The sequence below is a fragment of the Kosakonia sp. S57 genome, assembly GCF_016516575.1.
GTDB classification, from domain to species: Bacteria; Pseudomonadota; Gammaproteobacteria; order Enterobacterales; family Enterobacteriaceae; genus Kosakonia; species Kosakonia cowanii.
The window spans coordinates 1-56123 of record NZ_JACVUL010000021.1; the positions used below are offsets into that span (position 1 = coordinate 1).

A 56123-nucleotide genomic window follows, 5' to 3' on the forward strand; every position below is an offset into this window, starting at 1 on the left:
TGGTAGTGTGGGGTCTCCCCATGCGAGAGTAGGGAACTGCCAGGCATCAAATAAGAAGAACCCCAGCCTCACGGCTGGGGTTTTTTGCTTTCTGCGCGAAAAAAACACCCAATAAAATGGCAAGTAGCGCTTAAACAGCCTTTTTCTGCGCTAACCACTGCAAGACAAACTCCGCAACTTTCTCAATATCATTAAGATCCAGCACCGGTACAGACAGCGCCAGCTCAACATCGCTCGCAACCGCGATCGTATGTTCATCTATCGTTAACTCATCAATGTCATGCCCACAATCTGCGCGCCAGAGCAGGATCTTAGGCACCGGTTCATGCTTAAAGCCTTCGACAAGCACCAGATCCAGCTTTGTCGCATCCATCCTGCTGACCAGCCAGTTAAGATCCAGCTCAGTTTCATCAGGGGTTTCCGTCATTAATGCCCATCGTTGGCTGCTGGCGACCAGCGTCTGTGCTGCGCCTGCCTTACGTAACTCATAACTATCCTTGCCCGGCGTATCAACATCCATATCATGATGAGTATGCTTGATTAAGCCGGGACGAATGCCTCGTGCGCACAGCGCCGGAATCAGCTTTTTCAACAGTGTCGTCTTACCCGTTCCGCTCCAGGCCGCCACCGCAAGTAATGGTATCATCATCTCTCCTGCCAACGCGCCAGATCGTCAGGCGTATTCACATTGGCGAATGCCGCGCGCCGATCGCTGAAATCTATCGCATGCCCGCCTGCTTCACGCATAAACATCATTACCCTGCGTTCACCTTGTGCCAGCCACGCTTCCAGCTGCGATGAAAGGTCCTGATGAAGCAGAGCAATCACTGGGTGGTCGCGTTCGCCATCATGTACCCACACTGCCGGAGCCTGACCGCGGCCGGCCAGTAAACGCGATAAGAGATCGTCCGGAATATAGGGCGTATCACAGGGACAAAAGAGGAACCATTCGGCTTCGCACTGTTGCAAAGCAGCCAACATCCCTGCAAGCGGGCCCGGGAAGTCACGTAGAGTGTCCTCAATGACCGGCAGGCCGCTGAGGCGATAGGTATCAAGATTGCGATTGGCGCTGATTGCCACGCTCTTAACCTGGGATGCTAATCGCCCGGCGACATGTTGCCAGAGCGGTTTACCGTTGAGCTCCAGCAACCCTTTGTCTTTGCCCGCCATACGTGACGCTTTGCCGCCAGCCAGCACGACGCCGAGTACTGCACTGCTATCCTTCACCAGTAACGCCTCTTTTATTGTGGGATTGACCCTGCTAACGTGTCGGAACACAAAATAAGGAGCAGATACATGAAATGTAAACGCCTCAACGAAGTTATCGAACTTCTCCAGCCAGCCTGGCAGAAAGAGCCAGAACTCAATTTAATGCAATTTTTACAGAAACTGGCGCAAGAGTCAGGTTATGAGGGCGAACTGGCCGATTTAAGTGATGACATCCTGATCTATCATCTGAAAATGCGCGACTCGGCAAAAGACGCAGCAATCCCTGGCATTCAAAAAGATTACGAAGAGGATTTCAAAACCGCGTTACTGCGCGCCCGCGGCGTGATTAAAGAGTAAAACCTTGTAAGAGGAGCCACCGAAAACGGCCCAAAATGATATCCTGAATCATTCGTCGTATTTTCGGATCCCAGGATGACCTGTAACGCTTTTACTTTCCAGACGCTTCACCCGGATACCATCATGGATGCGCTTTTCGCGCAGGGGATCCGGGTCGATTCCGGCCTCACTCCGCTTAATAGCTACGAAAACCGTGTTTATCAGTTTCAGGACGAAGATCGCCGCCGCTATGTCGTGAAGTTCTACCGCCCGCAGCGCTGGTCAGCGGAACAGATACGCGAAGAGCATCAGTTTGCGCTCGACCTGCAAGAGAATGATGTGCCGGTCGCTGCACCACTCGCGTTTAATAATGAAACCTTACTCACCCACCAGGATTTCCTCTTTGCCGTTTTCCCGAGCGTTGGTGGCCGCCAGTTTGAAGCGGACAATCTCGATCAGATGGAGTGGGTTGGCCGCTACCTTGGTCGTCTGCACCAGACCGGCCGTCAAAAGCGTTTTACCCATCGTCCTGACATGGGCGTTAACGAATATTTGCGCGAGCCGCGCCAGCTTTTTGAGACCACCTCGCTAATCCCGGCAAGCTTAAAAGAGGCGTTTTTGAGCGCAGTTGATAAGCTTATCGATGCCGTTATGGCGCAGTGGCATAATCGCGCCAACGTGCTGCGTCTGCATGGGGATTGTCATGCCGGGAATATTCTCTGGCGAGATGGCCCAATGTTTGTCGACTTAGACGATGCGCGTAATGGCCCGGCGGTACAAGATTTATGGATGTTGTTGCACGGTGATAAAGCCGAGCAGCGCATGCAGCTGGAGATGATCGTCGAAGCCTACGAAGAGTTTTGTGAGTTTGATACCGCGGAGCTTGCCCTGATTGAACCGCTGCGCGCCATGCGTCTGGTCTACTATCTGGCGTGGCTTATCCGCCGCTGGGACGATCCCGCGTTTCCCAAAAATTTCCCCTGGTTGAACAGCGAAGATCACTGGCGCAATCAGACGCACATTTTTCTTGAACAGGTGAAGGTTCTGCAAGAACCCCCTTTAGCATTAACCCCCATGTATTAAACGGAGAGAGTTGACCATGAAGAAGATTTGGCTGGCGCTGGCAGGAATGATTCTGGCATTTAGCGCTTCGGCAGCAGATATTACCGAAGGTAAGCAGTACAACACGCTGGATAAGCCGGTCGCCGGTGAACCGCAGGTGCTGGAGTTCTTCTCATTCTATTGCCCGCACTGCTACGACTTTGAGCAGGTCTGGCACGTCTCCGAAGCGGTGAAAAAGAAACTGCCGCAGGGGACAAAAATGACCAAATACCACGTCGAGTTCCTGGGGCCGTTGGGCAAAGAGATGACGCAGGCCTGGGCGGTAGCGATGGCGCTGGGCGTGGAAGATAAAATCAGCTCTCCGATGTTCGAAGCGGTACAAAAAACGCAGACTGTTCAAACCGTTGCTGACATTCGTGACGTATTTATCAAAGCCGGCGTGAAGGGCGAAGAGTATGATGCTGCCTGGAACAGCTTCGTGGTGAAATCACTGGTTGCCCAGCAAGAGAAAGCTGCGGCCGATCTGCAGTTGCAGGGTGTACCCGCAATGTTCGTCAACGGTAAATACCAGATCGATCAACGCGGTATGGACGGCAGCAGCCTTGATGCGTTTGTGAAAAGCTACGCTGATACGGTGAAGTTCCTGGTTGAGAAGAAGTAAAGATAACGCCGGTCACTGACCGGCGTTTTTACAGGTGGCTTTGATGGCGTCTATACGTTCATCTTTAGCGAGCCATAACCCATTCAGCCATTGCTGAAAGCTGCGCTTAAAATTCTTGTCATTAATATAATCGCCATGCAACCCATCGTGAACCGCCAGCAAATCAATACGCACCACGATACGCGTCAATTTGCCGCTGAGCATATCGAAAAAGGGCGTGCGATCGTTCTCCGGGTAGCAAAGCGTCACATCCAGCATTTTGTCGAACTGTTTACCCAGAACGTTTAACGCCATCGCGATACCCGCCGCTTTTGGCGGCAACAGATGCTTAAACGAAGAGCGTGTCTGACGCCGTTTCTCTTCTGTAAAACGCGATCCTTCAACAAAATTCACCATTGTCGTCGGATGCAGGCGAAACTTCTCACATGAACGGCGCGTTGTCTCAACATCCTTGCCCCGTCTTTCAGGATGCCTCAACAGATAACTTCGTGAGTAGCGGCGCATAAAAGGCATATCCAGCGCCCAGCACGCCAGGCCGATAAAGGGCACCCAGGCGAGTTGCTGCTTCAGGAAGTACTTGTTCATCGGGATCTGTTTGCGGAACAGGACACACAGCACCACGATATCTGCCCAGCTGTGGTGGTTACAAATAAGCAGATACCAGTTTCTTTTATTCAATCCCTCCAGCCCCTGAATATCCCATTCCAGCCGGGGATTGAGGCGTAGCAGCCAGTAGAGGCCTTCGCACCAGCAAGCCATCATCACATTACAGAATGCAGAGATCGCCCGCCAAAAACGCGGGATCGGAATAAGCAGTTTTATCAGGCCGGCGATAATAATCGGCACGGAGCAAACAACAGTAAGCAGGATGGTTAACAGAACGCTAAAAAAGAGCGTAATAACCGCGGGTAGTCTCGACATGATTAAATATTTCAAAAAGTTAGCAGCAAAATGCTCGCTAAAAGGTGTGCAAGGCGCAGATTTTATCAGAAAAGCGAGAGCGGCAATGGGGAAACCTTATTCAGCGCTTTTGATAGATAGTAAAGAAGAATGCAATGCCCTTTTTCTTCTATCCACACAGAGCAGATTATCGCCAAAAAGCAACATCGATCCTTTTTATCTTCTCAATATATTGATTTTAATGGGTTTGTATATTTTTACGATCCACGAAAAGCCACAAAAATCCAGCCAATTAAAAACTGTGCACAAACTTATCCACAGGATGTTTCTGCGAGGGATCCCGACGATCGCGAAATCTTTTCCGCCATTTACCGGGAAAAACTCATGTTTTCATCCTGTCTGTGGCATCCTTTAGCGTAAATTGAAAAAACAGGCATGGATATCATGGTTCAGATCCCCGAAAACCCACTCATTCTTGTTGACGGCTCCTCTTACCTCTATCGCGCGTATCATGCGTTTCCACCTCTGACCAACAGCGTTGGGGAACCCACCGGCGCAATGTACGGCGTGTTGAATATGCTGCGCAGCCTGTTGCTGCAGTATCAGCCGACGCATGTCGCAGTGGTGTTTGATGCGAAGGGTAAGACGTTCCGTGATGAGCTGTTCGAACATTACAAATCCCACCGCCCGCCGATGCCGGACGATCTGCGTGCGCAGATTGAGCCGCTGCATGCAATGGTGAAAGCGATGGGTCTGCCGCTGCTGGCGGTGTCGGGTGTTGAAGCGGATGACGTTATCGGCACGCTGGCATGTGAAGCAGACAAAAAAGGGCGTCCGGTGCTGATCAGTACCGGCGACAAAGATATGGCGCAGCTGGTGACGCCGAACGTCACGCTGATCAACACCATGTCCAACACCATTTTGGGGCCGGAAGAGGTCGTTACCAAATATGGCGTGCCGCCAGAGCTGATTATCGACTTCCTCGCGCTGATGGGCGACTCCTCCGATAACATCCCAGGTGTACCGGGCGTGGGTGAAAAAACCGCGCAGGCGCTGTTACAAGGGCTGGGCGGTCTCGACTCGCTCTATGCCGCGCCGGAAAAAATTGCCGAACTGAGCTTCCGTGGTGCGAAAACCATGGCGGCGAAGCTGGAGCAGAATAAAGAGGTTGCCTACCTCTCCTACCAGCTGGCGACCATCAAAACCGATGTTCCGCTGGAGCTGACGAGCGAACAGCTTGAAGTTCAGCAACCGGCCACCGAAGAGCTGGTGGAGCTCTTTAAGCGTTACGAATTTAAGCGCTGGACGGCGGATGTCGAAGCCGGAAAATGGCTGCAGGCGAGAGGAAGCAAGCCAGCCGCGAAGCCGCAGGAGACGATTGTGGTAGAAGCGGAGCCCGATATCCCGACGGCTATCCTCTCCGCTGAAAACTACGTCACCATCCTTGATGAAGAGACGTTGCAGAGCTGGATTGGCAAACTGAAAAGCGCGGCGCTGTTTGCCTTCGATACCGAAACGGACAGCCTGGATAACATCAGTGCCAATCTGGTCGGCATCTCCTTTGCTATCGAACCGGGCGTGGCGGCCTATGTACCGGTTGCCCATGACTACCTTGATGCGCCGGATCAGATCCCGCGCGACCGCGCGCTGGAACTGCTGAAACCGCTGCTGGAAGATGAAAAGCTTCTTAAAGTGGGCCAGAACCTGAAATACGATCGCGGCGTGCTGGAAAATTACGGCATCGAACTGCGCGGTATCGCCTTCGACACCATGCTTGAGTCCTACATCCTCAATAGCGTTGTTGGCCGTCACGATATGGACAGCCTCTCTCAGCGCTGGCTGAAGCACAAAACTGTGACCTTCGAAGAGATTGCCGGGAAAGGTAAAAATCAGCTGACCTTCAACCAGATTGCGCTGGAAGAGGCCGGGCATTACGCGGCGGAAGATGCTGATGTCACGCTGCAACTCCATCTGGCGATGTGGCCAGAGCTACAACAGCACGCCGGCCCGCTGAATGTCTTCCAGAATATTGAAATGCCGCTGGTGCCGGTCATTTCGCGCATCGAACGCAACGGCGTCAATATCGATCCGGCTGTGCTGCACAAGCACTCTGAGGAGCTGACCCTGCGCCTGGCGGAGCTGGAGCAAAAAGCACATGAGATCGCGGGCGAAGCGTTTAATCTCTCGTCGACTAAGCAGCTGCAAACTATTCTGTTTGAAAAACAGGGCATTAAACCGCTGAAGAAAACTCCGGGCGGCGCGCCGTCAACCTCAGAAGAGGTGCTGGAAGAGCTGGCGCTGGATTACCCGCTGCCAAAAGTGATCCTGCAATATCGCGGTCTGGCGAAGCTTAAATCGACCTACACCGATAAGCTGCCGCTGATGATCAACCCAAAAACCGGGCGCGTACATACCTCTTACCACCAGGCAGTGACCGCGACCGGGCGCTTGTCCTCTACCGATCCCAACTTGCAAAACATTCCTGTGCGTAATGAAGAGGGACGTCGTATTCGTCAGGCCTTTATCGCGCCGAAAGATTACGTCATCGTCTCTGCCGACTACTCGCAGATCGAACTGCGCATCATGGCGCACCTCTCACGGGATAAGGGCTTGCTGAAAGCGTTTTCTGAAGGTCAGGATATTCACCGCGCAACGGCGGCGGAAGTGTTTGGCCTGCCGCTGGATAGCGTAAGCAATGAACAGCGCCGCAGCGCGAAAGCGATCAACTTTGGTCTGATCTACGGCATGAGCGCCTTTGGTCTCTCGCGCCAGCTCAATATTCCGCGCAAAGAGTCGCAGAAGTATATGGATCTCTACTTCGAGCGCTATCCTGGCGTGCTGGAGTATATGGAGCGTACCCGCGCGCAGGCGAAAGAGAACGGCTATGTTGAAACGCTCGATGGTCGCCGCCTCTATCTGCCGGACATCAAAGCGAGCAACGCTGCCCGCCGTGCGGGTGCCGAGCGCGCGGCGATCAACGCCCCGATGCAGGGCACCGCAGCAGATATCATCAAACGTGCGATGATCGCCGTCGATGCGTGGTTACAGCAAGAGAAGCCGCGCGTGCGGATGATCATGCAGGTACACGATGAACTGGTGTTCGAGGTGCATAAAGAGGATATCGAGGCGGTCACGAAGAAGATCCATGAACTAATGGAGAGCAGTACCCAACTCGATGTGCCGCTGCTGGTGGAAGTGGGAAGCGGGCCAAACTGGGATCAAGCGCACTAAGCGTGCGGCAGGAAAGGGACTTTTCTGTAACTAAGCAACATAACACGGCGTTTTTGTGACAATCATTAGAATTCCGTATGTAAAAGTTGAAAAGAAATTACAAAAAGTCCTTTTTCCAGATCCAAAAAGGGAGTAGAGTTATTCGCGTAGGGTACAGAGGTAAGATGTTCTATCTTTCAGACCTTTTACTTCACGTAATCGGATTTGGCTGAATATTTAGCCGCCCCAGTCAGTAATGACTGGGGCGTTTTTTATTGCGCGAAAGAGAGCAATAAAGCGCAGCGGACGCCGCGCCAGAAGGGTTATTCGCCGGCGTCTTCTGTTGCTGGCGCAATGGATGAGAACCAGCTATCCAGCTTCTCGCGCAGTTTATCCACGCCCTGTTTTTTCAGCGACGAAAACGCTTCAACCTGCACATCGCCGTTAAAGGCAATTGCCGCTTCCCGCACCATCGTAACCTGCGCTTTACGCGCGCCGCTGGCGAGCTTGTCCGCTTTGGTCAGCAGCACCAGCACAGGGATCTCGCTTGCTACCGCCCAGTGGATCATCTGCTGGTCGAGATCTTTTAACGGATGGCGGATATCCATCAGTACGACCAGCCCCTTCAGGCACTGACGTTTCTCCAGATATTCACCCAGCGCGCGCTGCCATTTGATTTTCATCTCTTCCGGCACTTCGGCATAACCGTAGCCGGGCAGGTCGACAAGGCGTTTGCCTTCTACGACTTCGAACAGGTTGATTAGCTGGGTACGGCCCGGCGTTTTAGAGGTGCGCGCCAGGCTCTTTTGATTGGTTAGCGTATTGAGTGCGCTCGATTTTCCGGCGTTGGAGCGGCCAGCGAATGCCACTTCAATGCCGGTATCGGCGGGTAAGTGGCGAATATCAGGCGCACTGGTGACAAAGTGCGTCTGTTGGTAATTCAGGTTAGTCAAAACGGTCGTCTCCATCGTTAAAGCATGCGGGGATTATACCTGAACCCACGTAAAAGACTGTTTTTCTCGCATCATTCCTCTTTGTAGGTGATTGCCGCGCGCTTTGTAGGATATTTGCCCTTTATACGTTGCGAACTTTCGGAGTAGTTGCAGGTTTAAAAATAGTCAATAATAATTAAATCAATGATTTAGTTTTGTGGAATTCTCTTAATTTATCGTTTGTAAGGGTATTCATACTTGTCTCTTTCTCTGAGACAGGTAAAGTAACGCCCCGTAGCAGGACGCTTTACAGGAAAGGATAACTCACGGATTGAGGGGTCGGGAGCGCCAGGAGGCGAAGACCAGAGGAAAACGTCAGGAGACGTTCACAAGGAGAGGGACCGCAACACGGAGTGTTGATGCTAATGGAAAAACAGGGCACGTTGACAGCAAACAGGGAACGTAGAGCCCTTTACGGGTCAGGGTCAAGAAAAAAGGCGACAGTTTACACTGCCGCCTTTTTTCTTTGCTTGCTTTCTGCTAGATTCCGCCGCAATTCTATACTGATGAAAAACCACCTAAGACCCCTATGATGAAAAAACCGTCTACCCAACCGCGCGGCAAAGTGCGCCGTAAAACCCGTGAAGAGTTGAACCAGGAAGGCCGCGAACGTAAGCGTGATAAACGGCATCGCGGCAACGCTTCAGGCAGCCGCGCGAACGGTGGCGATAACGCTTCAGGCTCCGGCAAGGGCAAAGCGCAGAAAGATCCGCGTATTGGCAGTAAAACACCGATTCCGCTGGGTGTTACCGACACGCCAGTCACTAAGCAGCACAAACCGAAGAGTGAGAAACCTATGCTTTCACCGCAGGCTGAATTAGAGATGCTGGAAACGGATGAGCGCCTGGATGCGCTACTTGAACGTCTTGAAGAGGGTGAAACCCTGAGCGCCGACGAGCAGAAATGGGTTGATGCCAAACTGGATCGTATTGATGAGCTGATGCAGAAGCTCGGCCTCTCCTACGATGATGACGAAGAAGAAGAGGAAGAGGAGCGTAAGGAAGATATGATGCGTCTGCTCAAGGGCGGCAACTAATCCTTTCTTATGGGGCTTCCCGTCCTGCTTATAACCCTTCCGGTTATATGTTATCTGGTGTGGTTATTCGTTAAACTACAGCGGTTGTCGCGGCGCAAACAGTGGCTGCGCAACCGGCTGATACCCCAAAAAGGGATCGGCCCAGGCCGCCGGTATCGCCAGCGGCGTCATCGGAAGGAGTAAGCAATGTCTGAGCACGTCATCGACTGGGATCTGGCCCTGATCCAGAAATATAACTATTCCGGGCCGCGTTATACGTCCTATCCCACCGCGCTTGAGTTTTCTGACGCCTTCGGCGAAGCGGATTTTCACCGCGCCGTGGCGCGTTATCCTGAACGTCCGCTTTCGCTCTACGTTCATATCCCGTTTTGCCACAAGCTCTGCTACTTCTGCGGCTGCAATAAAATTGTTACCCGCCAGCAGCATAAAGCCGATCAATACCTCGATGCGCTGGAGCAGGAGATTATCCACCGCGCGCCGCTGTTTAAAGGCCGTCACGTCAGCCAGCTGCACTGGGGCGGCGGTACGCCAACCTATCTCAACAAAGCACAGATCAGCCGCCTGATGGCGCTGCTGCGCGGCAACTTCGCCTTTGATGCCGAGGCGGAGATCTCCATCGAGGTCGACCCGCGCGAAATTGAACTGGATGTGCTCGACCATCTGCGCGGGGAAGGGTTTAACCGCCTTAGCATGGGCGTGCAGGATTTTAATAAAGAGGTGCAGCGGCTGGTTAACCGTGAACAGGATGAATCGTTTATCTTTGCTCTGCTTAACCACGCGCGCGATATCGGCTTTACCTCGACCAATATCGACCTGATCTACGGCCTGCCCAAACAGACGCCGGAGAGTTTTGCCTATACGCTGCAACGCGTCGCTGAACTCAGCCCCGATCGCTTAAGCGTCTTCAACTATGCGCATCTGCCGACGCTCTTTGCTGCCCAGCGTAAAATTAAAGATGCGGATCTGCCTTCGGCGCAGCAGAAGCTCGATATCCTGCAGCAGACCATCTCCTCGCTGACCGCATCCGGATATCAGTTTATCGGCATGGATCACTTTGCCCGTCCGGATGATGAGCTGGCGATTGCCCAGCGCAACGGCGTGCTGCACCGCAACTTCCAGGGTTACACCACTCAGGGCGACAGCGACCTGCTGGGCCTTGGCGTCTCTGCCATCAGCATGATTGGCGACAGCTATGCGCAAAACCAGAAAGAGCTCAAACACTACTATCAGCAGGTTGATGAGCAGGGAAATGCGCTGTGGCGCGGCATTGCGCTGACCCGCGATGACTGCATTCGCCGGGATGTGATCAAGGGGCTTATCTGTAATTTCCGTCTCTCATTCAGCGATATTGAGCGCGCCTGGGATCTCGATTTCAGCGACTACTTTGCAGAGGATTTGCAGCTGTTAGCGCCACTGATTAAAGATGGGCTGGTGGAGAGGGATGAGCAGGGGCTTCAGGTAACGGCGAAAGGGCGTCTGTTGATTCGCAACATCTGCATGTGCTTCGATGTCTATCTGCGCCAGAAAGCGCGGCTACAGCAGTTCTCGCGGGTGATTTAACAGGCCTGCAAAAGCACCAGGCCTGTTAAACCGCTAGCTAAACAGCCCGACCAGCGTTGCACAAAGCAGCGCTGCGACAGCCGTTTGTGGCGTATGGCTGGCAGAGGCGCCAGCCGTAACCAGATGAATGAACGATTCCAGCATGATAACCCCCCCTGAACGCGCAAGATCATACTGCACTGCGACGAACAGTAAAGCACAAAATAGCAGCACTTTTCGCGGGCGGATCGCGCTTTACGTTTACTCCATTCCCAGCTCTTTTAACTTACGCGTAAGGGTATTGCGCCCCCAGCCGAGCAGGCGTGCTGCTTCCTGCTTATGCCCCTGAGTGTGGCGCAGTGCGGTGGTCAGCAGGGTACGCTCCATCTCCGGTTGCGCTTCAGAGAGCAGGTTTTGATGACCGGAACGCAGCGCGCGATCGGCCCACTGCGCGAGCAGCGTCGCCCAGCTGTCCGGCAAACTCTGCGACGGGCTGTCCGGCACCGTGGCTTCAAACAGCTCACTGGGCAGATCCTGAATCAGCACTTCCTGTCCTGCCGCCATTACCGTTAACCAGCGGCAGGTGTTCTCCAGCTGGCGCACGTTGCCTGGCCATGCCAGACGGGTCAATGCCGCTTCGGTTTCCGGATGCAGCAGCTTCGCTTCCACACCCAGTTCACGGGCAGCGTCCTGTAAGAAGTGGCGCGCCAGACGCGGAATATCTTCCCGGCGTTCGCGCAGCGGCGGCAGATGCACACGGATAACATTCAGGCGGTGGAACAGATCCTCCCTGAATTTCCCCTCCTGCACGCGCAGCTCCAGGTTCTGATGCGTCGCCGCAATAATACGCACATCGACTTTCACCGGCGCGTAGCCGCCCACGCGGTAAAACTGCCCATCGGCGAGCACGCGCAGCAAACGCGTCTGCACATCGAGCGGCATATCGCCAATCTCATCAAGAAAAAGCGTGCCGCCGTCGGCCTGCTCAAAACGCCCCTGACGAATGGTGTTAGCGCCGGTAAAGGCCCCTTTCTCGTGGCCAAACAGCTCCGATTCAATCAAATCTTTCGGGATCGCCGCCATATTGAGCGCGATAAACGGCGCTTTGACGCGCGGGCTGTGGCGATGCAGCGCATGGGCAACCAGCTCTTTCCCGGTGCCGGACTCGCCGTTAATCAATACGCTGATCGATGAGCGCGACAGACGGCCAATAATGCGAAACACATCCTGCATCGCCGGCGCTTCGCCGATGATATCGGTGGTCGGGCCGAGAGCCTGCACATTGCGCGGCTGCTGCTGCTCCTGGTAGTGGCTGATAGCGCGCTCAACCAGCGCCACCGCTTCATCAATATCGAACGGTTTAGGCAGGTAGTCGAATGCCCCCTGCTGATAAGCGCTTACCGCCGCATCCAGATCCGAGTGCGCAGTCATAATGATGACCGGAAGCATCGGATGGCGCTGCTTAATCTGTTTTAACAGTGCCAGCCCGTCCATACCGGGCATACGAATATCCGAAAGCAGAACATCCGGCGTTTTGGTGGTCAGCGCATCAAGCACTTCATTGGCACTTTCAAACGTTGTACAACTCAAGCCTGCCCCGGTGAGCGCGCGTTCAAGCACCCAACGGATGGAGCTATCGTCATCCACGATCCAGACTATCCCTCGTTGCATAAACACCTCTACTTCCGAATAGGCAGGAATACCGAGAACTCGGTATGGCCTGGCCAACTGGTAAATTCAATTTTGCCTGAGTGTTGATCAATCAGGCTGCGTGCAATCGATAAGCCAAGCCCGGTGCCACCTTCGCGGCCGCTGACCATCGGGTAAAACAGCGTGTCCTGCAGATGCTGCGGTATACCCGGGCCGTTATCCTGCACATCGATTCTTGCTGCCAGGCGATAACGTACGCCGTGCAGCGTTAACTGGAACGCGGTGCGGGTGCGCAGAATAATTTCGCCGCCCTCCGGCCCTAATGCCTGAAGCGCATTGCGCACGATATTCAGTAAAACTTGCTCGATCTGGTCAGGATCGTGCGCCAGCTCCGGCAAACTGGGATCGTAATCGCGAATTAGCGTGACGTTAGCCGGCAGCTCCATCGACACCAGATTGACCACGCGCTCGGCCACTTTATGGATGCTTTCAGTAACGTGCATACCCGGTTGCTGCGGCCCTAACAGGCGATCGACCAGATTGCGCAGGCGGTCGGCCTGCTCAATGATCACTTTGGTATATTCCAGCAGCGACGGGTCGGGCAGGGCTTTGCTTAATAGCTGTGCCGCGCCGCGCAGGCCGCCAAGAGGGTTTTTGATCTCATGAGCCAGGCCGCGCACCAGATCGCGCGCCGCCACCTGTTGAGCATGCTGAAGCTGCTCCTGGCTTAAACGACGCTGGTTATCCATCGGCGCCATTTCCAGCAGCACCAGCCCGTCCGGCAGGCGTTGCGCCGTCAGGGAGAGAATATGCGAGCGCCCGTCGATAACCAGCGTCACTTCGTTATCGGTAAAGCCCTGGCCTGCATGCAAACTTTCACGCATCAGGTCGATATTGAGGGAGAAGTAGCTCAGCAGTTCCGGCAGCGGGGTGCCGAACAGTTTGCGCGAGCTTTGCGCCAGCAGCTGTTGTGCTGCGGGGTTGGCGTAGTGTACCGCCAGGTCGTCATCAACCAGCAGGATGCTGTTGATCAAAGAGTTGAGGATCTGCCCAGCATCGGGCAGCGCGCCGCTTGCCATGTAGCAGTCTCCCGGAGATATGCACCAATTTTGTGCAGTATAGCGTTATAGAAAGAAAAAGCGCGTGAGATCAGGTTGTTGTCGGCGAAAAAAGCCCATCGTGTGATGGGCTAAAGTTTCCACGGCAACTAAAAATTCTCTGGCTGATTTCTCGCCGCCAACTGACTGTGACGAGAAATCGGCCGAGTATTAATAACGTAATTAAACGCTGTAATAGAGTTCGAACTCTACCGGGTGCGGCGTCATGCGAACGCGGTCGTTTTCTTCAATGCGCAGCGCGATATAAGCATCGATAGCGTCGTCGGTGAATACGCCGCCGGCGGTCAGGAACTCGCGGTCAGCGTCCAGCGCGTTAAGCGCTTCTTCCAGGGAGCCTGCAACCTGCGGGATCTCTTTCGCCTCTTCCGGCGGCAGATCGTACAGGTTTTTGTCCATTGCTTCGCCCGGGTGGATTTTGTTCTTAATACCATCCAGACCTGCCATCAGCAGCGCGGCAAAGCACAGGTACGGGTTCGCAGCCGGATCCGGGAAGCGCACTTCGATACGACGCGCTTTCGGAGACGCAACAACCGGAATACGGATAGAGGCAGAACGGTTACGGGCGGAGTAGGCCAGCATAACCGGTGCTTCGTAACCCGGGACCAGACGCTTGTAGGAGTTGGTAGTCGGGTTAGAGAGGGCGTTGATCGCTTTAGCGTGTTTGATTACGCCGCCGATGTAGTACAGCGCCATCTCAGACAGGCCAGCGTATTTGTCGCCAGAGAACAGGTTGGTGCCGTTCTTGGAGAGAGACATGTGGCAGTGCATACCGGAACCGTTATCACCGAACATTGGTTTCGGCATAAAGGTCGCGGTTTTACCGAAGCGGTGCGCAACGTTATGTACCACATATTTGTAAATCTGAATTTCGTCCGCTTTTTTGGTCATGGTGTTGAAGCGGGTTGCCACTTCGTTCTGACCCGCAGTCGCCACTTCATGGTGATGCGCTTCGACGACCAGGCCCATCTCTTCCATCACCAGACACATGGTGGAACGCAGATCCTGAGAGGAGTCTACCGGCGGAACCGGGAAGTAACCGCCTTTCACAGCCGGACGGTGACCTTTGTTACCACCTTCATATTTGGTGGTGGTGTTCCATGCGCCTTCGATATCGTCGATAGCAACGCTGGAACCGGAGATGGAGCTGCCGAAACGCACGTCGTCAAACAGGAAGAATTCCGGCTCTGGCCCGAACAGTACGGTGTCTGCCAGACCGGTGGAGCGCAGGTACTCTTCAGCGCGTTTGGCGATGGAGCGCGGGTCGCGATCGTAGCCCTGCATGGTGCCTGGCTCGAGGATATCGCAGCGAATAATCAGCGTAGACTCTTCGTAGAACGGGTCAATGACAGCGGTAGTGGCGTCCGGCATCAGCACCATGTCGGATTCGTTGATGCCTTTCCAGCCACCAATCGAAGAACCATCAAACATTTTGCCTTCTTCGAAGAAGTCAGCGTTTACCTGATGGGCTGGGATCGTGACGTGCTGTTCTTTACCTTTGGTATCTGTGAAGCGCAGATCGACAAACTTCACTTCGTGCTCATTCAGCATCGTCAAAACGTGTTCAGCGGACATACTTAAACTCTCCCGGGATTGTCATTGTCGTCGTGGTAACGAGGTCTTCTAATTACTACGTAAATCTGGCGTAGTTGCCGTACAATGGATAAGCGAAATCTATGCCAACTTTTAAATCACCCTAAAAAGGCGTTATCATGCTCGGCATAGTGCAAAAGGGCTGCACCATGATGGTTACCTTGCACCAATATAGTGCTTTTATGGAAACATAGGGCACCATATTGGTGCAATTTTCGTTATTTGCCCCTTTTAACGCTCCGTGAAAGCGATCACAAAGCAACTCTGCAATACTTGTTTGCAGGGTATGTTTGTGATCCTGTTTAGTCCTTCGATTAATACGTGTACAATAACGCGCTATTTCTAATGCCTGAGGCAAAGTTGTGATCGAAAATCTGCGTAACATCGCCATCATTGCTCACGTTGACCATGGTAAAACGACCCTGGTTGACAAGCTGCTGCAGCAATCCGGTACGTTCGACGAACGTGCTGAAACTCAAGAGCGTGTGATGGACTCCAACGATTTGGAGAAAGAGCGTGGGATTACCATCCTCGCTAAAAACACCGCTATCAAATGGAATGATTATCGTATCAACATCGTTGATACCCCAGGGCACGCCGACTTCGGTGGTGAAGTTGAGCGTGTAATGTCCATGGTCGATTCCGTGCTGCTGGTGGTTGACGCATTTGACGGCCCGATGCCGCAAACGCGCTTCGTGACCAAAAAAGCATTTGCCCATGGTCTGAAACCTATCGTGGTAATCAACAAAGTTGACCGTCCTGGCGCGCGTCCGGACTGGGTTGTTGATCAGGTCTTCGACCTGTTCGTTAACCTTGACGCGACCGACGAACAGCTGGACTTCCCGATCGTTTACGCTTCTGCGCTGAACGGTATCGCGGGTCTGGACCACGAAAACATGGCTGAAGACATGACCCCGCTGTACCAGGCGATTGTTGAACATGTACCGGCACCGAACGTCGATCTCGACGGCACGCTGCAGATGCAGGTTTCCCAGCTCGATTACAACAACTACGTTGGCGTAATCGGCATCGGCCGTATCAAACGCGGTAAAGTGAAGCCGAACCAGCAGGTCACTATCATCGATAGCGAAGGCAAAACCCGTAACGGTAAAGTTGGCAAAGTGCTGACTCACCTGGGGCTGGAGCGTATTGAGAGTGACGTGGCAGAAGCGGGCGACATCATTGCAATCACCGGTCTGGGCGAGCTGAACATCTCCGACACCATCTGCGATCCGCAGAGTGTTGAAGCGCTGCCGGCGCTCTCCGTTGATGAGCCGACCGTCACCATGTTCTTCAACGTCAACACCTCTCCGTTCTGTGGCAAAGAGGGTAAATACGTTACCTCTCGTCAGATCCTTGACCGCCTGAACAAAGAGCTGGTGCACAACGTTGCGCTGCGCGTTGAAGAGACTCAGGATGCGGATGCGTTCCGTGTTTCTGGTCGTGGTGAGCTGCACCTCTCTGTTCTGATCGAGAACATGCGTCGTGAAGGTTTCGAAATGGCGGTTTCCCGTCCGAAAGTAATCTTCCGCGAAATCGACGGCCGCAAACAAGAGCCGTTCGAGAACGTAACGCTGGACGTTGAAGAGCAGCACCAGGGTTCTGTTATGCAGGCACTGGGCGAGCGTAAAGGCGATCTGAAAAACATGAATCCGGACGGCAAAGGCCGCGTACGTCTCGACTACGTGATCCCAAGCCGCGGTCTGATCGGCTTCCGTTCAGAGTTCATGACCATGACCTCCGGTACCGGTCTGCTGTACTCCACCTTCAGCCACTACGACGATATTCGTCCGGGCGAAGTAGGCCAGCGTAACAACGGCGTGCTGATCTCCAACGGTCAGGGTAAAGCGGTTGCGTTTGCGCTGTTCGGTCTGCAGGATCGCGGTAAGCTGTTCCTCGGTCACGGTGCGGAAGTGTATGAAGGCCAGATCATCGGTATTCACAGCCGCTCTAACGACCTGACGGTAAACTGCCTGACCGGTAAGAAACTGACCAACATGCGTGCGTCCGGTACGGACGAAGCAACGGTTCTGGTTCCGCCGATCAAGATGACCCTGGAGCAGGCGCTCGAGTTCATCGATGATGACGAACTGGTAGAGGTAACACCTCAGTCCATTCGTATCCGTAAACGTCATCTGACCGAGAACGACCGTAAACGCGCCATGCGCGGTGCAAAAGAAGAGTAATTCTCCTCTTTTAGCCCAACAAAAGCCGCTGATTATCAGCGGCTTTTTTTTATCCCGCGATCGCGGGCGTGAAAGGGCCCGCTATTCAAGCGGAAACTTTCCCGCTACAGTTAACTCTCCATGGCAGGCAAGGAGAGGCAAATGCTCTATATCTTTGATTTAGGTAATGTGATTGTCGATATCGACTTCAACCGGGTGCTCGGAGCCTGGAGCGATTTCAGCCGCGTACCACTGGCAACCCTGAAGCAGAACTTTGTCATGGGGGAGGCCTTCCACCGTCATGAACGCGGGGAGATCAGCGATGAGGAGTTCGCCAAAGCCCTGTGTGAAGAGATGGCGCTGCCGTTAAGTTATGAGCAATTCTCCACCGGCTGGCAGGCGGTGTTCGTCGCGCTACGCCCGGACGTTATCGATATCATGCATAAACTGCGCGCGAAAGGAGATCGTGTGGTGGTGCTGTCCAACACCAACCGTCTGCACACGACCTTCTGGCCGGAGCAGTATCCGGAGATCCGCGCCGCCGCCGATCATATCTATCTCTCGCAAGAGATGGGGATGCGTAAACCCGAATCCAGAATTTATCAGCAGGTTCTGACTCTAGAAGGTTTTTCTGCCGAAGATGCCGTCTTTTTCGACGACAATGCTGAAAATATCGCTGGCGCTGAGCGCGTAGGGATTACGTCGATCCTGGTCGCTAACAAGGCCACCATTCCGGACTATTTTTCAAAGCTGCTATGAAAGAAGCCGTAAAACAGCGCGCGAAGAGGAGTGCGCAGTCGCTGCAGGCCTGGTCAAAACTGCTGTGGCGACATATCAATGATGACAATATGACGACGCTGGCGGGGAATCTCGCCTACGTCTCACTGCTGTCGCTGGTGCCGCTGATTGCGGTGATCTTCGCGCTGTTCGCTGTTTTCCCGATGTTTTCCGACATCAGCATCCAGCTGCGTCACTTTATTTTTGCCAATTTCATTCCCACAACCGGCGACGTTATCCAGAACTACATTGAGCAGTTCGTCGCTAACTCAACGAAGATGACCGCGGTAGGGGCCTGCGGGCTGGTGGTCACTTCGCTCTTACTGATGTACTCCATCGACAGCGCGCTGAATACCATCTGGCGCAGCACCCGCGTGCGCCCGCATGTCTACTCATTTGCCGTCTACTGGATGATCCTGACCCTCGGCCCGCTGCTGGCCGGGGCGAGCCTTGCGATCAGCTCCTATCTGCTGTCGCTGCGCTGGGCGAGTGAACTCAATAGCGTGATTGATGATGTGCTGCGAATTTTTCCGCTGATCCTCTCCTGGCTCTCGTTCTGGCTGCTCTACAGCATTGTTCCGACTACGCGCGTACCAAACCGCGATGCGGTGCTGGGGGCGTTTGTTGCGGCGGTGCTGTTTGAACTGGGCAAGAAAGGTTTTGGCTTATATATCACCATGTTCCCCTCCTACCAGCTGATTTATGGCGTGCTGGCCGTTATTCCGATCATGTTTCTCTGGGTCTACTGGACCTGGTGTATCGTCTTGCTTGGGGCTGAAATTACTGTCACTCTCGGGGAATACCGCGAACTTAAAAAAGCAGCACAACGAGAAGAAGCAGACCAACCATGATTGCATTAATTCAACGCGTTTCCCGTGCGAGCGTTAGCGTGGCGGGAGAGGTGACGGGTGAAATTGGCCCGGGTCTTCTGGTATTACTGGGCGTCGAGAGGGAAGACGACGAGCAGAAAGCAAACCGCCTGTGTGAAAGAGTGCTGGGATACCGCATCTTTAGCGATGCCGACGGGAAAATGAACCTCAATGTCCAGCAGGCCGGCGGCAGCGTGCTGGTGGTATCGCAGTTTACGCTGGCAGCCGATACGGAGCGCGGCATGCGTCCGGGCTTTTCGCGCGGCGCGGCGCCGGAAAAAGCCGAGGCGCTCTATAACCACTTTGTTGCACACTGCGGTCAGCAAATCGCCACGCAAACCGGGCGTTTCGCTGCCGATATGCAGGTGTCGCTGGTCAATGATGGTCCCGTCACATTCTGGCTACAGATATGAGCCAGCTTGCGGCGCGGCCCCGGGTCACAAGAGAGAATGCAGCTATGTATCATCTTCGCGTACCGCAAACTGAAGAAGAGTTAGAACGTTACTACCAGTTCCGCTGGGAAATGTTACGTAAGCCGTTGCACCAGCCGCAGGGCTCCGAGCGCGACGCCTGGGACGCCATGGCGCATCACCAGATGGTGGTTGATGAAGAGGGTAATATCGTTGCCTCTGGTCGGCTCTATATCAATGCCGATAACGAAGGCTCGATTCGCTTTATGGCGGTGCACCCCTCCGTACAGGATAAAGGCCTCGGCACGCTGATGGCGATGACCCTGGAATCCGTCGCCCGCCAGGAGGGCGTTAAGCGCGTCACCTGTAGCGCCCGCGAAGATGCGGTACCCTTTTTCGCCAAGCTTGGGTTTATCAACGAAGGCGAAATCACCGCGCCGCAAACTACCCCCATCCGCCATTTTCTGATGATCAAACCCATCGCCTCGCTGGATGATATTCTTCATCGCGGCGACTGGTGCGGTCAGCTGCAACAGGCCTGGTATCAGCATATTCCGCTCAGCGAAAAGATGGGCGTGCGCATCCAGCAGTACACCGGGCAGAAATTTATTACCACCATGCCGGAGATCGGCAATCAAAACCCGCACCACACGCTGTTTGCCGGGAGCCTCTTCTCGCTGGCGACGCTGACCGGCTGGGGTCTTATCTGGCTGATGCTGCGCGAACGCCATCTCGGCGGCACAATTATTCTCGCCGACGCCCATATCCGCTACAGCTCGCCCATCAGCGGTAAACCGAGCGCGATTGCCGATCTTGGCTCGCTAAGCGGCGATCTCGACCGCCTGGCGCGCGGGAAAAAAGCGCGCGTGCAGATGCAGGTAGAGCTGTTTGGCGATGATAAGCAGGGCGCGATTTTTGAAGGCATCTATATCGTTCTGCCCGCAAAACCGTTCGGCTCGTTCGAAGAGGGCGGCAACGAAGAGGAGTAGGCGCTGGGCCTGCCGATAGCGCGCGCGAAAGGCGCGCTTTCCCGTATAGCCGGTTACACCCTGGCGATGCGCGACGCCACATCGTGGATTACATCCACTGCCGTGCGGCTGATGCCGGCAAGCTGGAAGAAACCGTGTATCACACCGAGATAACGCGAACAGGAGCAGGCCACGCCCTGTTCGGTCATTCGCTGATAGAGCGACTCACCTTCATCGCACAGCGGGTCAAACTCCGCTGTCACAATATGCGTCGGCGGCAGGCCGTTGAAATCAGTGCGCCACAGCGGGCTGACATCCGGCAGCAGGCGATCGGTCTCGCCAAGATAGTGCGTATAGCCGGAGAGCAGCGCCTCGCGGGTGATCACATAATCTGCGCCATTAAGGGTATAGCTGTCGAACCAGGCGGTTGCATCAAGCATCGGGTAGATGAGGATCAGCTGAGCAGGCTGCCACTCACCTGCGGCTTTTAAGCGCAACGCCGTGACCAGCGCCAGATGTCCGCCTGCGCTATCGCCCGCCAGCGTGATGCGCTGAGGATCGATGCCAAGCTGCTGCGCGTTTTGCCGGATAAGTTCTGCACCCCGCCGGGCATCATCATGTGCCGCTGGCCAGCGGTGTTCCGGCGCAAGCCGGTACTGCACGGCGATAACCCGGCAGCTGCTGTAAAAGGCAAGCTGGCGCAGCTGTTTATCATGGGTATCAAAGCCGCCGCTGACAAAACAGCCGCCGTGATAGTAAATAAGCGCGGGCAGATTATCGGTGGCATTTTGCGGCGAGTAGCAGCGAAAGCGAATGCTCTCCAGCGTGAATTCTCTCACCTCCACACGGGTTTCCGTCTCGCCTGCCAGCGTCGTGCTGGCGAGATACCCCGCGCGCCGGTCATCAATACTCTGCTCGCAGACGGAGGGCCGTCCTGCAGCAATAAAGTCGCTTACCAGTTGGCTAATACCCTGTTCCAGTGCCATTTCGCATTCCTTTGTCTGTATAAATACCCAGGTTTTATAGCCTGGTTTTTGCGAAATGGAAACGGGGTTTTTGGGCTGAAAATGAAAAGTGGAACCCAGCTCGAAAGAACGTTTTTTTTCTCAAAATGACACTTGCCCAGCAAAAATGGCAGCGTATCGTGTGGCTGGAAAATAAACGCATACGATATACTGAGGTGATATATGGATGTTCTCTCTGGAGTGATTATGGGGCGTATTTTGTTGGATTTATCAGATGATGTTATACGCAGGCTCGATAGCTTAAAGCAGCAGCGTAACCTTCCTCGTGCTGAATTATTACGAGAAGCGGTTGAGCAGTATCTTGAAAAGCAGAACACGACAAGCGCTCGCAATGCTTTAGGTCTATGGGGAGGTGAGGGCGAAGATGGTCTTGAATTTGAGAGAAAACTGCGCGAGGAGTGGTGACTATGAGCAACCTTGCGTTATTTGATACCAATATCTTGATTGATCTGTTTAATGGCCGGGAAGAGGCTGCTAACACTTTTGAAGATTACAATGGCAGGATCGCCATCAGCCTGATTAGCTGGATTGAAGTGCTGGTTGGCGCTAAAAAAGTAGGGCAGGAAAATGCGACACGCGCTTTTCTTGATTCGCTTGAGGTCATAGAGATTTCCCATCCCATAGCAGAACGAAGCATTGAGCTGCGCCAGGCGTATCGCATGAAGCTGCCCGATGCCATTATTCTTGCAACAGCTCAGATACATAGCCGTTGCCTCGTTACGCGCAATATCAAAGATTTTGCGTCTGTAACAGGGGTTTTCACCCCATATCAGTAACAGGCCGGGCAAAAATTTACCGCGACCTGCTGATTTTACTCCCCTTCGCCGGGGAATAAGAACGGGTTGATGGAGCTACGGGCGAACCCTTCCTGCTCCATGCGGGCATCGAGGATCAGCGACGCAAGATCGTCGGCTACCGCTTCGACATTCTGGTCTTTTTCCTGATAAAGGATCTTCAGGTAAGTGCCGCAGTCGCCGCAGCTTTCCGCTTTGATTGCCGCCTGCTCGTTATCCAGCGACCAGTAGTGCAGATCGCGGGTTTGCTCGCAGTTGCTGCACTTGACGCGCACCACGTGCCATTCGGTTTCGCACAGGTTGCAGTGCAGGTAGCGCAGCCCCTGGCTGCTGCCGATGTGCACCGTACTGGAAACCGGCATCGATCCGCAGACCGGGCAGAACTGGCGCTGTTCGCCATATTCCGCGCGGGCTTTCCCCGGAATCAGGCTGGCCATCTGCGCCCAGTAGAGCGACAGCGCGGCCCAGATAAAGGGCGCTTTATCGCTGCTGACGGAGGCGAAGTCGGCGGCAAAGAGAGCGCTAGCCATCGCTTCCAGCTCCTGTGCGGAGGCTTTTTCCAGGTTCTCGATCACCGCCAGCGCCGGGCCGCTCATCTCCGGCTTCAGCTCGGCGATCAGCGAATGCAGCAGCTTATGCCAGTGCGTATCGCGCGGCAGGACATGAATATCAAGCGGCGGCTTTCCCTGCGCGGCAGCTTCTTTAAGACGCGCCGTCAGATCGAGTTGTAACGGGTGGTCATACAGCACCACCTCCTGGGCATGGGCGATAAGCGCGGCAAAACGCAGATAATCACCCAGCGGATTACTCTCTGCCAGCGTGCGCAGACGTTCCGCACGGCGGTTATAGAGGTTTTTGAGTCTGGGGAATAACAACGGCGGAATCACTTCCGCCGTGCGTTTTTCGCTCTTCTCCAGCTCATCTTGCGGGATTATGCGAATACTCATTCAGTTGGTTTTTCCGTTGTCTTGCTGCGAACTTCCCGGTACCAGCGCGGGTGATGTTTCTTCGCCCAGGTGCTGGTAACCCAGCCTTCCACCATTGCGGTTATGGTGCCTTTAACCCACAAGGCGGCATAAATGTGCACCATGATAACCACAATTAACGCAACTGCTGCAAATGAATGCACCATCAGCGCTAAGCGGATCACCGGGATGGGAAACGCGGGTGCAAAGTAAGGGCGCCAGATAACCACGCCGCTTGCCAGGAGCAACACCAGGAAGATAATCGCCGCCCAGAACACACACTTCTGACCGAAATTATAGCGCCCGGTGTCACCCACTTCCTCATTGACGACGATCTTACGAATATTCTTCGCCCAAAAGATATCATCCCTATTGATGAGGTTATGGTGCCAATAGCGGAAAAACATGATTATAAACGAGGCAAACATCACCACGCCGACAAACGGATGAAGGATACGCGCCAGCTGCGGCGTCCCGAGAATGTTCATCAACCAGTTGAAGGAGGGGAAGAAAAACCCCAGCCCGCTCACCGACGCCAGCACGAAGCAGAAGGCGGTGATCCAGTGGTTGATGCGCTCGGGTGCCGAATAGCGCACGATGGTGTCACGTTTTCTCATTTGCGCACCTCGTCTTTCTCTTCATGCAGGTTGTCCTCTTCCTCTTCTGCGCGGTTCGGACCGACACCGACATAGTGGAAGATGCTGGCCGCGAAGGTGGCAGCAAAGCCGACCGCCGCAAGTGGTTTCCAGATCCCTTTCCAGAACTTCACGGTTGCGCTGATTTCCGGGTTCTCCGGCAGACCGTGGTACAGATTCGGGTTATTGGCATGGTGCAGCACATACATCACGTGCGTGCCGCCAACACCGGCCGGATCGTACAGACCTGCGTTATCGTAACCACGGGTTTTCAGCTCTGCCACGCGCTCGCCAGCGAGGTTTTTCATATCCTCTTTGGAGCCAAAGTGGATAGCGCCGGTCGGGCAGGTTTTCACGCAGGCCGGTTCCTGGCCCACCGTCACACGGTCAACACACAGCGTACATTTGTAGACGCGGTTGTCTTCCGGGTTCAGGCGCGGCACATCAAACGGGCAGCCAGCGATGCAGTAACCGCAGCCAATGCACTGCTCAGACTGGAAGTCGACAATGCCGTTAGCATACTGAATGATAGCCCCTTCTGACGGACATGCTTTCAGACAGCCGGGATCGGCGCAGTGCATGCAGCCATCTTTACGAATCAGCCACTCCAGTTTGTCGTTCTGCTCCACTTCTGAGAAACGCATCACCGTCCATGATTTGGCGGTCAGATCCGCCGGGTTGTCATACACCCCGACGTTATGCCCCACCTCATCACGCAGATCGTTCCATTCGGAACAGGCCACCTGACAGGCTTTACAGCCGATACAGGTGGTGACGTCGATAAGCTTCGCCACTTCCTGCTGGTGATCCCGCGCCTGAGGCGCGGGAGTGAAACCGTTAGTCGCGGAACGACGGATGATGTCTTGCGATTGATAAGCCATAAGTCGTCTCCGTTACACCTTTTCCACATTCACCAGGAACGCCTTGAACTCTGGCGTTTGGGTATTCGCATCACCGACAAACGGCGTCAGCGTGTTGGCGATAAAGCCTTTCTTCGCCACGCCTTCGTAACCCCAGTGAATCGGAATACCAATCGTGTCGATATCTTTGCCGTCCACTTTCAGGGTACGAATACGCTTGGTCACCACCGCTTTGGCTTTGATATAGCCACGGTTGGAGGAGACGCGCACGGTATCGCCCTGCGTAATGCCCAGCTTGCCCGCCAGTTTCTCGCCAATCTCCACAAACTGTTCCGGCTGCGCGATGGAGTTCAACAGCGCGTGTTTAGTCCAGTAGTGGAAGTGCTCGGTCAGGCGGTAAGTGGTCCCGACATACGGGAACTTATCGGCTTTACCCATCGCAGCGAGATCGTCTTTAAAGACGCGCGCGGCAGGGTTCGAGACGACGTTAGGGTGCAGCGGGTTGGTGCCCAGCGGCGTTTCAAACGGCTCGTAGTGCTCCGGGAACGGCCCTTCCATCATCTTATCGAGAGCGAAGAGGCGACCCATCCCTTCCGGCTGCATGATAAACGGCCCGACTTCACTGCCAGGAGCGGCGGTGCTGTAGTCCGGAATATCTGCACCCACCCACTTGCCATTGGCGTAGCTGAGCAGCTTGCGCTTCGGATCCCACGGGTTACCCTGCGGGTCAGCGGAGGCACGGTTATAGAGAATACGGCGGTTGAGCGGCCACGCCCATGCCCAGCCCAGCGTATTGCCAAGGCCTGACGGATCGGCGTTATCGCGGCGCGCCATCTGGTTGCCATCCGGCGTCCAGCTCCCGGCGAAAATCCAGCAGCCGCTTGAGGTGGTGCCGTCATCGCGCAGGTGCGCAAAGCTGCCAAGCTGGTTGCCTTTCTTCGCCAGCACGTCGCCGCTTACCGGATCGATAATATCGACCAGCGCTTTGCCGTTGCTCTCCATCGCCACTTCTTCCGCTGACGGATTCTCCGGCGTCGAGTAGTTCCAGGTCATGTTCAGAACCTGTTCCGGATTCGCGCCACCCTCTGCGGCATACATCTTACGCAGACGTAAGAAGATACCGGCCAGGATCTCACCGTCGTTCAGCGCTTCGCCCGGGGCGTCAGCGCCTTTCCAGTGCCACTGCAACCAGCGGCCGGAGTTCACGATGGAGCCGTTCTCTTCAGCAAAGCAGGTCGACGGCAGGCGGAACACTTCGGTCTGGATGGTCGACGGATCGACATCGTTAGACTCGCCGTGGTTCTGCCAGAAGGTCGAGGTTTCCGTATTCAGCGGGTCGATAGTCACCAGGAACTTCAGTTTTGACAGGGATGCCACCACCTTGTTCTTGTTCGGGAACGAGGCGACCGGGTTAAAGCCCTGGCAGAGATAGCCGTTGACCTTGCCCTGGCTCATCATTTCGAAGTACTGCAGAACGTCGTAGCCTTTGTCCCACTTCGGCAGCCAGTCAAAGCCCCAGCTGTTCTCCGCCGTCGCTTTGTCGCCAAAGAAGGCTTTCATCATCGAGACGAAGAATTTCGGGTAGTTGCTCCAGTAGTTAACCTGGCCTTCCAGCAGCGGTTTCGGCGTATTGACGGTCAGGTAGGTCTGGAGATCCTTCTGCTTCTCGCTCGGCAGCGTCATATAACCCGGCAGGCTCTGCGACAGCAGGCCAAGATCGGTCAGACCCTGAATATTGGAGTGGCCGCGCAGGGCGTTTACGCCGCCGCCTGCCATCCCCATATTGCCGAGCAGCAGCTGGATCATCGCCATGGTACGGATGTTCTGCGCGCCGACGGAGTGCTGCGTCCAGCCCAGGGCATAGAGGAACGACGCGGTTTTATCGTGCACGCTGGTTTCCGCGATGTACTCGCACACCTTCAGGAAGTCCGCTTTTGGCGTCCCGCAGATATTTTCAACCACTTCTGGCGTATAGCGGGAAACGTGCTGTTTCAGCAGGTTCCACACGCAGCGCGGGTGAGTCAGCGTTTTATCGCGCTTAGCGAAACCCTTCTCATCCAGCTCGTAGTTCCAGGTGGTTTTGTCGTACTTGCGTGTTTCCGCGTCATAGCCGGTGAACAGGCCATCTTCGAAGCCAAAATCTTCACGCACGATCAGGCTGGCGTTGGTATAGGCTTCGGTATATTCGCGGTTATATTTTTCGTTGTTCAACAGGTACAGCAACACGCCTGACAGGAAAGCGATGTCAGTACCGGAACGAATCGGCGTATAAAAATCCGCAACAGAGGCGGTTCGCGTAAAGCGTGGATCGATAACAATCAGCTTCGCGCCATTGTGGATCTTGGCTTCCATCGCCCAGCGGAATCCCACCGGATGCGCTTCTGCCGCGTTCCCTCCCATCACCACGATGAGATTGGCGTTCTTCATGTCAACCCAGTGGTTGGTCATCGCACCGCGACCAAATGTTGGAGCAAGACTTGCTACCGTTGGTCCGTGTCAGACACGCGCCTGGTTATCGACGGCTAACATGCCGAGGGCGCGGGTAAATTTCTGGGTTAAATAGCCGGTTTCGTTACTGGAAGCGGATGCGCACAGCATCCCGGTGCTCAGCCAGCGGTTCACGGTGGTGCCTTCGGCGTTCTGCGCAACATAGTTGGCGTCGCGGTCGGCTTTCATCAGTTTGGCGATGCGCTCAAAGGCATCTTCCCAGGTGATGCGTTGCCACTTATCGGAACCTGGAGCACGGTATTCCGGGTATTTCAGGCGGCTTTCAGAGTGGATGAAATCCACCAGACCTGCCCCTTTCGGGCAGAGCGCGCCGCGGTTTACCGGATGGTCCGGGTCCCCTTCGATATGGAAAATTGACGCTTTGGCGTTTTTTGCACCGTCGCCGAGGCTATACATTAATAGCCCACAGCCCACGGAACAATATGTGCAAGTATTACGGGTTTCGCGGGTGCGCAACAGCTTATATTGCCGTGTCTCCGCGAGTGCAATGTTGGGGGCAAAGCCCAGTGCTGCAGCCGTTGTACCTGCCATACCGCCAGCGCAGATCTTAAAGAACTGCCTTCTGCTGACCTGCATGGGTTACTCCTGGGTTGACATTACTCTTATCGTTTTTTTTCTCTTTGCGGTGAATTTCACAAAGGTTCAGAATTGCCGCATATCCCTCTGCTTAAGAAGGATATGCGCGGAGAATACCACAATGTCGGTACGCTTGTTCGAGGGTAGTTAATACAAAGTGAACATTTTGCATACTAAAAAGCACAAAAATGCAACATCAGTCACAGGCGTACGCGAAGTCGTGCTCTGGAAGCGTGACAACCTGCAGCAGGCCCAGCCAGACATGCTGGCGGAAGAGGTGCCTGTTGCGCTGGTCTACAACGGTATTTCCCACGTGGTGATGATGGCATCGCCAAAAGATCTGGAGGAGTTCGCCATCGGCTTCTCCTTATCCGAAGGGATTATTGAAACCCCCGCCGACATTTACGGCATGGAGGTTGTGCCGTCCTGTAATGGGCTGGAAGTGCAGATCGAGCTCTCCAGCCGCCGTTTTATGGGGCTGAAAGAGCGCCGCCGCGCGCTGGCCGGGCGCACCGGCTGCGGCGTCTGCGGCGTTGAGCAGCTTAACGATATCGGCAAGCCCATCGCCCCGCTGCCGTTCACCCAGACTTTTGATTTAGCCACGCTGGATAATGCGCTCGCGCACTTAACCGATGTGCAGCCGATCGGGCAGCTGAGCGGCTGCACTCACGCCGCCGCGTGGCTGCTGCCTTCCGGCGAACTGGCGGGCGGGCATGAAGATGTGGGTCGCCATGTGGCGCTGGATAAGCTGCTTGGGCACCGGGCGCGCGCCGGTGAAACGTGGGCCTCCGGCGCGGTGCTGGTCTCCAGCCGCGCCAGTTATGAGATGGTGCAAAAGTCGGCGATGTGCGGCGTCGAAATTCTCTTTGCCGTCTCGGCGGCGACTACGCTGGCGGTAGAAGTGGCAGAGCGTTGTAACCTGACGCTGGTCGGTTTTTGCAAGCCGGGCAGGGCGACAATTTATACCCATCCACAGCGATTAATGGGTGTTAAATAATCGTCAAAAAAACTGAAAAAGTTTAACAAATCCTTCCGCTTTTTGTTTTGAGGGTAGAGGTCTATCATTACTTTCATCGAGGCACGGCGCCTCACTTAAACAAAACAACATAAGGGTTTATCTCATGAAAAACATCAAAACTTTTGTTGCAGTTATCGCTCTCGCTTCCTCTTTCGGTACATTTGCTGCACAAACCGTGACCGCAACTGACACCACCCTGAGCGGTGCTGAAGCGAAAATCGCAGCCCAGGCACAACAGGCTGGTGCCTCTTACCAGATCACCGAAGCGTATAACGGCAACCAGGTTCACATGACCGCTGAACTGACCAAATAAGTTAAGCACCATCGTCGAAAGAGCGCCTACGGGCGCTTTTTTCGTTTTAGTGCAGACCCGCCAGGCGCAGCAGAGCTGTTACCACCGCTGCCGACAGAATCACCACAATTAACGGCATCTTGCGCCAGGCGAGAAACAGCGCAAACAGCACGCCGCAAACCCGCGCCATTCCGGCGAAGTGATCCCCTTCATAGAGCATTGCGGCCAGCGCCACAGCGAACAAAAGCGTGGTCGCTGCATCCGAAAGCAGCCCCTGTGCGCGTTCCGACAGCGCCAGACGCCCGCCCAGTTTCGCGCCGCCGAGCCTCATCAGATAGGTGCCTACCGAGAGAATGGCGATACCGCCAAGAGTCAGTGCAACGCTTGCCATTATCGCTTCCTCGTCAGTAAACCAAGCAGTGAGAGCAGCACCGGTAACCCCACCGGCGCGAAGGGGACCGTTGCCAGCGAGAGCGCTGCGCCGCTACAGGCGCGTATCAGCGTGGTGCGCTTTTTCAGCGCCGGCAGCACTAAGGCCAGCAAAATCGCCGGGAACACTGCGTCCAGACCGATGGTTTCCGGCGCGGGCAGAAAAGCCCCGACCGATGCGCCGATCAGCACGCCAACCGGCCACAGCAGCGCCACGCCCAGCCCGCAGAGCCAGTAGGCGGCTTTGCGCTGTTCCGGGGTGGACTGTGAAAGCCCGAACACCACGCTCTCATCATTCATAATGTGGCAGCCCAATAACCCGGCGGCCCGTTTACCCACCAGTTCGCGCACCGTCACGCCGAAGGGAATATGGCGGGCATTGACCAGTAGCCCGGCGACCGCTGCTGCCAGCGGGCTACCGCCGCTTGCGACAATCCCGATAAACATAAACTCTGATGCGCCTGCCAGCACCAGCGTTGAGAGCATCAGCGGCACCCAGAGCGGAAAGCCGTAGGCCATCGCCAGCGAACCATAGGAGACGCCGACAACGCCGACCGCCAGGCAGACCAGCCCAATCGCTCTAACCGTGTCGCGTGTAAGGGAAGAAAAGTGTCTTGTGAACATCGCTTTTTAGCCATATCGAACGTGTATCCATTATAATGAACACCCTGAGACCGTTTTTCAAGACGAACATAACGTTCGATTAAATGAACATTAAGGCCGGTATGACACAACCCATCGCTATTATCGCCAAAAGCCTGGCGCGTGAGCGGCAGCGGACCGGGCTCTCGCTGGCGGAGATCGCCCGCCGCGCCGGGATTGCGAAATCGACGCTCTCGCAGCTGGAAGCGGGCAACGGTAATCCGAGCCTCGAAACCCTGTGGGCACTCTGCGTGGCGCTGGATATTCCGTTTGCCCGCCTGCTGGAGCCGCAAAATCCGCAAACGCAGGTGATTCGCCGCGGTGAAGGCACCAAAGTGGTTGCCGAGCAGGCGCACTACCAGGCGATATTGCTGGCAACCTGCCCGCCCGGCGCGCGGCGCGATATCTATCTGCTGCTGACGCAGCCCGGCGCGGATCGTATCTCCCATCCGCATCCCACCGGTTCCGTCGAGCACATTATTGTGACGCAGGGACGGGCGCTGGTCGGGCTGACAGAGGCGCCTGAAGAGTTAAACGAAGGGGATTACATCTGTTACCCGGCGGATCGCGAGCATATCTTTAAAGCGCTGGAGCCAGATACGCAGGCGATCCTCGTTGCCGAGCAGAATTGAGCCTTCATCCCCTGCGTGCAGTGAGGGGATGAAGGGAGCGGCTTACGCCAGATAGAACACCTCTTCCAGCTCGGCGCTCACCGGGCTGTTATCGGCATTGGCAGGCATCACGTCGCGCATATGCTTCCACCAGCGTTGACACACCTCGGTGCGGGCGACCGCCTCCCAGCGCGCTTCTGATTCAATCTCCACCGTGGCGAAGAGCAGGTTGCGTGCTTTATCAAGATAGATGGCGTAATGGTGCGCACCCGCCTCTTTCAGCACCGCTTCCAGCTCCGGCCAAATTGGGTTATGGCGACGCGCGTACTCCTCATGCGCATCGGGGTTGACCTGCATAACAAACGCTTTACGGATCATAATGCCTCCAGATAGAGCTCGCGCACCTCATCGCGGCTGGCGCTGCGCGGGTTGCAGGGCGCACACGGATCGGCGAGCGCCTTATCCAGCCACCCTTCGATATCGGCTTCGCGCACGCCCAGCGCGCTAAAGCCGGAAGGAATACCGACTTTGGCACTCAGCGCCCGAATGGCAGCAATCGCCTGCTGGCTTGCCGCCTCCTCGCTCATCTCTTGGGTATCAACGTCCATCGCCTGCGCGATACGGGCGAAGCGCGCCACCGCATGGGGGCGGTTAAAGTTTTCGATGATCGGCAGCAGGATGGCGTTGCAGACGCCGTGCGGCAGATTGTGGGTCGCGCCCGGCTGGTGGGCCAGCGCGTGCACCAGCCCGAGCCCGGCGCTGTTAAAGGCCATCCCAGCCAGATACTGCCCGTAAGCCATCTGTTCGCGTGCCTCAAGGTTATCGCCCTTGGCAACGGCGGTCGGCAACCACTGGTTTATGAGGCGAATCGCCTCCAGCGCGTTGGCATCCGTTAACGGATGCGCGCCCACGGAGACATAGGCTTCGACCGCATGGGTCAGGGCATCCATGCCGGTTGCGGCGGTGACCGCGGCGGGGATCGCCAGCATTACGCTGGCATCGTCGACGGCGATATCGGGGATCAGGTTGGCATCAATAATCACCTCCTTCACCTGGCGCTCGCTGTCGATAATCACTGCGTTGCTGGTCATCTCCGCTGCCGTTCCTGCGGTGGTGTTGATTGCCACCAGCGGCACCCCGGCGTGTTTCACTTTGCCAACGCCGGAGTAAGCGGTCGACGGTCCGGGGTTCGCGGTGAGGATTTTTATCGCTTTCGCGGTATCGATTGGGCTACCGCCGCCGAAGGCGATCAGGTAGTCACAGCCTGCCTGCTGATAGGCGGCAAACCCCTCCTGCACCAGCGCTTCGGTCGGGTTGGGGAAGACGCCATCAAACAGCTGATACGGCATCTCGTGCGCCTTTAGCGCGGTAAACAGGCTGTCGAGCAGACCGAGTTTCACCAGCTGCCCGTCGGTGACAATCAGCGCCTTACCCCATGCTTTGTCTGCCACCAGTTTCACCATATCGCCAATTGCGCCCGCGCCGTGCAGGCTGATTTTCGGCAGTGCCAACATAAAGCTCATCGTATTTCTCCTTGATTTGATTGGATCCTGACCAGCGGCAATGCTCCCTGTCGCCGGTTGAAACTTTTTCCCGCTGGCGCTTTGATGTAAGCCGCCATCCGGCAAGCCATGCCTGCGCTACAGCCGCCTGCGCTGCAACAGGCGGCGGGTGAGGATCGGCAGTGAAATCACCACGATCAGCATCGCGCCGACAATAATTGACATCACGATCCCCGGCACGTTGAGCAGGCTCAGGCCAAAGGTCACCAGCCCCATCAAAAAGGCGGCGATAATCACGCCAACCATGCTGCCGGAGCCGCCGAGAATATTGACGCCGCCGAGCACCGCCATCGTCACCACGGAAAGCTCCCAGCCCAGCGCGATGGTCGGGCGCGTGCTGCCGAGGCGCGAAGTGAGCAGCACTGATGCCAGCCCCGCCATTAACCCCACCAGCGCAAAGAGGATCAGGTTGTGGCGTTTGACATTGATCCCGGCATACCACGCGGCGGTCGGGTTATTGCCGATGGCGTAAGTGCGGCGGCCAAAGTTGGTTTTATGCAGCAGAAAGGCAAACAGCAGCCCGAGCACAATAAAGAGCGCAAACTCGAACGACAGCGCGCCCCAGACGTAGCCCTGGCCGAGCCACGCGAAGCTCTCCGGCCAGCTATTCAGAGCCTGGTCGCCCAGCAGGATGTAGGAGATGCCGCGGTACAAGCTCATGGTGCCGATGGTGATGACAATCGATGAGAGGTTGAAGCGGGTCACCAGAAAGCCGTTGAACAACCCGCACAGCAAGCCGACGCCCAATCCCACGCAGACTAACAGCGGCGTATCGACGCCCGCCTGCGCGCAAAAGCCCATCGCCGTTGAGCTGAGCGCGATGGTGGCGGCGACTGAGAGATCGATCTCTCTGGCGATAATCAGCATCGCCATCGGCAGTACGATGATCGCCTTCTCGGTGAAGTTGAAGGTGGCGTCTGACAGGTTCCAGATATTAAGGAAGTAGGGCGAGGCGAGGGCGTTGACCACAAACACCGCCAGCGTCACCGCCAGTAAAAACCCCTCCCAGCAGAGCAGACGGCGCAAGAGTGGCGTCGGCGAAGCCGGGCTATTTACTGCTTCAGAAGTGAGGATTTTGCTCATGATTTCACCGCCTGTTTCTGCCGGGCCAGCGCCGCATCGCGCAGGATCAACCGCCCTTTGCGCTTATTGCCACGCTCGTTGAGCAGCACCGCAATCACGATCACCGTGCCGGAGATCGCCATCTGCCAGAAGGGCGAGACGCCAATCACCGGCAGGGCATTGTTGATAACGCCGAGGAACAGCGCGCCAAACAGACAGCCGAGCACGCGCCCGCTACCGCCCATGGTGCTGATGCCGCCAATCACGCAGGCGGCTACCACCTGTAGCTCAAAGCCGTTGGCGACATCGACATAGGCGACGGCGAAGCGCGAGATCCACAAGTAGCCGCAGAACCCGGCCAGCGCGCCGGAGAGGCAGAAGCTGACAAACTGCATCTTTCCGGCGTTGATGCCGGTGTAGTAGGCCGCCGTGGCGTTGCCGCCTGCGGTATAGAGCGCCCGTCCGCTGCGGCTGTAGCGCAGGAAGTAGCCGACCAGCAGCAGCGCGGCGATGGCGCACCAGCTCAGTACCGGTAGCCCCAACAGTCCGCTGCGCGGTACGGCAAGGAAATCGGCGCTCATCTGGTTGGCGTTCACCCAGCCACCGCCGGAGAGGAGAAAGATAATGCCGCGGTAGATGCTCATGGTGCCGAGCGTCACCACAATCGCCGGAATACCCAGTTTCCACACCAGCAGGCCGTTGATAATCCCCATCACCAGCCCGAGCGCGGTTGCCAGCAGCAGCAACGCCCACACCGGCACATCCGGGTGATGGAAGTTAATCAGCGCGACGATCATGCCGGTGAGCGCCAGGTTTGCCGCCATCGACAGATCGATCCCTTTGGTCAGCAGCACCATCATCTGCCCGAGGGCGAGAATAATCAGGATGGCGGTATCGTTGAACATCTCTACCAGGTTGCCGGGGCTGATAAAGGCAGGTACGCGGCTGCCGATTGCCAGCATCAGCAGCACAATTACCCCGCCGAGCAGCGCTTCACGATGTTTAAGCAGTGCGTTCATCATGCGGCCTCCTGCCCGGCACCGCTAGCGGCGCTGACAATGGTTTCTGCCGACGCTTCTCCGGCCCGGTAGTGCGCGACCATCAATCCTTCATGCATGACGATCACCCGATCCGCCATCCCCATCACTTCCGGCAGTTCGGAGGAGACCATAATCACCGCCAGCCCCTGCGCCACCAGTTCGGACATAAACTGGTGCACCGCCGCTTTCGAACCGATATCGATCCCTTTGGTCGGCTCATCGAGAATAATCACCTGCGGCTGGGTGGCGAGCCATTTACCGATCACCACCTTTTGCTGATTACCGCCGGAGAGCGTCTCAACCGCCTGCTTCCAGCTAAAGGCTTTAACCTGCAAACGGCGGGCGTACTCCTCCGCCAGCGCCCACTCTTTGGCATCGTTTAGCACCCCGTTGGCGTTGAGCGTGCTCAGTTGCGGCAGGCTGATGTTCTGGGCAATCGACAGGGCGGTGATCGCCCCCTGCTGCTGGCGCTCTTCCGGCACGCAGACAATCCCGGCCTGAATCGCATCCGCTGGCTGGCGGAACTGCACCGCTTTGCCGTTAAGGATAATGTCGCCAGAAGCGGGACGCGTTACGCCGCAGAGCGCCTGCATCAGCTCGGTACGCCCGGCACCGACCAGGCCATAAAAGCCGAGGATCTCCCCTTTGCGCAGGCTGAAGTTGATATGGGCGAACTCGGTGGCATGGCAGAGATCCTTCACCTCCAGTACCACCTCGCCCGGCTCGCAGGGGATTTTCGGCCAGCTCTGGCTGATGGCGCGCCCGACCATCAGCGTCACCATCCGCGCTTCGGTAATCTCTTTAATGGCACCGGATTCGATAAAGACGCCGTCGCGCAAAATGGTGTAGTGATCCGCCAGTTCGAAAATTTCATCGAACTTGTGCGAGATAAAGAGGATCGCTTTCCCCTCCTGCTTCAGGCGCTCAACGATGTGGTAGAACTCCAGAATCTCGTGCTGCGAGAGGGCGGCGGTCGGCTCGTCGAGGATCACCACCTGCGCGTCAAAGGCGAGCGTGCGGGCAATCGCCACCATATGGCGCTGGGCAATGCTGAGGGTTTTAAGCGTCGCACGCGGATCGATCTGCACCTCCAGCCGGGCGAGGAGTGCCCGTGCCTGCTGATGCATGGCGGGCCAGTCGAGCTTTTTCAGCAGCCCTTTATAGAGATAGTGACCGACAAAAATATTTTCGGTGACCGACAGCTCGTCGAACAGCACCGTCTCCTGGTGAATGGCGGTAATGCCCACTCTGTGCGCCGCATCGGGCGTTGGCAGAGAGATGGGGATCGCTTTATAGAGGATCTCGCCCTCATCGGGCTGATAAATGCCGGTCATCACTTTGACCAGCGTCGATTTGCCCGCGCCGTTCTCGCCAATCAGGGCGGTTACGTGGCCAGGCCAGAGATCAAGCTGTACGTTCTCAAGTGCGCGCACGCCGGGAAAGCGCTTGCTGATGCCCTTAAGCGACAGCAGTGGGGTGGATGCCGTCATGATAACTCTCCGGTTTTGCCCCCTCCCGTCAGAGAGGGGAAAGGGTCAGAACATCTTCGAGAACTTATCAATATTGCTGGCATCGTAGACGAAGGGTTGCGCCATCGCGCCATTGCCGTCGGCATCCAGCGTCACTTTTCCTAAGCGGCCCATGCTGGCTTCCGTTTTCGTCGCTGTCCCTTTCACCAGATCGTCCGCTAAATAGGTGGCGGCATAGCCAAGATCGATCGGGTTCCAGATGGCAAAACTTTTACTCGCGCCGGATTTGATGGCGCCCGCCATTTCAGAGGGCAAGCCGAGACCGGTAACGTAGACTTTGCCGATTTTGCCCTGATCCTTCACCGCCTGCGCGGCGGCGACAATGCCGACGGAGGAGGGGGAGACAATCACTTTCAGATCCGGGTAGGACTTCAGCAGGCCGACCGCTTCGCGGTAGCTTTTATCGGAGAGGTCGTCGCCATAGGCGACGGTGACCAGATTGACGGAGGGGTACTTCGGCAGCACCTTTTTCATCTCCGCAATCCAGATATTCTGGTTGGTGGAGGTGGGCGTGGCGCTCAGAATAGCAACGTCGCCCTTCTCAACATTCAGCGCTTTCAGCGCATCGGCGGCAAGCTTGACGTTGGTTTCGCCAATCAGCGCATTATTGGAGGGGTTAAGGTGGATCTGTCGCCCGGCTTTCGCCACGCCGGAGTCCCAGGACACTACTTTGATACCGCGCTGCATCGCTTTTTTCAGCACCGGCACTACCGCGTCGGGATCGTTGGCGGAGATGGCGATCGCATCTACCCCCTGGGCGATCAAGCCGTTCAGCACTTCGATCTGCGCTTCCGCGGTGGTGGTGGTCGGCCCGGTGTAGATCACTTTAACGTCGCCTAACTCTTTCGCTGCCTCCTGCGCGCCGGTGTTGGCGGCTTCAAAAAAACCATTCCCTAACGATTTCGCCACCAGGGCGATTTTCACTTCGGCGATGGCGGAACCGGATAACGCCATCATGACAACGGTGAGGATCAAGCTTGCTTTTGTTTTCATTGCTCGTACTCCACGGATGACACTCCCGTTCGCTTTCGTGTTGCCGAAATCACCAGGGAGTGGTTTTTTGCAGGTGAACAGAGTTCGCCCCGTCTGCGTGAGCGGGGCGCGTTTTTTTAGTGATACAGGTCTAACGCCGATTGCAGCGGGTTGACGCCGAAGCGTTTGCCCAGTGCGATCAGTTCTTCACGGGTGATGGTCTGTTTCATACCGCCCATCGAATAGACTTTGACTAACACCTCGGCGGATTTTTCTGCGGTGTCGATTAGGCCAAAAGCTTCATCCAGCGTCGGGCCGCTGCCGAAAACGCCGTGGAATGGCCACAGCACCAGCGAATGTTTCTGCATGTCGTTGGCGGTGGCGCGGCCGATTTCATCGGTGCCCGGCACCATCCACGGCAGAATGCCGACGCCGTCCGGGAAGACCACCAGGCACTCGGTGCTGCCTTCCCACAGCTTGCGGGTAATCAGATCCGAGCTGTTTTCCAGCACGTAGGTCAGGGCGATAAGGTTGGTGGCGTGGCAGTGCATGATCACCCGATCTTTGCCGTCGGTCGCCTGGATGCGCTCGCAGTGGGACAAGAAGTGCGCCGGTAGCTCGGAGGTCGGTACCGCTTCGTTAGTCAGCCCCCACAGGATGTGGTAACCGGCGCCGTCGCTGTCGACTTTAACCACGCCGAGGTTGGCCGTTGGATCGAGCTGCACGTTGCGGAAAAATTTGCCGGAGCCGGTGACGATAAAGGGCGTGTTGGCGAGCAGCGGCATCGGCTGGCTGAGGGGAATGTAGCGCGGCTGCGGGTGGAAATCTGCTTCATAGGGCGCAATATCCGCATCGTCGAGACGCAGGGTCAGGTTGCCGCCGTTGCGCTCGTCCCAGCCTTTTAGCCAGGCGTCGGTCGTCGCTTTAATCATCCCCTGGACGAACCAGGCGTTAATAATGGTCTGCATGTATGGAGTTCCTGTTGGTTCTGTTGCCGGATGGCGCTGCGCTTATCCGGCCTACGTGAATCGGTTTCTCTGTAATTCGCCATCCGGTACAGCGTTACTGGCGCTGGCGTAATACCGCTTGCTCATACGCCCGCACGCTCTCAAGCCACTGGCTACCGGCGGGGGTGTCGTGGCGCTGGCAATAGATCTCCCACACCGCCTGCCACGGCAGGGATTTCTGCTCTTCGAGCAGCGCAAGGCGCGCGGTGTAATCGCCGTCGGCTTCCAGCTGGCGCAGCTGTTCAACCGGCTCCAGCAGGGCGCGCAGCAGCGCTTTTTTCATATTGCGGGTGCCAATCACCCACGCGGCGATACGGTTGATAGAGGCGTCAAAGAAGTCGAGGCCGATATGCACGCGATCGAACAGCTTGTGACGAATGATCTCGCTGGCAATGGCCTGGGTTTCATCATCTAGCAGCACCACGTGATCGCTGTCCCAGCGCACCGGGCGGCTGACGTGCAGCAGCAGACGCGGCACATAGAGCATGGCGGCGGAGATTTTGTCGGAGATCACCTCCGTCGGGTGGAAGTGGCCCGCATCCAGGCAGAGCGCGGTCTGGCGGCTGGTGGCGTACCCCATGTAGAACTCATTCGAGCCGACGGTGTAGCTCTCGGCACCGATGCCGAACAACTTACTCTCCACGGCATCGATATGGTGCGCCGGGTTCAGTTTCTCGCTCATCGCCTCATCGAGCGCCGCCAGCAGACGCTGGCGCGGGGCCAGGCGATCGACCGTGACATCTTTCATGCCATCCGGTACCCAGATATTCATCACCGACGGCGTGCCGAGCTGCTCGCCAAACGAGGCAGAGACGCGGCGGCTGGCTTTTACATGCTCAATCCAGAACTGGCGCACCTCATCATTGGCGTGGGAGAGAGTAAAACCGTCGGCGCTGAGCGGGTGCGAAAAGCATGAGGGGTTAAAATCGAGCCCCAGCTTGTTGGCTTTCGCCCACGCAACCCAGTTTTTAAAGTGCTCCGGTTTGATCTCGTTGCGCGCCACGGGCGCATCGGCTTCGTGATAAATCGCGTGCAGATTAAGGCGTTTAGGGCCGGGGATCAGGCTCAGCGCCTGCTCAAGATCGGCGCGTAATTCGGCGGCGTTGCGCGCTTTACCCGGATAGTTACCGGTGGCCTGAATACCGCCGGTCAGGCTGCCTTCCGGGTTTTCGAACCCGGCCACATCGTCGCCCTGCCAGCAGTGCATCGAGACCGGCAGGCGATCGAGCTGACGCAGCGCCTCCTCGGCGTCGATGCCGACCGCGGCAAAACGCTCTCTGGCAATCTCCCAGGCCTGTTCAAGTTGAGTGGTCATGCGCAAAGCTCCTTTGTCTGTCGTTTTTGCTGAAAACGCGCGACATAGCGGGCGATTTCATTATCAGAATCGGGGGTAAAGGTGAGCAGGGGGTGGTTAGCCGCCACCACCTGACGGAACTGATCGACGTTGGTCAGCTCATCGAGCGTCATTAGCTGTACGCCAATATTGCCGAGCGTTGAGGCTTCAACCGGCCCGGCGACCACCGGCAAACCGCAGGCGTCGGCGCAAAGCTGGTTTAACAACTGGTTCTGGCAGCCGCCGCCAACAATGTGCAGGCGGGTAAAGGGCTTGCCGCGCAGGGTGGCCAGCTCGCTCAGCACATCGGCATAGAGCAGAGCGAGGCTGTCGAAAATGCAGCGTGCCAGTTCCGCCGCGCTCTGCGGCACGGGTTGATCCGCGTCGCGGCAGGCAGCCTGGATCTCGGCGCTCATGTTCGCCGGGTTGATAAAACGCTCATCGTTGGGGTTGATGATGAAGTGGCAGACCGCGATCTGTTCGGTAAGGGCGATAAGTGCGGGCAGGTCGCTGATGTTCTGCTCTTTCAGCACTCGCTGTAGCAGCCATAAGCCCATGATATTTTTCAGCACCCGGTAGCGCCCCTCGGCACCGCCCTCATTAGTGATATTGGCGGCGAGCGCGGCGTCGCTGGTGTAGGGCGTTTTGCTCTCAAAGCCCATTAATGACCAGGTACCGGAAGAGAGGTATGCCGCATCGTGATCGGCCAGCGGCGAGGCGATCACTGCGCTGGCGGTATCGTGGCTGGCAACGGCGACCACCGGAATGGCGTTGCCCTGCGGGCAGATCCAGTCGCCAATCACATTCCCGGGATGGGTCGGTGTACCAAACCAGCTTGCGGGCACGCCAGCCCAGTCGAGCAGCGTGGCGTCCCAGTTGTCGGTGTTGATATTGACCAGTTGCGTGGTGGTGGCGTTGGTGTACTCCCAGTTGCGCTGCCCGGTCAGGCGGAAGCTGAAGTAGTCCGGGATCAGCAGGGCGTGTTCCACCTGCTGTAAGGTGTGCGGCTGCTGTTCCGCCAGTGCGCGCAGCTGGTAAAGAGTATTGAAGGGGAGAAACTGGATGCCGCTGCGGCGATAGATATCGGCTTTGCCCGGCTGCTGGAAAGCGCGCTGCATAATGCCGTCGGTGCGGCTGTCGCGGTAGGCGATTGGCAGGCCAACGCGTTCGCCCGCGCGGTTAATCAGCACATAATCGACGCCCCAGGTATCAATGCCGATGCTGTCAGGCTGCACGCCGGATTCGCACACCTTTTGCAGCCCGGTGCGGATCTCGGCTTCAAGGCGGTCGATATCCCAGCAGTCGAAGCCGTCGACTCTCTGTAAGCAGTTAACAAAGCGGTGAATTTCCTGAAGTGTCAGCGCCCGGCTCTGGCGATCGTAACGCGCCAGCATTACCCGTCCGCTGGAGGCACCTAAATCAACCGCGACGCAGTGGCGAAAAGTCATGATGAGGTCCTTCAAAGAGTCATTGCGGACAGTCTAAAAAAGGGGGCGTGGGGTCTACCTTCTTGCTACTGACAGTGGCGGAGGGGCGCTGGCAAGAAAGCAAAGATGAACGTGAGAGAGTTCACAAATTCCAGTGATGACGCGGCGTTGCGCCATTGTGACTCTCGCCACATTTCCCGATCTTTCCGGGCGTTTCTTGAAAAACGGGCAGCTTATGCGCGAAATGGCGTCGAAAATTAAAGGTGAGGTTGGCCGCCCTTAATTACTATTTTGAGACTGTTTCTCATTTGCTGGGGCGATCATGACCATACTGCATAGCGTCGATTTCTTTCCGCCAGGTAAATCACCGGTTGCCATTGAGCCGCGGCTGCCGCAGGCGGCTTTCCCTGAGCATCATCATGATTTTCATGAAATTGTGATTGTTGAGCATGGCTCCGGCATTCATGTCTTTAACGGTCAGCCTTACACCATCAGCGGCGGGACGGTCTGCTTTGTGCGCGATCACGACCGCCATCTCTATGAGCACACCGATAATCTCTGCCTGACCAACGTGCTCTACCGCTCGCCGGATGCTTTCCAGTTCCTTGCCGGGTTAAACCAGCTGTTACCGCAGGAGCAGGAGGGCCACTACCCGTCGCACTGGCGGGTGAGCCAGCAGACGCTGGGGCAGGTGCGCGGCATTATCAGCCAGATGGAGGCGCAGGGCGCGGAACTGGAAACTCACGATATTGCTAACCGCGAAATGCTCTTTATGCAGTTGCTGGTGCTGCTGCGCCGTAGCAGCCAGCAGGCGGAGATGGGCAACAGCGACGCGCGGCTTAACCAGTTGCTGCTGTGGCTGGAGGATCACTTCGCGGAGGATATCTGCTGGGCGTCGCTTGCCGAGCGCTTCACGCTCTCGTTGCGCACGCTGCATCGCCAGCTTAAACAGACCACCGGCATGACGCCGCAGCGCTATCTGAACCGCCTGCGGCTGATCAAAGCTCGTCATATGCTGCGTCACAGCGATGAGAGCGTAACGGATATCGCTTTTCGCTGCGGGTTTGGCGACAGTAACCACTTTTCGACCCTGTTTCGCCGCGAGTTTAGCTGGTCACCGCGCGAGATCCGCCAGGGGCGCGATACGCTGCTTCAGTAACGAGAAGAGAATCACCGATTTTTGGCTGCGCTTTGGCTAATAATGTCAGGTTAGTGCACGCAGAGGTGATGATGTGACAGGCCAGCTTATTCTTCGTCGGGACGACTTTTTTCCGCGCGCCGGTCAGGCGGTGGCGGTGGCGGATCGCTACCCGCAACATGTGTTTGCCGAACACACCCACGAGTTTAATGAGCTGGTGATGGTGTGGCGCGGCAATGGCCTGCATGTACTCAACAACCGCCCGTACCGCATTACGCGCGGCGATCTCTTCTATATCCGCGCCGAGGATTGCCACTCTTACGCCTCGGTTAACGATCTGGTGTTGCAGAACATCATCTACTGCCCGGAGCGGCTGACCCTCAATCTCGACTGGGCGGGACTGATCCCAGGCTTTAGCGGCGGGGCGTGGAGCCCGCACTGGCGTATCGGCAGCAGCGGTATGACGCAGGCCCGCCAGGTAATTGCCCAGCTGGAGCATGAGAGCAATAAGAGCGATCCGCTGGCGAATGGAATGGCGGAAACGCTCTTTGCCCAGCTGGTGATGACCTTAAAACGCCACCGTTTCGCCGCCGATAACCTTGCCGCCACCCACAGCGAAGCGCTGCTGGATAAGCTGATTACCGCCCTTTCCGGCAGCCTGAATCGCAGCTTTGTGCTTGAGCAGTTTTGCGAGCAGGAGCAGTGCAGCGAGCGCGCCCTGCGTCAGCAGTTTCGCTCCCAGACCGGCATGACCATCAACCACTATCTGCGCCAGCTACGCATCTGCCACGCGCAATATCTGCTCCAGCACTCGGAGCAGATGATTGGTGACATCGCCATGCAGTGCGGGTTTGAGGACAGTAACTACTTTTCGGTGGTCTTTAGCCGCGAAGTGGGGATGACGCCAGGACAGTGGCGTCATCGCAGTCGCGCCGCTGCCTGATTAGCTCGCCATACCGAGGCCGACAATATTGGCCGCGATAATGATCACCACGCAGCCGAGGCTCAGCACGCTGACCGGCTGGCGTCCGGCATTTTTCCACTCCTTCAGCACCAGCCCGACAATGCCGCCGCACAGCACGTAGAAACTCATGTGCAGCATCCAGCTGATGTAGTCATACTGCGCCGGAATACGGGCGTGGCCCCAGGCATAGAAGAAGAATTGCAGATACCACATCAGCCCGCCAAGCGCGGAGAGCAGGATATTGCTGATAATCAACGGCGTTGCCAGCGAGAAGTCCGCTTTGACCGATAAGCTCTTCACTTTTGCCAGCCGGATAATGCAGAAGCCAAGGTTGACCAGCGCGCCGCCGCCCATGATCACCACATAGCTTGGCAGCGCGGTATAGAGCGGATCGATGCCCAGCGCCGCGGCGGCGTCGTGCATCGGTTTGGCGGCGTTCATCGCAAAGGACATCCCGGCTGAGAAGATGCCGCACATCACCGCCAGTGCCAGCCCTTTTTTCAGGTTGAACTCTTCAGCTTTGATGCCCATTTTGCGCTCTTTCAACTGCCCGGCGCGCGTCACAATGCCGACGCCAATCAGGGCAACCAGCACGCCAAGCAGCGTCATCCGGCCCCCTTCGGTATGGATCAGCACGCCGAAAGTGCCGTTGAGCACCGGCGTCATCAGGGTGCCGACAATCAGCGTAATGCCGATGGCGATACCGATGCCCATCGACATGCCGAGATAGCGCATCGTTAAACCGTAATTGATATTGCCGACGCCCCACATTGCGCCGAAGAGAAACACCGGCAGCAGGGTGGAGGCATTAAACGAGCTGAAATAGGCCCAGAAATCGGGCAGTAACAGCGCGCTGATGCTCCAGGGAAGGATAATCCAGGAGACGAGGCCGCCTATCGACCACATCGTCTCCCATGACCACTGTTTGACCTTTTTGAACGGGGCATAGAAACAGGCAGCACTGGCCGCGCCTATCAAATGCCACAAAATACCCATCGTAATCGCGTTACTCATTGTGCACTCCTTTTGTTTTTATGGCCGGGACAGAGGTCGCCGACTCGCAGAGTGTAAAAATCAGTAAACGATTTAACCTTGAGACGATTGCCGCGCTGCGCCTGGCGCTGGCAATCAGGGCATGATGGGAATGAGCAGCTTCACAATTTCAAGAACATAACTAAAATAGATAACCTTATAGAAACTACGGCATTGATAAACATTTTCAATATCACGTAATTAACTATAATGATCCAACTGCTTACGCGGCGTTAACAATTAAGCCGCCAGACTAAAAATGGAGATGAAAATGAGCTATACACTGCCCGCTCTGCCGTATGCGTATGATGCCCTTGAGCCTCATTTCGACAAGCAGACGATGGAAATCCATCACACTAAACATCACCAGACCTACGTAAACAACGCTAACGCCGCGCTGGAAAACCTGCCGGAGTTCGCAAGCCTGCCGGTTGAAGAGCTGATCACCAAGCTGGACCAGCTGCCGGCCGACAAGAAAACCGTACTGCGTAACAACGCGGGCGGCCACGCTAACCACAGCCTGTTCTGGAAAGGCCTGAAAGTCGGCACTACCCTGCAGGGCGATCTGAAAGCGGCTATCGAGCGCGATTTCGGTTCCGTGGACAACTTCAAAGCTGAATTTGAAAAAGCTGCTGCAACCCGCTTCGGTTCCGGCTGGGCATGGCTGGTGCTGAAAGGCGACAAACTGGCTGTGGTCTCTACCGCAAACCAGGACTCCCCGCTGATGGGTGAAGCGATCTCTGGCGCATCCGGCTTCCCGATCATCGGCCTGGATGTGTGGGAACACGCTTACTACCTGAAATTCCAGAACCGCCGCCCGGACTACATCAAAGAGTTCTGGAACGTGGTGAACTGGGACGAAGCAGCAGCACGTTTCGCCGCTAAAAAATAAGTTCGCACACTTCCCCACGCTTGCGTGAGGTCAACCCCCGTCCGGCTTCGCCGTCGGGGGTTTTTTATTGCCTGCGGTTTACCTTCGCGAGGTGATACTAAACAGCTGGTCGACGATGGCGCACTGGGCGTCGCTGAGCGTGCCGCCGACGTTGCGCGAGACAGGCGTCGAGTAGCCAAATTTACGTGATACCACGGTTTTGATGGTGGTAACGAAATCATCCCCGATGGCGTAGATCGCCATAAACTTGCCGATCTCCTGCTGCGCTTTGCTCAACCCATCGAGATCGCCGGTGCGCCAGGCGTCTCTCGCCTGCACAAATAGCTCTGGCATGACGTTATTCAACCCGGAGATCACCCCTGCGCCGCCTGCCAGCAAGTTCGGGATGTAGTACTCGTCGTAGCCGCTCAACACGGCGAAATCGCTACGTACCGCCTGGGTGGCGAGGATCATGTTCCGCGTGTGGGACTGGCAATCGACCGTATCTTTGATGCCAGCGAAATCAGGAAACTCGGCGGCCAGGGTGGCGACCAGCTCCGGCGTTAAATCGCAGCCGGTGCGCGCCGGGAAGTTGTAGGCGAACCACTTACCCTCAACCGCCTGGCCGATGGCGCGGAAGTAGTGCAATAACTGCCCGCTGGTCTGCCCGTAGTAATAGGGTGGCAGCACCATTACTGCATCATACCCGATGCGCCTCGCCTCCTGCGCCATGCGCACCACATCGGAAAAGCAGGGGGAGGAGACGTTTGCTACCAGCGTGCCCGGCGACATCTCCCGCGCTTCGCGGATAAGCATTAAGCGCTCCTCCAGCGAGAACGAGGCAAACTCCCCGATGCTGCCCATCAGCAGCACGACATCGACTTTTGCCGCGTTCAGGCGGGCAATGTGTTGCGCTAAGCCTGCCAGATCGATATTCCCTTCACGATCCATCGGCGTGATGGAAGGGCACCAGACGCCGGAAAATGGAACTGTAGTGGCCACGTCGCTCTCTCCTCGTTTAATGAAATTGCGTTTCAAAACTCAAGGTAAGTGATAACACGGCAGGGCGTCAGACACGCGCATGAATGTCTCATTTTCGCCGCTTCGGGTGAGAAAAAAGTGTGCTCTAATAACGCGACCAACAACGGAATTCCGGGAGGGAAGATGCGCCATCAGGTTAACGTTTTCAGGGGCAAGATAAGGGATTATGCGGGCAGCCGACCGAGCGCCATCGCCAAATTGCAGGTGCAGGGGGAGTTGACCCTGACCGAACTGGGCCTTGCCGGCGATGAGCAGGCAGAGAAAAGCTACCACGGCGGGGCCGATCGCGCGCTGTGCCACTATCCGCGTGAACACTACACGCACTGGGCGCAAGCCTTCCCGCAACAGGCCGCGCTTTTCTGCGCGCCCGCCTTCGGCGAAAACCTCTCTACCGTCGGGTTGACGGAACAGAATGTCTTTATCGGCGATATCTTTCGCTGGGGCGAGACGTTGATTCAGGTGACGCAGCCGCGCTCGCCCTGCTTTAAGCTCAACTACCACTTCGGCATTGAGGATATGGCCACGCAGATGCAGGCGAGCGGTCGCGTGGGCTGGCTCTATCGGGTGATTGCCGCAGGCTCAGTCGCCGCTGACGCGCCTTTAGAGCGGGTATCAAGGGTAAGCGATGTCAGCGTTCATGAGGCCGCAGCGATCGCCTGGTATCAACCGTTTGATGATGAGCAGTATCAGCGCCTGCTGGCGGCGGCAGGGTTATCGGCAAGCTGGACGCGCACGATGCAGAAGCGGCGCCTGAGCGGCAAGGTTGAGGATAACGCCCGGCGGCTGCGCGGATAAAAAAACGCCCCCTCCGGCAGGAGAGGGCGCGTTATCATGCGCGTTTATAGAGCGGCAGCCAGAGGGTTAAGCGTAAACCACCTAACGGGCTGTCGTCCGCTTTCACCCAGCCTCGATGCTGCTGAATTGCCGTTTCGACAATCGCCAGCCCAAGGCCAGTGCCGCCCGATTCGCGGTCGCGCGCTTCGTCGGTGCGGTAGAAGGGACGGAAAATCTGCTCGCGATCTTCTGCGCTGACGCCAGGGCCGTCGTCATCAACGTTGATGGTGATGCCCTCTTTATCCACCGCAAAGCTCACTTCGATTTTGGTGTGGGAGTAGCGCAGCGCGTTGCGGACAATATTCTCCAGCGCACTCTCCAGCGCGTTGGGGTTGCCATACAGCGGCCACGGCCCGGGCGGGAAGGTGACCGTCAGGGATTTGCCCATCTGCTCGGCTTCGAACGCGGCGTTATCCAGCACCTCATGCCATAGCTGATTCGCTTTGACCGTTTCGCTGACCAGCGCGTTTTTCTGCTGGTTGCGCGACATCACCAGCAGATCGTTGATCATGCTGTCCAGCCGCTGCGCCTCGGTTTCAATGCGCTCCAGCTCTTTGCTCTCTCCGCTACGACGGCGCAACAGCGCAGTGCCAAGTTGCAGGCGCGTCAGCGGCGTGCGCAGCTCGTGAGAGATGTCCGACAGCAGACGCTGCTGCGCGGTCATCATGCGCTCCAGGGCGCTCACCATCTGGTTAAAACTGGCCCCGGCGGCGAGAAACTCCTGCGGCCCGGCTTCCAGCTCCGGATGCTGGCGCAGGTTGCCTTGCGCCACCTCATCCGCCGCGTTTTTCAACTTACGCGCCGGTTTTGCCAGGCTCCACGCCAGCCACAGCAGCAGCGGTGAACTGATCAGCATGGTAACGATCAGCAGCAGTAGCGGGCGGTCGAACAGCAGGTTGATAAAGTCAGATTGCGAATTGCTGGCAGGGCGAATCAGGTAGAGCTGGTAGTTGTCTTCCCCGTCGCGAATCGAGAAGGGGCCCACCATTTCGACGCGGCCATACTTTTTCTTCTGCGGATGATCGGAGTTATCGGCCTGGCCGATAAAGTTGCGGATGATCTGCATTTCGCTGCGCTCCGCGCCGATCACGCGCCCTTCGCTGGTGACCAGCAGCAGACGTTGACCGGGCGGCGCCCATTTGTCGATGGCGCGAAACAGCCTGCGCCACCACATCAGATCGTTCGGCGGGTCGTTAGCCAGCTCCGCTTCCACATGCTGTTCAATCATCAGACCCTGGCGCTGCTCGCTGTCGAGCAGCTCCGTCATCTGGCGGGAGTCCAGCTTTGGCACCATCAATACCAGCATCAACACCAGCGCCAGGGTTAACCAGAAGATGGCGAAGATGCGGGCGGTCAAACTTCCTATCATGAAGCGGAGACCATCAGATAACCGCGGCCGCGCAGGGTTTTAAACCACGGATGCCCATCTTTACGCTCCGGCAGTTTGCGGCGCAGGTTGGAGATATGCATGTCGATGGCGCGATCGAACGGTGTCAGGCGTTTACCCAGCACTTCCTGGCTCAGATGTTCACGCGACACCACCTGGCCTAAATGCTGAGCCAGCAGGTAGAGCAGGGTAAATTCGGTGCCGGTAAGCTCCAGCGACTGACCGTCAAAGCTCGCTTCCTGGCGGCCAGGATTGAGGCTGAGCGCGTCCACTTCCAGCGTCGGCGAACCGCTGTCGCTGTTCTGCTGCTGTTCGCTCCAGTGGGAGCGGCGCAAAATCGCGCGAATACGCGCCACGAGTTCACGATCGTTAAAGGGTTTCGGAAGATAGTCATCCGCGCCCAGCTCAAGGCCGAGAACGCGATCCAGCTCGCTGCCGCGGGCTGTAAGCATGATTACCGGTGTCTGGTGTGTCTGGCGAAGCTCTTTAAGGGTATCAATGCCGTTTTTCTTCGGCATCATCACGTCGAGCAAAAGCAAATCGATGCTGTCATCAAGGAGGTCGAGCGCTTGTTCACCGTCATGGGCAACGAGCACGTTAAAACCTTCCATGTCGAGAAGTTCCTTTAACAAGGAAGTCAGCTCTCGGTCATCATCTACTAAAAGGATTTTATTCATTGTTTAAATACCTCCGAGGCAGAAATTACGTCATCAAGCGTCGCTAATCCATGACTTTACGTTGTTTTACACCCCCTGACGCATGTTTGCAGCCTGAATCGTAGACTGATTTTCGTTCACTCGTGAGACAAATAGGTTACTGGAGTAAATGATGCGCATCGTTACCGCTGCCGTCATGGCCTCAACGCTGACATTAAGCGCTGTTAGCCAGGCTGCTGAAGCCGTAACAGGCGATAACTGGCACCCCACTGAGGGGATTGCACAGCGCAGTGTTCAGAGCCATATGTTCGACGGTATTAATCTGACCGAACATCAGCGCCAGCAGATGCGGGATCTGATGACACAGGCGCGGCACGACCAGCCACCTGTTAATGTTAGCGAAATGGAGACAATGCACAGCCTTGTCACCGCAGATAAATTTGATGAAACCGCTGTACGCGCTCAGGCAGAAAAAATGGCGCAAGAGCAGGTCGCTCGCCAGGTTGAGATGGCGAAAGTCCGCAACCAGATGTACCACCTGCTTACGCCGGAGCAGCAAGCGGTTTTAAACCAGAAGCACCAACAACGGATGGCAAAGCTGCGTAACGTTGCGCAGATGCAAAAAAGCTCCCCGTTGACGGTAATGAGTAGTAGCAGTACCAGGTAACAACCCCTGTTTTTCCTTGCCATAGACACCATCCCTGTCTTCCCCCACATGATGTGGGGGTTTTTTTTGCCCGCAATTCCTGCCCCTATTTTCTCCATTGCTCCTTTTGCTATCCGTTATAATTCCGCCAACGACAAGCAGGAGCGTGTATGAAAGCATCTTATGGACGGCTGGTCACACGGGCGGCAATGGCGGCAACCATCATGGCGTCGCTGCTGCTGGTGATTAAAATTTTCGCCTGGTGGCATACCGGTTCGGTCAGTATTCTGGCGGCGCTGGTCGATTCGCTGGTGGATATCGCCGCGTCGCTCACCAACCTGCTGGTGGTGCGCTATTCGCTACAACCGGCAGATGAGGAGCATACGTTCGGGCACGGCAAAGCGGAGTCGCTAGCCGCGCTGGCGCAGAGTATGTTTATCTCCGGCTCCGCGCTGTTCCTTTTCTTAACCGGCATTCAGCATCTTGCGCAGCCGGAGCCCTTGCAGGGCGCGGGAATTGGCGTTGCCGTCACGCTGGTGGCGCTGATCAGCACCGTGATTCTGGTCACCTTTCAGCGCTGGGTTGTGCGCAAAACACACAGCCAGGCGGTGCGCGCGGATATGCTTCATTATCAGTCTGATGTTATGATGAACGGCGCTATTCTCATCGCGCTTTGGCTGGCGTGGTATGGCTGGCACCGGGCGGATGCGCTGTTTGCGCTGGGTATCGGCGGCTATATCTTGTACAGTGCGTTGCGTATGGGGTATGAGGCGGTACAGGCGCTGTTGGATCGCGCACTACCCGATGGAGAGCGTCAGGAAATTGTTGATATTGTCACTTCCTGGCCGGGCGTCAGAGGTGCTCACGATCTTCGCACGCGGCAGTCAGGGCCGACCCGCTTTATTCAAATACATCTGGAAATGGACGATCACCTGCCGCTGGTTGAGGCGCACCTTGTCGCTGAACAGGTAGAGCAGGCGATTTTGCGCCGTTTCCCCGGTTCCGATGTGATTATTCATCAGGATCCGTGCTCAGTTGTTCCTCAAGGACGATAAGCCCGCAGAGGCTTTCGTAACGCGTTTTTTACGTGTGGGTCAGGCAGTGCGGTTGTGTATAAAATACCCCCATTTCGCCTGACCTGAATCAATTCAGCAGTAGTGGATTGAGATACTATTTGCAGCATTGTTGTTCGCTCCCCGTGGGAGTTGCTTCGGGCCACAGAATTTTATTTTGCATTCCTAAGTTCAGAGGTAGTCATGATTAAAAAAATCGGTGTGTTGACAAGCGGCGGTGATGCGCCAGGCATGAATGCCGCCATCCGCGGCGTTGTCCGTGCAGCATTAACAGAAGGTCTGGAAGTTGCAGGTATCTACGACGGCTACCTGGGCCTGTATGAAGACCGGATGATCCAGCTCGACCGCTACAGCGTGTCTGACATGATCAACCGCGGCGGTACCTTCCTCGGCTCTGCCCGCTTCCCGGAGTTCCGCGAAGAGCATATCCGTGCCGTGGCTATCGAAAACATGAAAAAGCGCGGCATTGACGCGCTGGTCGTTATCGGCGGCGACGGCTCCTACATGGGTGCAAAGCGCCTGACCGAAATGGGCTTCCCGTGCATCGGTCTGCCGGGCACCATCGATAACGACGTTGCCGGTACCGACTACACCATCGGCTACTTCACTGCGCTGCAAACCGTGGTTGAAGCGATTGACCGCCTGCGCGACACCTCCTCTTCACACCAGCGTATCTCCATCGTTGAAGTGATGGGCCGTTACTGCGGCGATCTGACCCTGGCCGCAGCCATTGCCGGCGGGTGTGAGTTTATCGTTCTGCCGGAAGTGGAGTTCAACCGCGAAGACCTGGTAGCCGAGATCAAAGCCGGTATCGCCAAAGGTAAAAAACACGCGATTGTGGCGATCACCGAGCACATCTGCGATATCGACGAGCTGGCGAAGTACATTGAGAGCGAAACGCAGCGCGAAACTCGCGCGACCGTGCTGGGTCACATCCAGCGTGGCGGTTCGCCGGTGCCTTACGACCGCATTCTCGCCTCCCGCATGGGGTCCTACGCTATCGATCTGCTGCTGCAGGGCTACGGCGGCCGCTGCGTCGGCATCCAGAACGAAAAAATGGTGCATCACGACATCATCGACGCGATTGAAAATATGAAGCGTCCGTTCAAAGGTGACTGGCTGGACTGCGCTAAAAAGCTCTACTAATCCGCACTACGCCCTCTCTGCTGAGGGCGTTTTTTTACCGCAAGATATTCCTCAAAGTTATAGCCAATCTTTTTTTATTCTTTAATCATCGGATCCCTTTCTGGCAGGCTGGTGTCATCAAAATTGACAACCGAAGAGAGCGGGCAATGAATAAATGGGGCGTGGGCTTAACGCTGCTGCTGGCTTCCAGCAGCGTACTGGCAAAAGATATCCAACTGTTGAACGTGTCTTACGATCCGACGCGTGAACTGTACGAGCAGTACAACAAAGCGTTCAGCGCGCACTGGAAACAGGAGACCGGCGACAATGTGGTGATCCGCCAGTCGCACGGCGGCTCCGGCAAACAGGCGACTTCGGTTATCAACGGTATTGACGCCGATGTGGTGACGCTGGCGCTGGCCTATGACGTCGACGCGATTGCCGAACGCGGTCGTATCGACAAAAACTGGATCAAACGCCTGCCCGACAACTCTGCACCGTACACCTCGACCATTGTCTTCCTGGTACGCAAAGGCAACCCGAAACAGATCCACGACTGGAACGATCTTGTAAAACCGGGCGTCTCCATTATCACGCCGAACCCGAAAAGCTCCGGCGGCGCACGCTGGAACTACCTGGCGGCCTGGGGCTACGCTCTGCACCAGAACGGCGGCGATCAGGCTAAAGCGCAGGAGTTTGTTAAAGCGCTGTACAAAAATGTCGAAGTGCTCGATTCCGGCGCGCGTGGCGCGACCAACACCTTTGTAGAACGCGGGATTGGCGATGTGCTGATTGCGTGGGAAAACGAAGCGCTGCTGGCGACCAAAGAGCTGGGCAAAGATAAGTTTGAGATCGTCACCCCGAGCGAATCTATCCTCGCCGAGCCGACCGTATCAGTGGTCGATAAAGTCGCGGATAAAAAGGGCACACAGAAAGTGGCCGAAGCCTATCTGAAATATCTCTACTCGCCAGAAGGTCAGGAGATTGCCGCGAAGAACTTCTACCGCCCGCGTGATGCGCAGGTTGCGGCGAAATACGCCAGCGAATTCCCGAAACTGAAATTGTTCACCATTGATGATGTGTTCGGCGGCTGGAGCAAGGCGCAGAAAGAGCACTTCGCTAACGGCGGCACCTTCGATCAGATCAGCAAACGCTAATTTTCACTGTTAAACCAGCCGGATGGCATCAGTGCTATCCGGCAAATTCAAGGTGTCACTTCGTTTAATTTTTGCGCTATCATGCCGTTTCTTTCAGCAAAGGAAGCGGAAAATGAAAACTGTTAAACGTCTTATTATTGCCCTGCTGGTCCTGGTTGTCGTTGCAGCCGCAGGTGTATGGATTTGGATGAAGTTCACCAGCAACCCGGACGCGTTGCGCCAAATCGTCTTTCAGCAGTGCCTGCCCAATATGCGTAATCACAACAACCCCGCACCCTGCGAGCAGGTTAATTTCAAAAACGGCTATGTGTTAATGAAGGACCGCAACGGCCCGTTGCAGTATTTGTTAATGCCCACCTATCTGATTAACGGCACCGAAAGCCCGGTACTGCTTAAGCCTGCGACGCCGAACTTCTTCTGGCAGTCCTGGCAATCACGGGATGTGATGAGCACCCGCCGCGGCAGCCCGATCCCGGATGAAGCAGTCTCGCTGGCGATTAACTCTCGCTCTGGTCGCACGCAGAACCATTTCCATATTCATATCTCCTGCCTGCGTACCGACGTGCGCGAAAAGCTTGATGAGAATGCCGGGCGCATCAGTAGCCAGTGGCTGGCGTTCCCCGGCGGGCTGCTTGGCCATGAGTATTTAGCCCGGCGCGTAACGGCGGCAGAGCTGGCGCAGCGTAGCCCCTTCCTGATGCTGGCGGAAGAGGTACCGGACGCGAAAGCGCATATGGGTCGCTTTGCACTGGCGCTGGCGCAGCAGTCGGACGGCTCGTTTGTGCTGCTGGCGACAGAGCGAAATCTGCTGGCGTTAAACCGCGCATCGGCGGAAGAGATTCAGGATCATCAGTGCGAGATCCTCAAATAACCCCACCATAATTCGCATTTACTCACTCTGCCTGTCCCCGTAGACTTGCTGGAAAAATCTACAGGAGACAGGCATGTCGCTCTGGCTTTCACACCCTCTGTTCCTTCCCTCTGTCATTGTCGGTATCACCATTATTCTCTGGGCGACGTCGCTGTTGCCGGAGTTCATCACCGCGCTGCTCTTTTTCACCGCCGCGATGATCGCGAGAATCGCCCCGCCGGAGGTGATTTTTGGCGGTTTTGCCTCGTCCGCTTTCTGGCTAGTGTTTAGCGGTTTTGTGCTTGGCGTGGCTATTCGTAAAACGGGGCTGGCGGATCGCGCGGCGCGGGCGCTGTCGGCGAAGATGACCGGCTCCTGGCCGCAGATGGTGGCAAGCGTGGTGCTGCTCAGCTATGCGCTGGCGTTTGTTATGCCCTCTAACATGGGGCGAATTGCGCTGTTAATGCCGATTGTCGCGGCGATGGCGGCACGCGCTGGCATCAATGAGGGTACGCGCGCGTGGTATGGCCTGGCGCTGGCGGTTGGCTTCGGCACCTTCCAACTTTCGGCAACCATTCTGCCTGCCAACGTTCCCAACCTGGTGATGAGCGGCGCGGCGGAAGGCTCCTACGGTATCCATCTCAACTATTTGCCTTATCTGCTGCTGCACACGCCGGTGCTGGGGATCCTGAAAGGCGCGATCCTGATTGGCCTGATCTGCTGGCTCTTTCCCGGTAAACCGCAGGCGATGCGCGAAGCGCTGCCTTCTACACCCATGAGCGGGGATGAGAAGCGTCTCGCGTGGCTGCTGGCGGTGGTGCTGACGCTATGGGTAACGGAGAGCTGGCACGGCATTGGCCCGGCGTGGACCGGGCTGGCAGCCGCTTTCGTTACGCTGCTACCGCGCGTTGGCTTTATCTCCGGCGATGAGTTCTCCAGCGGGGTAAATATCCGCACCTGCATCTATGTCGCCGGGATTCTGGGGCTGGCGATCACCGTGACGCAAACCGGTATCGGTAGCGCGGTGGGCGATGCGCTGCTGCATGTGATGCCGCTCGATGCCGAACGCCCGTTCACCAGTTTTCTCGCGCTCACCGGCATTACCACCGCGCTCAATTTTATTATGACCGCCAACGGCGTCCCGGCGCTGTTTACCACGCTGGCGCAAAGCTTTGCCGACGCTACCGGTTTCCCGCTGCTGTCGGTGATTATGATTCAGGTGCTGGGGTATTCGACGCCGCTGTTGCCCTATCAGGCTTCGCCGATTGTGGTGGCGATGGCGCTCGGTAAAGTGCCTGCGCGCGCGGGGATGCTGCTCTGTCTGGCGCTGGCGCTGGTGAGTTATCTGCTGTTGCTGCCGCTTGATTACGCGTGGTTTAAAGTACTGGGGAAATTGTAGAAGAGACCCTCTCCCGGGCGGGAGAGGGTAACAGCAGCATTACGCCTGTTTAGCGGCTTCAGCAGCTTTAACGATCACTGCGAAGGCGTCGGCTTTCAGGGAAGCACCGCCAACCAGCGCGCCGTCGATATCCGGCTGGGCAAAGAGTTCTGCCGCGTTGCTGGCGTTAACAGAACCGCCGTACTGGATGATCACTTGCTCAGCCACTTTCGCGTCGGCTTTAGCAATGTGGTCACGGATAAATTTGTGCACGGCCTGAGCCTGCGCCGGGGTAGCGGATTTGCCGGTACCGATCGCCCAAACGGGTTCGTACGCGATAACCACGCCTTCGAACGCGCTCGCGCCCTGCGTTTTCAGTACGGCGTCGATCTGGCGAGCGCACACTTCTTCGGTTTTACCCGCTTCGTTTTCCGCTTCGGTTTCACCGATGCACAGCACCGGAACCAGACCCTGCTCTTTCAGCACGGCGAATTTTTTCGCGATCAGCTCATCGGATTCAGCGTGGTAAGTACGACGCTCAGAGTGGCCGATGATGATGTATTTAGCGCCGATATCTTTCAGCATTTCAGCGGAGGTTTCGCCGGTGAACGCGCCAGAGAGGTTGGTATCAACGTTCTGCGCGCCGAGGATGATGTGGCTGCCGTCAGCGGCGTGTTTTGCCAGATCCAGGTAGAGGTTCGGCGGCGCAATCGCCACGCCGCAGCCTGAAACGCCCGCCAGTTCGGTACGCAGGTTGGCAATCAGTTCGTTTACCATGTGGCGGCTGCCGTTCAACTTCCAGTTACCCATCACTAAAGGATGTCGCATTTTTACTCTCCACGCGCTTGGCGAATTAATGAAAATGGCCGCCCATCAGGGCAGCATGGTCTGAGAAACAGTATAGAGATCCCTCCCCTGAAAGGCTTTGCTTTTTGTCATTTATTGTTCCCTTCCAGAGGTTCAGATAGCGTCAGCTTAATCGGTTCAACCGCGAAGGTTAGCCCCTTTTCGCCGTTGTCTGCCACCACATAGCGTACCGCGCCTTCCGTCTCAGCGTAGTAAGCCTTGTTTTTGCCGTTGGTCAGCAGTTTTTGTACTTTTTGCATGCTTTGCGCCGCGGTCATGGTCGGAGAGAAGGCGCGAATAAAAGCGCTCATATACTCCTGCGCCTTCGCTTTCGTCGCTTTCTGCT

56 protein-coding genes and 1 pseudogene (1 of these 57 running past the window's edge) are annotated in these 56123 nt (G+C 56.4%); 27 read left to right on the forward strand and 30 right to left on the reverse strand.

The window, feature by feature from the left end:
* Positions 1–130: 130 nt before the first annotated feature.
* Together mobB and mobA are read right to left on the reverse strand one after the other, a co-directional pair.
* A complete protein-coding gene (gene mobB / locus IAE48_RS18435) occupies positions 131–646 on the reverse strand; it encodes a molybdopterin-guanine dinucleotide biosynthesis protein MobB (protein WP_200135258.1) in 516 nt (171 codons plus the stop codon).
* Complete coding sequence (mobA, locus tag IAE48_RS18440; protein WP_200135257.1) at positions 646–1230, reverse strand: molybdenum cofactor guanylyltransferase MobA; 585 nt, start codon at positions 1228–1230, stop codon at positions 646–648. The genes mobB and mobA overlap by 1 nt, the downstream gene beginning before the upstream one ends.
* Before the next feature lie 66 nt (positions 1231–1296).
* On the opposite strand from mobA, the gene IAE48_RS18445 reads away from it, so the two are divergent.
* From IAE48_RS18445 to dsbA, 3 genes are all read left to right on the forward strand, one after another.
* Complete coding sequence (locus tag IAE48_RS18445; protein ID WP_023479302.1) at positions 1297–1566, forward strand: YihD family protein; 270 nt, start codon at positions 1297–1299, stop codon at positions 1564–1566.
* 75 nt (positions 1567–1641) lie between these two features.
* Entirely contained in the window at positions 1642–2628 is a 987-nt protein-coding gene (locus IAE48_RS18450) for a serine/threonine protein kinase (RefSeq protein ID WP_200135222.1), read from the forward strand.
* 16 nt (positions 2629–2644) lie between these two features.
* Positions 2645–3268, forward strand: a complete 624-nt coding sequence (gene dsbA, locus IAE48_RS18455) for a thiol:disulfide interchange protein DsbA (protein WP_042716840.1) — start codon at positions 2645–2647, stop codon at positions 3266–3268.
* Positions 3269–3280: 12 nt separating this feature from the next.
* Here the strand turns inward: dsbA and IAE48_RS18460 are convergent, their stop codons facing one another.
* On the reverse strand, positions 3281–4189 hold the full coding sequence (locus IAE48_RS18460; protein WP_200135223.1) for an acyltransferase: 909 nt from the start codon (positions 4187–4189) through the stop codon (positions 3281–3283).
* Between IAE48_RS18460 and IAE48_RS18465 the strand changes: the two genes are divergently transcribed.
* Complete coding sequence (locus IAE48_RS18465; RefSeq protein ID WP_200135224.1) at positions 4188–4583, forward strand: hypothetical protein; 396 nt, start codon at positions 4188–4190, stop codon at positions 4581–4583. The genes IAE48_RS18460 and IAE48_RS18465 overlap by 2 nt on opposite strands.
* A gap of 29 nt (positions 4584–4612) precedes the next feature.
* Positions 4613–7399, forward strand: coding sequence for a DNA polymerase I (gene polA / locus IAE48_RS18470; RefSeq protein WP_200135225.1), 2787 nt, complete (start codon positions 4613–4615; stop codon positions 7397–7399).
* A 302-nt stretch (positions 7400–7701) separates the two neighbouring features.
* Here the strand turns inward: polA and yihA are convergent, their stop codons facing one another.
* Entirely contained in the window at positions 7702–8331 is a 630-nt protein-coding gene (gene yihA, locus IAE48_RS18475) for a ribosome biogenesis GTP-binding protein YihA/YsxC (protein WP_023479300.1), read from the reverse strand.
* 571 nt (positions 8332–8902) lie between these two features.
* On the opposite strand from yihA, the gene yihI reads away from it, so the two are divergent.
* Positions 8903–9406, forward strand: coding sequence for a Der GTPase-activating protein YihI (yihI, locus tag IAE48_RS18480; RefSeq protein ID WP_042712325.1), 504 nt, complete (start codon positions 8903–8905; stop codon positions 9404–9406).
* Positions 9407–9592: 186 nt separating this feature from the next.
* Entirely contained in the window at positions 9593–10966 is a 1374-nt protein-coding gene (gene hemN / locus IAE48_RS18485) for an oxygen-independent coproporphyrinogen III oxidase (RefSeq protein ID WP_200135226.1), read from the forward strand.
* Positions 10967–10999: 33 nt separating this feature from the next.
* Here the strand turns inward: hemN and IAE48_RS18490 are convergent, their stop codons facing one another.
* From IAE48_RS18490 to glnA, 4 genes are all read right to left on the reverse strand, one after another.
* Positions 11000–11110 carry a YshB family small membrane protein gene (locus IAE48_RS18490; protein WP_094192975.1) on the reverse strand — a complete coding sequence of 37 codons (111 nt, stop codon included), beginning with the start codon at positions 11108–11110 and terminating at the stop codon, positions 11000–11002.
* A 96-nt stretch (positions 11111–11206) separates the two neighbouring features.
* Entirely contained in the window at positions 11207–12616 is a 1410-nt protein-coding gene (glnG, locus tag IAE48_RS18495) for a nitrogen regulation protein NR(I) (RefSeq protein WP_023479374.1), read from the reverse strand.
* A gap of 8 nt (positions 12617–12624) precedes the next feature.
* A complete protein-coding gene (glnL, locus tag IAE48_RS18500; protein WP_023479377.1) occupies positions 12625–13674 on the reverse strand; it encodes a nitrogen regulation protein NR(II) in 1050 nt (349 codons plus the stop codon).
* Positions 13675–13875: 201 nt separating this feature from the next.
* Positions 13876–15285, reverse strand: coding sequence for a glutamate--ammonia ligase (glnA, locus tag IAE48_RS18505; RefSeq protein ID WP_023479289.1), 1410 nt, complete (start codon positions 15283–15285; stop codon positions 13876–13878).
* A gap of 380 nt (positions 15286–15665) precedes the next feature.
* Here glnA and typA point away from each other — a divergent pair, with 380 nt between their 5' ends.
* The 5 genes from typA to fabY all read left to right on the forward strand — a co-directional run bounded on the left by typA (position 15666) and on the right by fabY (position 20513).
* Complete coding sequence (gene typA, locus IAE48_RS18510) at positions 15666–17489, forward strand: ribosome-dependent GTPase TypA (RefSeq protein WP_042712320.1); 1824 nt, start codon at positions 15666–15668, stop codon at positions 17487–17489.
* A gap of 141 nt (positions 17490–17630) precedes the next feature.
* A complete protein-coding gene (gene yihX / locus IAE48_RS18515) occupies positions 17631–18227 on the forward strand; it encodes a glucose-1-phosphatase (protein WP_054804144.1) in 597 nt (198 codons plus the stop codon).
* The gene (locus tag IAE48_RS18520; protein ID WP_076768859.1) at positions 18224–19096 is read left to right on the forward strand and encodes a virulence factor BrkB family protein; all 873 of its coding nucleotides are present in this window, start codon (positions 18224–18226) and stop codon (positions 19094–19096) included. The genes yihX and IAE48_RS18520 overlap by 4 nt, the downstream gene beginning before the upstream one ends.
* Positions 19093–19527 (forward strand): D-aminoacyl-tRNA deacylase, encoded by a 435-nt coding sequence (dtd, locus tag IAE48_RS18525; protein WP_023479361.1) that lies wholly within the window; start codon positions 19093–19095, stop codon positions 19525–19527. Before IAE48_RS18520 ends, dtd begins: the two co-directional genes overlap by 4 nt.
* A gap of 44 nt (positions 19528–19571) precedes the next feature.
* A complete protein-coding gene (fabY, locus tag IAE48_RS18530; RefSeq protein WP_023479318.1) occupies positions 19572–20513 on the forward strand; it encodes a fatty acid biosynthesis protein FabY in 942 nt (313 codons plus the stop codon).
* Positions 20514–20566: 53 nt separating this feature from the next.
* On the opposite strand, the gene IAE48_RS18535 is transcribed toward fabY, so the two are convergent.
* Positions 20567–21478 (reverse strand): alpha/beta hydrolase, encoded by a 912-nt coding sequence (locus IAE48_RS18535; protein WP_200135227.1) that lies wholly within the window; start codon positions 21476–21478, stop codon positions 20567–20569.
* A gap of 201 nt (positions 21479–21679) precedes the next feature.
* Here IAE48_RS18535 and IAE48_RS18540 point away from each other — a divergent pair, with 201 nt between their 5' ends.
* Together IAE48_RS18540 and IAE48_RS18545 are read left to right on the forward strand one after the other, a co-directional pair.
* Positions 21680–21922 (forward strand): CopG family transcriptional regulator, encoded by a 243-nt coding sequence (locus IAE48_RS18540; protein ID WP_042712315.1) that lies wholly within the window; start codon positions 21680–21682, stop codon positions 21920–21922.
* Between the two features lie 2 nt (positions 21923–21924).
* The gene (locus IAE48_RS18545) at positions 21925–22293 is read left to right on the forward strand and encodes a type II toxin-antitoxin system VapC family toxin (protein WP_200135228.1); all 369 of its coding nucleotides are present in this window, start codon (positions 21925–21927) and stop codon (positions 22291–22293) included.
* 35 nt (positions 22294–22328) lie between these two features.
* Here the strand turns inward: IAE48_RS18545 and fdhE are convergent, their stop codons facing one another.
* The 4 genes from fdhE to fdnG are packed head-to-tail and all read right to left on the reverse strand — an operon-like array spanning position 22329 to position 27855.
* Complete coding sequence (gene fdhE, locus IAE48_RS18550; RefSeq protein WP_023479362.1) at positions 22329–23258, reverse strand: formate dehydrogenase accessory protein FdhE; 930 nt, start codon at positions 23256–23258, stop codon at positions 22329–22331.
* Positions 23255–23893, reverse strand: a complete 639-nt coding sequence (gene fdoI, locus IAE48_RS18555; protein WP_023479367.1) for a formate dehydrogenase cytochrome b556 subunit — start codon at positions 23891–23893, stop codon at positions 23255–23257. The genes fdhE and fdoI overlap by 4 nt, the downstream gene beginning before the upstream one ends.
* Positions 23890–24792, reverse strand: a complete 903-nt coding sequence (gene fdxH / locus IAE48_RS18560; protein ID WP_023479333.1) for a formate dehydrogenase subunit beta — start codon at positions 24790–24792, stop codon at positions 23890–23892. The genes fdoI and fdxH overlap by 4 nt, the downstream gene beginning before the upstream one ends.
* A 12-nt stretch (positions 24793–24804) precedes the next feature.
* Positions 24805–27855, reverse strand: a complete 3051-nt coding sequence (gene fdnG, locus IAE48_RS18565; RefSeq protein WP_200135229.1) for a formate dehydrogenase-N subunit alpha — start codon at positions 27853–27855, stop codon at positions 24805–24807.
* 157 nt (positions 27856–28012) lie between these two features.
* On the opposite strand from fdnG, the gene fdhD reads away from it, so the two are divergent.
* Positions 28013–28852 carry a formate dehydrogenase accessory sulfurtransferase FdhD gene (gene fdhD, locus IAE48_RS18570; RefSeq protein ID WP_200135230.1) on the forward strand — a complete coding sequence of 280 codons (840 nt, stop codon included), beginning with the start codon at positions 28013–28015 and terminating at the stop codon, positions 28850–28852.
* Positions 28853–28976: 124 nt separating this feature from the next.
* Complete coding sequence (locus IAE48_RS18575) at positions 28977–29186, forward strand: YdgH/BhsA/McbA-like domain containing protein (protein ID WP_124971010.1); 210 nt, start codon at positions 28977–28979, stop codon at positions 29184–29186.
* Between the two features lie 46 nt (positions 29187–29232).
* On the opposite strand, the gene IAE48_RS18580 is transcribed toward IAE48_RS18575, so the two are convergent.
* Together IAE48_RS18580 and IAE48_RS18585 are read right to left on the reverse strand one after the other, a co-directional pair.
* Positions 29233–29556: an AzlD domain-containing protein gene (locus IAE48_RS18580; RefSeq protein WP_042712304.1), complete on the reverse strand. Its 324-nt coding sequence runs from the start codon at positions 29554–29556 to the stop codon at positions 29233–29235.
* Complete coding sequence (locus tag IAE48_RS18585; RefSeq protein ID WP_200135231.1) at positions 29556–30218, reverse strand: AzlC family ABC transporter permease; 663 nt, start codon at positions 30216–30218, stop codon at positions 29556–29558. Before IAE48_RS18585 ends, IAE48_RS18580 begins: the two co-directional genes overlap by 1 nt.
* A gap of 101 nt (positions 30219–30319) precedes the next feature.
* On the opposite strand from IAE48_RS18585, the gene IAE48_RS18590 reads away from it, so the two are divergent.
* The gene (locus tag IAE48_RS18590; RefSeq protein ID WP_200135232.1) at positions 30320–30868 is read left to right on the forward strand and encodes a helix-turn-helix domain-containing protein; all 549 of its coding nucleotides are present in this window, start codon (positions 30320–30322) and stop codon (positions 30866–30868) included.
* 42 nt (positions 30869–30910) lie between these two features.
* On the opposite strand, the gene rhaM is transcribed toward IAE48_RS18590, so the two are convergent.
* The 9 genes from rhaM to rhaB all read right to left on the reverse strand — a co-directional run bounded on the left by rhaM (position 30911) and on the right by rhaB (position 40800).
* Positions 30911–31225, reverse strand: a complete 315-nt coding sequence (gene rhaM / locus IAE48_RS18595) for an L-rhamnose mutarotase (RefSeq protein WP_054804141.1) — start codon at positions 31223–31225, stop codon at positions 30911–30913.
* Positions 31222–32370: a lactaldehyde reductase gene (gene fucO, locus IAE48_RS18600; protein ID WP_200135233.1), complete on the reverse strand. Its 1149-nt coding sequence runs from the start codon at positions 32368–32370 to the stop codon at positions 31222–31224. The genes rhaM and fucO overlap by 4 nt, the downstream gene beginning before the upstream one ends.
* A 117-nt stretch (positions 32371–32487) precedes the next feature.
* The gene (locus IAE48_RS18605) at positions 32488–33492 is read right to left on the reverse strand and encodes an ABC transporter permease (RefSeq protein WP_200135234.1); all 1005 of its coding nucleotides are present in this window, start codon (positions 33490–33492) and stop codon (positions 32488–32490) included.
* Positions 33489–34493 carry an ABC transporter permease gene (locus IAE48_RS18610; protein WP_094422599.1) on the reverse strand — a complete coding sequence of 335 codons (1005 nt, stop codon included), beginning with the start codon at positions 34491–34493 and terminating at the stop codon, positions 33489–33491. The genes IAE48_RS18605 and IAE48_RS18610 overlap by 4 nt, the downstream gene beginning before the upstream one ends.
* Positions 34490–36001: a sugar ABC transporter ATP-binding protein gene (locus IAE48_RS18615; RefSeq protein ID WP_200135235.1), complete on the reverse strand. Its 1512-nt coding sequence runs from the start codon at positions 35999–36001 to the stop codon at positions 34490–34492. The genes IAE48_RS18610 and IAE48_RS18615 overlap by 4 nt, the downstream gene beginning before the upstream one ends.
* A gap of 45 nt (positions 36002–36046) precedes the next feature.
* Positions 36047–37033, reverse strand: coding sequence for a rhamnose ABC transporter substrate-binding protein (rhaS, locus tag IAE48_RS18620; protein ID WP_094422595.1), 987 nt, complete (start codon positions 37031–37033; stop codon positions 36047–36049).
* 116 nt (positions 37034–37149) lie between these two features.
* Positions 37150–37980, reverse strand: coding sequence for a rhamnulose-1-phosphate aldolase (gene rhaD, locus IAE48_RS18625; RefSeq protein ID WP_200135236.1), 831 nt, complete (start codon positions 37978–37980; stop codon positions 37150–37152).
* Positions 37981–38074: 94 nt separating this feature from the next.
* Complete coding sequence (locus IAE48_RS18630) at positions 38075–39334, reverse strand: L-rhamnose isomerase (RefSeq protein ID WP_200135237.1); 1260 nt, start codon at positions 39332–39334, stop codon at positions 38075–38077.
* Entirely contained in the window at positions 39331–40800 is a 1470-nt protein-coding gene (gene rhaB, locus IAE48_RS18635) for a rhamnulokinase (protein ID WP_200135238.1), read from the reverse strand. The genes IAE48_RS18630 and rhaB overlap by 4 nt, the downstream gene beginning before the upstream one ends.
* A 301-nt stretch (positions 40801–41101) precedes the next feature.
* Between rhaB and rhaS (IAE48_RS18640) the strand changes: the two genes are divergently transcribed.
* Both rhaS (IAE48_RS18640) and rhaR read left to right on the forward strand, forming a co-directional pair.
* On the forward strand, positions 41102–41938 hold the full coding sequence (rhaS, locus tag IAE48_RS18640; RefSeq protein ID WP_023479306.1) for an HTH-type transcriptional activator RhaS: 837 nt from the start codon (positions 41102–41104) through the stop codon (positions 41936–41938).
* Positions 41939–42011: 73 nt separating this feature from the next.
* The gene (rhaR, locus tag IAE48_RS18645) at positions 42012–42860 is read left to right on the forward strand and encodes an HTH-type transcriptional activator RhaR (protein ID WP_023479373.1); all 849 of its coding nucleotides are present in this window, start codon (positions 42012–42014) and stop codon (positions 42858–42860) included.
* Here the strand turns inward: rhaR and rhaT are convergent, their stop codons facing one another.
* Positions 42861–43895 carry an L-rhamnose/proton symporter RhaT gene (rhaT, locus tag IAE48_RS18650; RefSeq protein ID WP_200135239.1) on the reverse strand — a complete coding sequence of 345 codons (1035 nt, stop codon included), beginning with the start codon at positions 43893–43895 and terminating at the stop codon, positions 42861–42863.
* A gap of 289 nt (positions 43896–44184) precedes the next feature.
* On the opposite strand from rhaT, the gene sodA reads away from it, so the two are divergent.
* On the forward strand, positions 44185–44805 hold the full coding sequence (gene sodA / locus IAE48_RS18655; protein WP_042712334.1) for a superoxide dismutase [Mn]: 621 nt from the start codon (positions 44185–44187) through the stop codon (positions 44803–44805).
* A 78-nt stretch (positions 44806–44883) separates the two neighbouring features.
* Here the strand turns inward: sodA and IAE48_RS18660 are convergent, their stop codons facing one another.
* Entirely contained in the window at positions 44884–45786 is a 903-nt protein-coding gene (locus tag IAE48_RS18660) for a dihydrodipicolinate synthase family protein (protein ID WP_200135240.1), read from the reverse strand.
* 162 nt (positions 45787–45948) lie between these two features.
* On the opposite strand from IAE48_RS18660, the pseudogene yiiM reads away from it, so the two are divergent.
* Positions 45949–46690: pseudogene (gene yiiM, locus IAE48_RS18665) on the forward strand (6-hydroxyaminopurine reductase).
* Here yiiM and cpxA read toward each other — a convergent pair.
* Together cpxA and cpxR are read right to left on the reverse strand one after the other, a co-directional pair.
* Positions 46655–48028 (reverse strand): envelope stress sensor histidine kinase CpxA, encoded by a 1374-nt coding sequence (gene cpxA, locus IAE48_RS18670; protein ID WP_054804135.1) that lies wholly within the window; start codon positions 48026–48028, stop codon positions 46655–46657. The pseudogene yiiM and the gene cpxA sit on opposite strands and share 36 nt — an antisense overlap.
* Positions 48025–48723, reverse strand: coding sequence for an envelope stress response regulator transcription factor CpxR (cpxR, locus tag IAE48_RS18675; RefSeq protein ID WP_034812606.1), 699 nt, complete (start codon positions 48721–48723; stop codon positions 48025–48027). The genes cpxA and cpxR overlap by 4 nt, the downstream gene beginning before the upstream one ends.
* Before the next feature lie 151 nt (positions 48724–48874).
* Here cpxR and cpxP point away from each other — a divergent pair, with 151 nt between their 5' ends.
* The 6 genes from cpxP (at position 48875) to IAE48_RS18705 (ending at position 54952) form a co-directional block, all read left to right on the forward strand.
* Complete coding sequence (gene cpxP / locus IAE48_RS18680; RefSeq protein WP_023479354.1) at positions 48875–49369, forward strand: cell-envelope stress modulator CpxP; 495 nt, start codon at positions 48875–48877, stop codon at positions 49367–49369.
* A 149-nt stretch (positions 49370–49518) separates the two neighbouring features.
* Positions 49519–50403 (forward strand): CDF family cation-efflux transporter FieF, encoded by an 885-nt coding sequence (gene fieF, locus IAE48_RS18685; RefSeq protein ID WP_200135242.1) that lies wholly within the window; start codon positions 49519–49521, stop codon positions 50401–50403.
* A 201-nt stretch (positions 50404–50604) separates the two neighbouring features.
* A complete protein-coding gene (gene pfkA, locus IAE48_RS18690) occupies positions 50605–51567 on the forward strand; it encodes a 6-phosphofructokinase (RefSeq protein ID WP_023479317.1) in 963 nt (320 codons plus the stop codon).
* 146 nt (positions 51568–51713) lie between these two features.
* Positions 51714–52703 (forward strand): sulfate ABC transporter substrate-binding protein, encoded by a 990-nt coding sequence (locus IAE48_RS18695; protein ID WP_094422583.1) that lies wholly within the window; start codon positions 51714–51716, stop codon positions 52701–52703.
* A 112-nt stretch (positions 52704–52815) separates the two neighbouring features.
* A complete protein-coding gene (locus IAE48_RS18700) occupies positions 52816–53574 on the forward strand; it encodes a CDP-diacylglycerol diphosphatase (RefSeq protein ID WP_200135243.1) in 759 nt (252 codons plus the stop codon).
* Between the two features lie 73 nt (positions 53575–53647).
* Positions 53648–54952 (forward strand): SLC13 family permease, encoded by a 1305-nt coding sequence (locus IAE48_RS18705; RefSeq protein WP_200135244.1) that lies wholly within the window; start codon positions 53648–53650, stop codon positions 54950–54952.
* A 39-nt stretch (positions 54953–54991) separates the two neighbouring features.
* Here the strand turns inward: IAE48_RS18705 and tpiA are convergent, their stop codons facing one another.
* Together tpiA and IAE48_RS18715 are read right to left on the reverse strand one after the other, a co-directional pair.
* Complete coding sequence (gene tpiA / locus IAE48_RS18710) at positions 54992–55759, reverse strand: triose-phosphate isomerase (protein ID WP_023479339.1); 768 nt, start codon at positions 55757–55759, stop codon at positions 54992–54994.
* Between the two features lie 107 nt (positions 55760–55866).
* On the reverse strand, positions 55867–56123 hold the 3' end of the coding sequence (locus IAE48_RS18715) for a DUF1454 family protein (RefSeq protein ID WP_042717036.1). It continues 343 nt past the right edge of the window; only the last 257 of its 600 coding nucleotides appear in the window; its start codon lies beyond the right edge, outside the window; its stop codon occupies positions 55867–55869.

Excerpts from the sequence above, each read along its gene's own strand:
- IAE48_RS18535 (WP_200135227.1), bottom strand. The coding sequence starts at position 21,478 with ATGGCACTGGAACAGGGTATTAGCCAACTGGTAAGCGACTTTATTGCT.
- fdhE (WP_023479362.1), bottom strand. The coding sequence starts at position 23,258 with ATGAGTATTCGCATAATCCCGCAAGATGAGCTGGAGAAGAGCGAAAAA.
- IAE48_RS18615 (WP_200135235.1), bottom strand. The coding sequence starts at position 36,001 with ATGACGGCATCCACCCCACTGCTGTCGCTTAAGGGCATCAGCAAGCGC.
- IAE48_RS18520 (WP_076768859.1), top strand. The coding sequence starts at position 18,224 with ATGAAAGAAGCCGTAAAACAGCGCGCGAAGAGGAGTGCGCAGTCGCTG.
- pfkA (WP_023479317.1), top strand. The coding sequence starts at position 50,605 with ATGATTAAAAAAATCGGTGTGTTGACAAGCGGCGGTGATGCGCCAGGC.
- IAE48_RS18465 (WP_200135224.1), top strand. The coding sequence starts at position 4,188 with ATGATTAAATATTTCAAAAAGTTAGCAGCAAAATGCTCGCTAAAAGGT.
- IAE48_RS18490 (WP_094192975.1), bottom strand. The coding sequence starts at position 11,110 with ATGCTGGAATCGTTCATTCATCTGGTTACGGCTGGCGCCTCTGCCAGC.
- IAE48_RS18580 (WP_042712304.1), bottom strand. The coding sequence starts at position 29,556 with ATGGCAAGCGTTGCACTGACTCTTGGCGGTATCGCCATTCTCTCGGTA.
- rhaS (WP_023479306.1), top strand. The coding sequence starts at position 41,102 with ATGACCATACTGCATAGCGTCGATTTCTTTCCGCCAGGTAAATCACCG.
- rhaS (WP_094422595.1), bottom strand. The coding sequence starts at position 37,033 with ATGAAAACAAAAGCAAGCTTGATCCTCACCGTTGTCATGATGGCGTTA.
- IAE48_RS18695 (WP_094422583.1), top strand. The coding sequence starts at position 51,714 with ATGAATAAATGGGGCGTGGGCTTAACGCTGCTGCTGGCTTCCAGCAGC.
- IAE48_RS18605 (WP_200135234.1), bottom strand. The coding sequence starts at position 33,492 with ATGAGCAAAATCCTCACTTCTGAAGCAGTAAATAGCCCGGCTTCGCCG.
- fdoI (WP_023479367.1), bottom strand. The coding sequence starts at position 23,893 with ATGAGAAAACGTGACACCATCGTGCGCTATTCGGCACCCGAGCGCATC.
- IAE48_RS18460 (WP_200135223.1), bottom strand. The coding sequence starts at position 4,189 with ATGTCGAGACTACCCGCGGTTATTACGCTCTTTTTTAGCGTTCTGTTA.
- rhaB (WP_200135238.1), bottom strand. The coding sequence starts at position 40,800 with ATGACTTTTCGCCACTGCGTCGCGGTTGATTTAGGTGCCTCCAGCGGA.
- IAE48_RS18590 (WP_200135232.1), top strand. The coding sequence starts at position 30,320 with ATGACACAACCCATCGCTATTATCGCCAAAAGCCTGGCGCGTGAGCGG.
- fabY (WP_023479318.1), top strand. The coding sequence starts at position 19,572 with ATGTATCATCTTCGCGTACCGCAAACTGAAGAAGAGTTAGAACGTTAC.
- rhaM (WP_054804141.1), bottom strand. The coding sequence starts at position 31,225 with ATGATCCGTAAAGCGTTTGTTATGCAGGTCAACCCCGATGCGCATGAG.
- IAE48_RS18705 (WP_200135244.1), top strand. The coding sequence starts at position 53,648 with ATGTCGCTCTGGCTTTCACACCCTCTGTTCCTTCCCTCTGTCATTGTC.
- IAE48_RS18575 (WP_124971010.1), top strand. The coding sequence starts at position 28,977 with ATGAAAAACATCAAAACTTTTGTTGCAGTTATCGCTCTCGCTTCCTCT.
- sodA (WP_042712334.1), top strand. The coding sequence starts at position 44,185 with ATGAGCTATACACTGCCCGCTCTGCCGTATGCGTATGATGCCCTTGAG.
- IAE48_RS18450 (WP_200135222.1), top strand. The coding sequence starts at position 1,642 with ATGACCTGTAACGCTTTTACTTTCCAGACGCTTCACCCGGATACCATC.
- dtd (WP_023479361.1), top strand. The coding sequence starts at position 19,093 with ATGATTGCATTAATTCAACGCGTTTCCCGTGCGAGCGTTAGCGTGGCG.
- yihI (WP_042712325.1), top strand. The coding sequence starts at position 8,903 with ATGAAAAAACCGTCTACCCAACCGCGCGGCAAAGTGCGCCGTAAAACC.
- tpiA (WP_023479339.1), bottom strand. The coding sequence starts at position 55,759 with ATGCGACATCCTTTAGTGATGGGTAACTGGAAGTTGAACGGCAGCCGC.
- mobB (WP_200135258.1), bottom strand. The coding sequence starts at position 646 with ATGATACCATTACTTGCGGTGGCGGCCTGGAGCGGAACGGGTAAGACG.
- IAE48_RS18610 (WP_094422599.1), bottom strand. The coding sequence starts at position 34,493 with ATGATGAACGCACTGCTTAAACATCGTGAAGCGCTGCTCGGCGGGGTA.
- IAE48_RS18585 (WP_200135231.1), bottom strand. The coding sequence starts at position 30,218 with ATGTTCACAAGACACTTTTCTTCCCTTACACGCGACACGGTTAGAGCG.
- glnL (WP_023479377.1), bottom strand. The coding sequence starts at position 13,674 with ATGGCAAGCGGCGCGCTGCCCGATGCTGGGCAGATCCTCAACTCTTTG.
- IAE48_RS18630 (WP_200135237.1), bottom strand. The coding sequence starts at position 39,334 with ATGACCACTCAACTTGAACAGGCCTGGGAGATTGCCAGAGAGCGTTTT.
- fieF (WP_200135242.1), top strand. The coding sequence starts at position 49,519 with ATGAAAGCATCTTATGGACGGCTGGTCACACGGGCGGCAATGGCGGCA.
- dsbA (WP_042716840.1), top strand. The coding sequence starts at position 2,645 with ATGAAGAAGATTTGGCTGGCGCTGGCAGGAATGATTCTGGCATTTAGC.
- cpxA (WP_054804135.1), bottom strand. The coding sequence starts at position 48,028 with ATGATAGGAAGTTTGACCGCCCGCATCTTCGCCATCTTCTGGTTAACC.
- cpxR (WP_034812606.1), bottom strand. The coding sequence starts at position 48,723 with ATGAATAAAATCCTTTTAGTAGATGATGACCGAGAGCTGACTTCCTTG.
- IAE48_RS18445 (WP_023479302.1), top strand. The coding sequence starts at position 1,297 with ATGAAATGTAAACGCCTCAACGAAGTTATCGAACTTCTCCAGCCAGCC.
- glnG (WP_023479374.1), bottom strand. The coding sequence starts at position 12,616 with ATGCAACGAGGGATAGTCTGGATCGTGGATGACGATAGCTCCATCCGT.
- polA (WP_200135225.1), top strand. The coding sequence starts at position 4,613 with ATGGTTCAGATCCCCGAAAACCCACTCATTCTTGTTGACGGCTCCTCT.
- IAE48_RS18700 (WP_200135243.1), top strand. The coding sequence starts at position 52,816 with ATGAAAACTGTTAAACGTCTTATTATTGCCCTGCTGGTCCTGGTTGTC.
- IAE48_RS18545 (WP_200135228.1), top strand. The coding sequence starts at position 21,925 with ATGAGCAACCTTGCGTTATTTGATACCAATATCTTGATTGATCTGTTT.
- yihX (WP_054804144.1), top strand. The coding sequence starts at position 17,631 with ATGCTCTATATCTTTGATTTAGGTAATGTGATTGTCGATATCGACTTC.
- rhaD (WP_200135236.1), bottom strand. The coding sequence starts at position 37,980 with ATGCAGACCATTATTAACGCCTGGTTCGTCCAGGGGATGATTAAAGCG.
- fucO (WP_200135233.1), bottom strand. The coding sequence starts at position 32,370 with ATGAGCTTTATGTTGGCACTGCCGAAAATCAGCCTGCACGGCGCGGGC.
- cpxP (WP_023479354.1), top strand. The coding sequence starts at position 48,875 with ATGCGCATCGTTACCGCTGCCGTCATGGCCTCAACGCTGACATTAAGC.
- hemN (WP_200135226.1), top strand. The coding sequence starts at position 9,593 with ATGTCTGAGCACGTCATCGACTGGGATCTGGCCCTGATCCAGAAATAT.
- IAE48_RS18540 (WP_042712315.1), top strand. The coding sequence starts at position 21,680 with ATGGATGTTCTCTCTGGAGTGATTATGGGGCGTATTTTGTTGGATTTA.
- fdxH (WP_023479333.1), bottom strand. The coding sequence starts at position 24,792 with ATGGCTTATCAATCGCAAGACATCATCCGTCGTTCCGCGACTAACGGT.
- rhaT (WP_200135239.1), bottom strand. The coding sequence starts at position 43,895 with ATGAGTAACGCGATTACGATGGGTATTTTGTGGCATTTGATAGGCGCG.
- glnA (WP_023479289.1), bottom strand. The coding sequence starts at position 15,285 with ATGTCCGCTGAACACGTTTTGACGATGCTGAATGAGCACGAAGTGAAG.